The sequence below is a fragment of the Pseudomonas sp. GD03903 genome (assembly GCF_029840045.1).
GTDB classification, from domain to species: domain Bacteria; phylum Pseudomonadota; class Gammaproteobacteria; order Pseudomonadales; family Pseudomonadaceae; genus Pseudomonas; species Pseudomonas pseudonitroreducens.
In genome coordinates this window covers 1-55301 of record NZ_JAOCBT010000016.1, presented here as the reverse complement: position 1 = coordinate 55301, position 55301 = coordinate 1, and the positions used below count along the sequence as shown (strand labels likewise).

57 protein-coding genes (1 of these 57 running past the window's edge) are annotated in these 55301 nt (G+C 66.2%); 20 read left to right on the top strand and 37 right to left on the bottom strand.

From position 1 onward, the window contains the following. Nucleotides 1-935: the 3' portion of a DUF1329 domain-containing protein gene (locus N5C91_RS22375; protein ID WP_236174664.1), read on the top strand. It extends 436 nt beyond the left edge of the window; the window shows 935 of its 1371 coding nt (coding positions 437-1371); its start codon lies off the left edge, out of view; it ends in the stop codon at nt 933-935. A gap of 77 nt (nt 936-1012) precedes the next feature. Here the strand turns inward: N5C91_RS22375 and hypE are convergent, their stop codons facing one another. From hypE to N5C91_RS22260, 23 genes are all read right to left on the bottom strand, one after another. Further along, nucleotides 1013-2080: a hydrogenase expression/formation protein HypE gene (hypE, locus tag N5C91_RS22370; RefSeq protein ID WP_279832053.1), complete on the bottom strand. Its 1068-nt coding sequence runs from the start codon at nt 2078-2080 to the stop codon at nt 1013-1015. Next, nucleotides 2077-3207 carry a hydrogenase formation protein HypD gene (gene hypD, locus N5C91_RS22365; RefSeq protein ID WP_279832052.1) on the bottom strand — a complete coding sequence of 377 codons (1131 nt, stop codon included), beginning with the start codon at nt 3205-3207 and terminating at the stop codon, nt 2077-2079. The genes hypE and hypD overlap by 4 nt, the downstream gene beginning before the upstream one ends. Then, nucleotides 3204-3437, bottom strand: a complete 234-nt coding sequence (locus N5C91_RS22360; protein WP_236174667.1) for a HypC/HybG/HupF family hydrogenase formation chaperone — start codon at nt 3435-3437, stop codon at nt 3204-3206. The genes hypD and N5C91_RS22360 overlap by 4 nt, the downstream gene beginning before the upstream one ends. Beyond that, nucleotides 3428-4600 (bottom strand): carbamoyltransferase HypF, encoded by a 1173-nt coding sequence (locus N5C91_RS22355; protein ID WP_279832048.1) that lies wholly within the window; start codon nt 4598-4600, stop codon nt 3428-3430. The genes N5C91_RS22360 and N5C91_RS22355 overlap by 10 nt, the downstream gene beginning before the upstream one ends. Continuing rightward, the gene (gene hypB / locus N5C91_RS22350; RefSeq protein WP_279832047.1) at nt 4593-5585 is read right to left on the bottom strand and encodes a hydrogenase nickel incorporation protein HypB; all 993 of its coding nucleotides are present in this window, start codon (nt 5583-5585) and stop codon (nt 4593-4595) included. Before hypB ends, N5C91_RS22355 begins: the two co-directional genes overlap by 8 nt. A gap of 21 nt (nt 5586-5606) precedes the next feature. Continuing rightward, on the bottom strand, nt 5607-5954 hold the full coding sequence (locus tag N5C91_RS22345; protein ID WP_236174670.1) for a hydrogenase maturation nickel metallochaperone HypA: 348 nt from the start codon (nt 5952-5954) through the stop codon (nt 5607-5609). Next, nucleotides 5947-7029 carry a HoxV gene (locus N5C91_RS22340; RefSeq protein ID WP_279832046.1) on the bottom strand — a complete coding sequence of 361 codons (1083 nt, stop codon included), beginning with the start codon at nt 7027-7029 and terminating at the stop codon, nt 5947-5949. Before N5C91_RS22340 ends, N5C91_RS22345 begins: the two co-directional genes overlap by 8 nt. Next, the gene (hybE, locus tag N5C91_RS22335; RefSeq protein ID WP_279832045.1) at nt 7026-7502 is read right to left on the bottom strand and encodes a [NiFe]-hydrogenase assembly chaperone HybE; all 477 of its coding nucleotides are present in this window, start codon (nt 7500-7502) and stop codon (nt 7026-7028) included. The genes N5C91_RS22340 and hybE overlap by 4 nt, the downstream gene beginning before the upstream one ends. Continuing rightward, on the bottom strand, nt 7495-7719 hold the full coding sequence (locus N5C91_RS22330; RefSeq protein ID WP_279832044.1) for a rubredoxin: 225 nt from the start codon (nt 7717-7719) through the stop codon (nt 7495-7497). Before N5C91_RS22330 ends, hybE begins: the two co-directional genes overlap by 8 nt. Continuing rightward, a complete protein-coding gene (locus N5C91_RS22325; protein ID WP_279832042.1) occupies nt 7716-8597 on the bottom strand; it encodes a hydrogenase expression/formation protein in 882 nt (293 codons plus the stop codon). Before N5C91_RS22325 ends, N5C91_RS22330 begins: the two co-directional genes overlap by 4 nt. Next, entirely contained in the window at nt 8594-9076 is a 483-nt protein-coding gene (locus N5C91_RS22320) for a hydrogenase (RefSeq protein ID WP_279832039.1), read from the bottom strand. The genes N5C91_RS22325 and N5C91_RS22320 overlap by 4 nt, the downstream gene beginning before the upstream one ends. After that, complete coding sequence (gene hypC / locus N5C91_RS22315; protein WP_279832038.1) at nt 9073-9399, bottom strand: HypC/HybG/HupF family hydrogenase formation chaperone; 327 nt, start codon at nt 9397-9399, stop codon at nt 9073-9075. The genes N5C91_RS22320 and hypC overlap by 4 nt, the downstream gene beginning before the upstream one ends. Nucleotide 9400: 1 nt before the next feature. Continuing rightward, nucleotides 9401-10036: a HyaD/HybD family hydrogenase maturation endopeptidase gene (locus tag N5C91_RS22310; protein WP_279832036.1), complete on the bottom strand. Its 636-nt coding sequence runs from the start codon at nt 10034-10036 to the stop codon at nt 9401-9403. Further along, a complete protein-coding gene (cybH, locus tag N5C91_RS22305) occupies nt 10033-10698 on the bottom strand; it encodes a Ni/Fe-hydrogenase, b-type cytochrome subunit (protein WP_279832034.1) in 666 nt (221 codons plus the stop codon). The genes N5C91_RS22310 and cybH overlap by 4 nt, the downstream gene beginning before the upstream one ends. 59 nt (nt 10699-10757) lie before the next feature. Beyond that, nucleotides 10758-12614, bottom strand: coding sequence for a nickel-dependent hydrogenase large subunit (locus N5C91_RS22300; protein ID WP_279832033.1), 1857 nt, complete (start codon nt 12612-12614; stop codon nt 10758-10760). A gap of 23 nt (nt 12615-12637) precedes the next feature. Next, on the bottom strand, nt 12638-13723 hold the full coding sequence (locus N5C91_RS22295; RefSeq protein ID WP_279832031.1) for a hydrogenase small subunit: 1086 nt from the start codon (nt 13721-13723) through the stop codon (nt 12638-12640). 373 nt (nt 13724-14096) lie between these two features. Then, nucleotides 14097-15125, bottom strand: coding sequence for a HoxN/HupN/NixA family nickel/cobalt transporter (locus N5C91_RS22290; RefSeq protein WP_279832028.1), 1029 nt, complete (start codon nt 15123-15125; stop codon nt 14097-14099). Nucleotides 15126-15279: 154 nt separating this feature from the next. Next, a complete protein-coding gene (locus N5C91_RS22285) occupies nt 15280-16596 on the bottom strand; it encodes an ATP-binding protein (RefSeq protein ID WP_279832027.1) in 1317 nt (438 codons plus the stop codon). Nucleotides 16597-16601: 5 nt separating this feature from the next. Further along, nucleotides 16602-17051 carry a nickel-responsive transcriptional regulator NikR gene (gene nikR, locus N5C91_RS22280; RefSeq protein ID WP_279832026.1) on the bottom strand — a complete coding sequence of 150 codons (450 nt, stop codon included), beginning with the start codon at nt 17049-17051 and terminating at the stop codon, nt 16602-16604. A 14-nt stretch (nt 17052-17065) separates the two neighbouring features. Further along, on the bottom strand, nt 17066-18523 hold the full coding sequence (locus tag N5C91_RS22275) for a nickel-dependent hydrogenase large subunit (protein ID WP_279832023.1): 1458 nt from the start codon (nt 18521-18523) through the stop codon (nt 17066-17068). Between the two features lie 11 nt (nt 18524-18534). Then, nucleotides 18535-19539 carry a HupU protein gene (locus tag N5C91_RS22270; RefSeq protein WP_236175389.1) on the bottom strand — a complete coding sequence of 335 codons (1005 nt, stop codon included), beginning with the start codon at nt 19537-19539 and terminating at the stop codon, nt 18535-18537. Continuing rightward, entirely contained in the window at nt 19536-21002 is a 1467-nt protein-coding gene (locus N5C91_RS22265; RefSeq protein ID WP_275094729.1) for a sigma-54 dependent transcriptional regulator, read from the bottom strand. The genes N5C91_RS22270 and N5C91_RS22265 overlap by 4 nt, the downstream gene beginning before the upstream one ends. 217 nt (nt 21003-21219) lie before the next feature. Further along, nucleotides 21220-21657, bottom strand: coding sequence for an Lrp/AsnC family transcriptional regulator (locus N5C91_RS22260; protein WP_236175390.1), 438 nt, complete (start codon nt 21655-21657; stop codon nt 21220-21222). Between the two features lie 130 nt (nt 21658-21787). On the opposite strand from N5C91_RS22260, the gene N5C91_RS22255 reads away from it, so the two are divergent. Beyond that, entirely contained in the window at nt 21788-22681 is an 894-nt protein-coding gene (locus tag N5C91_RS22255) for a DMT family transporter (protein WP_279832019.1), read from the top strand. Between the two features lie 152 nt (nt 22682-22833). Continuing rightward, on the top strand, nt 22834-23907 hold the full coding sequence (locus N5C91_RS22250) for a DUF1615 domain-containing protein (protein WP_279832153.1): 1074 nt from the start codon (nt 22834-22836) through the stop codon (nt 23905-23907). Between the two features lies 1 nt (nt 23908). On the opposite strand, the gene N5C91_RS22245 is transcribed toward N5C91_RS22250, so the two are convergent. Continuing rightward, nucleotides 23909-24205: a hypothetical protein gene (locus tag N5C91_RS22245; protein WP_236175392.1), complete on the bottom strand. Its 297-nt coding sequence runs from the start codon at nt 24203-24205 to the stop codon at nt 23909-23911. A 76-nt stretch (nt 24206-24281) separates the two neighbouring features. Next, entirely contained in the window at nt 24282-24962 is a 681-nt protein-coding gene (locus N5C91_RS22240; RefSeq protein ID WP_236199905.1) for a TetR/AcrR family transcriptional regulator, read from the bottom strand. A gap of 164 nt (nt 24963-25126) precedes the next feature. On the opposite strand from N5C91_RS22240, the gene N5C91_RS22235 reads away from it, so the two are divergent. The 3 genes from N5C91_RS22235 to N5C91_RS22225 all read left to right on the top strand — a co-directional run bounded on the left by N5C91_RS22235 (nt 25127) and on the right by N5C91_RS22225 (nt 27452). Beyond that, nucleotides 25127-25618, top strand: coding sequence for a DUF1543 domain-containing protein (locus tag N5C91_RS22235; RefSeq protein ID WP_236199906.1), 492 nt, complete (start codon nt 25127-25129; stop codon nt 25616-25618). A gap of 80 nt (nt 25619-25698) precedes the next feature. After that, nucleotides 25699-26112: an arsenate reductase ArsC gene (locus N5C91_RS22230; RefSeq protein WP_236199907.1), complete on the top strand. Its 414-nt coding sequence runs from the start codon at nt 25699-25701 to the stop codon at nt 26110-26112. Between the two features lie 344 nt (nt 26113-26456). Further along, entirely contained in the window at nt 26457-27452 is a 996-nt protein-coding gene (locus N5C91_RS22225; RefSeq protein ID WP_279832018.1) for an LLM class flavin-dependent oxidoreductase, read from the top strand. Between the two features lie 222 nt (nt 27453-27674). Here the strand turns inward: N5C91_RS22225 and N5C91_RS22220 are convergent, their stop codons facing one another. The 7 genes from N5C91_RS22220 to N5C91_RS22190 form a co-directional block, all read right to left on the bottom strand. After that, nucleotides 27675-28043, bottom strand: coding sequence for a YajD family HNH nuclease (locus N5C91_RS22220; protein ID WP_054909558.1), 369 nt, complete (start codon nt 28041-28043; stop codon nt 27675-27677). Between the two features lie 58 nt (nt 28044-28101). After that, a complete protein-coding gene (locus N5C91_RS22215) occupies nt 28102-28527 on the bottom strand; it encodes a YbaN family protein (RefSeq protein WP_279832152.1) in 426 nt (141 codons plus the stop codon). 4 nt (nt 28528-28531) lie between these two features. Further along, nucleotides 28532-29131, bottom strand: coding sequence for a biliverdin-producing heme oxygenase (locus tag N5C91_RS22210; protein ID WP_236175398.1), 600 nt, complete (start codon nt 29129-29131; stop codon nt 28532-28534). A 213-nt stretch (nt 29132-29344) separates the two neighbouring features. Beyond that, nucleotides 29345-31942: a TonB-dependent receptor gene (locus N5C91_RS22205; protein WP_279832015.1), complete on the bottom strand. Its 2598-nt coding sequence runs from the start codon at nt 31940-31942 to the stop codon at nt 29345-29347. A 122-nt stretch (nt 31943-32064) separates the two neighbouring features. Then, a complete protein-coding gene (locus tag N5C91_RS22200; protein ID WP_279832151.1) occupies nt 32065-32988 on the bottom strand; it encodes a FecR domain-containing protein in 924 nt (307 codons plus the stop codon). 107 nt (nt 32989-33095) lie between these two features. Beyond that, nucleotides 33096-33617 carry a sigma-70 family RNA polymerase sigma factor gene (locus tag N5C91_RS22195; protein WP_236175400.1) on the bottom strand — a complete coding sequence of 174 codons (522 nt, stop codon included), beginning with the start codon at nt 33615-33617 and terminating at the stop codon, nt 33096-33098. A 170-nt stretch (nt 33618-33787) separates the two neighbouring features. After that, nucleotides 33788-35146, bottom strand: a complete 1359-nt coding sequence (locus N5C91_RS22190) for an MFS transporter (protein WP_236199911.1) — start codon at nt 35144-35146, stop codon at nt 33788-33790. 325 nt (nt 35147-35471) lie between these two features. On the opposite strand from N5C91_RS22190, the gene N5C91_RS22185 reads away from it, so the two are divergent. After that, nucleotides 35472-36350, top strand: coding sequence for a LysR substrate-binding domain-containing protein (locus N5C91_RS22185; protein WP_236199912.1), 879 nt, complete (start codon nt 35472-35474; stop codon nt 36348-36350). A 113-nt stretch (nt 36351-36463) separates the two neighbouring features. On the opposite strand, the gene N5C91_RS22180 is transcribed toward N5C91_RS22185, so the two are convergent. Next, nucleotides 36464-37324 (bottom strand): LysR substrate-binding domain-containing protein, encoded by an 861-nt coding sequence (locus N5C91_RS22180; RefSeq protein ID WP_279832012.1) that lies wholly within the window; start codon nt 37322-37324, stop codon nt 36464-36466. Nucleotides 37325-37472: 148 nt separating this feature from the next. On the opposite strand from N5C91_RS22180, the gene N5C91_RS22175 reads away from it, so the two are divergent. Together N5C91_RS22175 and phnX are read left to right on the top strand one after the other, a co-directional pair. Next, nucleotides 37473-38588, top strand: coding sequence for a 2-aminoethylphosphonate--pyruvate transaminase (locus tag N5C91_RS22175; RefSeq protein WP_279832010.1), 1116 nt, complete (start codon nt 37473-37475; stop codon nt 38586-38588). A gap of 32 nt (nt 38589-38620) precedes the next feature. Next, nucleotides 38621-39448, top strand: a complete 828-nt coding sequence (gene phnX / locus N5C91_RS22170; RefSeq protein WP_279832008.1) for a phosphonoacetaldehyde hydrolase — start codon at nt 38621-38623, stop codon at nt 39446-39448. Between the two features lie 571 nt (nt 39449-40019). Here phnX and N5C91_RS22165 read toward each other — a convergent pair. After that, nucleotides 40020-40622: an XRE family transcriptional regulator gene (locus N5C91_RS22165; protein ID WP_279832005.1), complete on the bottom strand. Its 603-nt coding sequence runs from the start codon at nt 40620-40622 to the stop codon at nt 40020-40022. A gap of 52 nt (nt 40623-40674) precedes the next feature. Here N5C91_RS22165 and rhtA point away from each other — a divergent pair, with 52 nt between their 5' ends. Beyond that, complete coding sequence (rhtA, locus tag N5C91_RS22160; RefSeq protein WP_279832003.1) at nt 40675-41550, top strand: threonine/homoserine exporter RhtA; 876 nt, start codon at nt 40675-40677, stop codon at nt 41548-41550. A 183-nt stretch (nt 41551-41733) separates the two neighbouring features. On the opposite strand, the gene N5C91_RS22155 is transcribed toward rhtA, so the two are convergent. Beyond that, the gene (locus tag N5C91_RS22155) at nt 41734-43137 is read right to left on the bottom strand and encodes an MATE family efflux transporter (protein ID WP_279832001.1); all 1404 of its coding nucleotides are present in this window, start codon (nt 43135-43137) and stop codon (nt 41734-41736) included. A gap of 267 nt (nt 43138-43404) precedes the next feature. Here N5C91_RS22155 and pdxB point away from each other — a divergent pair, with 267 nt between their 5' ends. Then, nucleotides 43405-44553 carry a 4-phosphoerythronate dehydrogenase PdxB gene (pdxB, locus tag N5C91_RS22150; RefSeq protein WP_279832000.1) on the top strand — a complete coding sequence of 383 codons (1149 nt, stop codon included), beginning with the start codon at nt 43405-43407 and terminating at the stop codon, nt 44551-44553. A 25-nt stretch (nt 44554-44578) separates the two neighbouring features. On the opposite strand, the gene N5C91_RS22145 is transcribed toward pdxB, so the two are convergent. Continuing rightward, on the bottom strand, nt 44579-44752 hold the full coding sequence (locus N5C91_RS22145; RefSeq protein ID WP_164488251.1) for a PA1571 family protein: 174 nt from the start codon (nt 44750-44752) through the stop codon (nt 44579-44581). 248 nt (nt 44753-45000) lie between these two features. On the opposite strand from N5C91_RS22145, the gene N5C91_RS22140 reads away from it, so the two are divergent. From N5C91_RS22140 to ubiM, 8 genes are all read left to right on the top strand, one after another. Next, nucleotides 45001-46128 carry an ATP-NAD kinase family protein gene (locus N5C91_RS22140; RefSeq protein WP_279831998.1) on the top strand — a complete coding sequence of 376 codons (1128 nt, stop codon included), beginning with the start codon at nt 45001-45003 and terminating at the stop codon, nt 46126-46128. An 83-nt stretch (nt 46129-46211) separates the two neighbouring features. After that, a complete protein-coding gene (locus N5C91_RS22135; protein ID WP_236199965.1) occupies nt 46212-46613 on the top strand; it encodes a GFA family protein in 402 nt (133 codons plus the stop codon). 40 nt (nt 46614-46653) lie between these two features. After that, entirely contained in the window at nt 46654-47775 is a 1122-nt protein-coding gene (locus N5C91_RS22130) for a saccharopine dehydrogenase NADP-binding domain-containing protein (protein WP_236199966.1), read from the top strand. Between the two features lie 187 nt (nt 47776-47962). After that, the gene (gene msuE, locus N5C91_RS22125) at nt 47963-48520 is read left to right on the top strand and encodes an FMN reductase (RefSeq protein WP_236199967.1); all 558 of its coding nucleotides are present in this window, start codon (nt 47963-47965) and stop codon (nt 48518-48520) included. A gap of 10 nt (nt 48521-48530) precedes the next feature. Beyond that, nucleotides 48531-49676 carry an FMNH2-dependent alkanesulfonate monooxygenase gene (ssuD, locus tag N5C91_RS22120; RefSeq protein ID WP_084357660.1) on the top strand — a complete coding sequence of 382 codons (1146 nt, stop codon included), beginning with the start codon at nt 48531-48533 and terminating at the stop codon, nt 49674-49676. Between the two features lie 63 nt (nt 49677-49739). Then, nucleotides 49740-50945, top strand: coding sequence for an acyl-CoA dehydrogenase family protein (locus N5C91_RS22115; RefSeq protein ID WP_279831992.1), 1206 nt, complete (start codon nt 49740-49742; stop codon nt 50943-50945). Then, entirely contained in the window at nt 50942-52060 is a 1119-nt protein-coding gene (locus N5C91_RS22110; protein ID WP_279831990.1) for a sigma-54 dependent transcriptional regulator, read from the top strand. Before N5C91_RS22115 ends, N5C91_RS22110 begins: the two co-directional genes overlap by 4 nt. A 110-nt stretch (nt 52061-52170) precedes the next feature. Further along, the gene (ubiM, locus tag N5C91_RS22105) at nt 52171-53343 is read left to right on the top strand and encodes a 5-demethoxyubiquinol-8 5-hydroxylase UbiM (protein ID WP_279831988.1); all 1173 of its coding nucleotides are present in this window, start codon (nt 52171-52173) and stop codon (nt 53341-53343) included. 157 nt (nt 53344-53500) lie between these two features. Here ubiM and sfnG read toward each other — a convergent pair whose 3' ends face one another. After that, on the bottom strand, nt 53501-54595 hold the full coding sequence (gene sfnG / locus N5C91_RS22100; RefSeq protein WP_279831987.1) for a dimethylsulfone monooxygenase SfnG: 1095 nt from the start codon (nt 54593-54595) through the stop codon (nt 53501-53503). A gap of 301 nt (nt 54596-54896) precedes the next feature. Between sfnG and N5C91_RS22095 the strand changes: the two genes are divergently transcribed. Then, nucleotides 54897-55217 (top strand): DUF2025 family protein, encoded by a 321-nt coding sequence (locus tag N5C91_RS22095; RefSeq protein ID WP_236175418.1) that lies wholly within the window; start codon nt 54897-54899, stop codon nt 55215-55217. Nucleotides 55218-55301 lie beyond the last annotated feature (84 nt).

Genomic DNA, 55301 nt, shown 5'->3' with positions numbered 1-55301 from the left:
GCGGCAACGGCTTCTCCGACGCTTACGGCGGCGTACCGTTCCCGATTCCGCAGAGCGGCGTGGAAGCAGTGTGGAACCACATCGCCCGTTACCGTGGCACCTATATCGTGCGGCGCTCGTCCCAGGCTGGTGTGCAGCGCAATGGCGCGTACTCGCTGGTGACTTCGCAGGACGAGGCGCTGTTCCGCTTCTACGATCCCAAGGGCAGCTACGACAAGCTCGGCAACACGCTGTTCTACTACATGACCTTCACCACTGCTCCGGCGCGCCTGGCCGGTAACGGCGCGCTGGTGCAGGAGACCCTCGACCAGGTCAAGGAGCCGCGCCAGGCCTGGGGCTACAACCCCGGTCAGCGCCGCGTGCGGCGCGCTCCGACGCTGGCCTACGACACCCCCATCGAAGACTCCGACGGCCTGCGCACCGCCGACGACACCGACATGTACAACGGCGCGCCGGACCGCTACGACTGGACCCTGGTAGGCAAGAAGGAAATCTACATCCCCTACAACAACTACCAGATCACCAGCCCGGAGGTTAAGTACAAGGACCTGCTCACTCCCGGCCATGTCAATCCCAAGTACACCCGCTACGAACTGCACCGTGTGTGGGTGGTGGACGGCAAGCTGAAGCCCGGCGCGCGGCACATCTACTCGCGTCGCACCCTGTACCTGGACGAGGACAGCTGGGGCGCCGCCGTGGTCGACCAGTACGACGGCCGCGGGGAGCTGTGGCGGGTGTCGCTGGCCTACTTGAAGAGCTTCTACGAGCAGCCGATGGTCTGGACTGCCCTGGACACCTTCCACGACCTTCAGGCGCACCGTTACAGCATCCAGTGGCTGGACAACGAGGAAACCGGCACCGCCGACTTCAGCCAGCCGGCGCCGGATGATTCCAACTTCAGCCCCTCGGCCCTGCGTCGCAAGGCCTCACGCTAAACCGGCAAACGACAAAGGCCCCGCAAGGGGCCTTTTGTTTTCCGGCGAGGCGCCGGTACCGAGTCGCGTCCCGACCGCTAGCAGATCCTTGGCAGTTGTTCGCCTGCCAGCCAGTCGACAATGCGGCGACCGCCGAAGCGGGTCTGCATCTGCACGAAACCGTGGCTGTCCTCGATGACGCTGCCGATGCGTGCGGCCTGCATCCCCAGGGGGTGCGCACGCATGGCCTGCAGCAGATTATCGGCGTCCTGCGCGGAGCAGATAGCCACCAGCTTGCCTTCGTTGGCGACGTACAGGGGGTCGAGCCCGAGCAGTTCGCAGGCGGCTTCCACCTGGGGTTGCACAGGAATGGCGGCTTCGTCGAGGAGCATCCCCACGCCGGACTGGCCAGCGATCTCGTTGAGCGTGGTCGCCAGCCCGCCGCGGGTTGGGTCGCGCAGTACATGCAGCCCCGGGACTGCCGCCAGCATGCAGGCCACCAGTGTGTGCAGGGCGGCACTGTCGGAGCGGATCTGCGTTTCGAATTCCAGGGACTCCCGTTGCGAAAGAATCGCCACGCCATGCTCGCCAATGCTACCGGACACCAGGATCACATCACCGGGCCGTGCGCGGTTGCCGCTGGTATCGATGTCGGCAGCCACGACGCCAACCCCCGTGGTGCTGATGAACACACCGTCGCCCTTGCCGCGTTCGACCACCTTGGTATCGCCGGTGACGATGGCGACGCCGGCCTCCTGCGCGGCGCGACCCATGGAGTCGGCAATGCGCTTGAGGTCGGCGAGGGGGAAGCCTTCTTCGAGAATGAAGCTGGCCGACAGGTACAGGGGGCGCGCGCCGCTCATGGCGACGTCGTTCACGGTGCCATGTACCGACAGGCTGCCGATATCGCCGCCAGGGAAGAACAGCGGCGAGATCACATGGGCGTCGGTAGCCATCACCAGCCTCTCGCCGGCGCCGATCACCGGCGTCAGCGTCGCGCCATCGTTGCCTTGGCGCAGCCAGGGATTGTCGAAGGCGCGCAGGAAGATTTCCTCGATCAGTTGCGCCGAGGCGCGTCCACCGGAGCCATGGGCCATTTCGATGCGGCCGTCGCGCAGATTCAGCGCGCGTACGTAGCCGCGTTTGACGGCGGAGGGGGCGTTCATACGCGGGTTACCTCGATGTCCTTGTAGCGCCCGTAGGCGTAGTGCGCGGCGCAGGCGCCTTCGTTGGAAACCATGCACGAACCGATCGGGTTCTCCGGGGTGCAGACCGTGCCGAACAGTCGGCAGTCGACGGGGCGTTTCTGCCCCCTGAGGATCGGCCCGCACTCGCAGGCCTTGTGGTCCGGCACGGACTGGTAGTGCAGGGCGAAGCGCGCTTCGGCATCGTGCCGGGCAAAGGTCGCACGGATGCGTCGAGCGCTGGCAGGCATCTCGCCCAGTCCACGCCATTCGAAGCACTCGCGCAGCTCGAAGACTTCCTCCATCAGCGCTTGCATTGGCCGACTGCCTTCGTCACTCACCGCACGGATGAATTCGTTCTGCACTTCGGCGCGGCCTTCATTGACCTGCTGCACGAGCATGAGGATGGACTGCAGTACGTCCAGCGGCTCGAACCCGGCGATCACCACCGGCTTGCAGTAGCGCCGGGCGAATTCGGCATAGGCATCCGCGCCGATGACCACGCTGACGTGTGCCGGCCCGATGAAGCCATCCAGCGCTACTGCCTGGTCGGCCGGTGCGTCGAGAATATGGGCGATGGCCGGTGGCGTGAGGACGTGGCAGCAGAGCACGCTGAAGTTGTCTACGGCACGGCGCGCCGCCTCGCGAATCACCAGGGCGGTGGGCGGGGTGGTGGTCTCGAAGCCGACGGCGAAGAACACGACTTCGCGCTCAGGGTTGGCCTCGGCGATCTTCAGCGCATCGTGGGGCGAGTAGATCATGCGGATATCCGCGCCGCGGGCCTTGGCGCGCAGCAGCGAGAGCCCATCGGAGGCTGGCACGCGCATCGTGTCGCCATAGCTGCAGAGGATCACCTGGCGCTCCATGGCCAGGCGGATGGCCAGATCGATGCGCCCGATCGGCAGCACGCAGACCGGGCAGCCAGGCCCATGGATCATGCGCACGTTGCCGGGCAGCAGGTCGCTCACGCCATAACGGGAAATGGCATGGGTATGGCCACCGCAGAATTCCATGAAGCGGTACTCACGCTCCGGTTGCGCCGTCGCTCGGATGCGTTCGGCGATCTGCCGGGCGAGTTCGCCGTCGCGGTATTCATCGATGTACTTCATGGCTCCAGCCCCTGGGACTGACCCAGCTCGTTGAACATTTCCAGGGTGCGCTGTGCTTCCTCCGGGTCGATCAGCCCGAGGGCATAGCCGACATGGACGATCACGTAGTCGTCGAGTTGCACGCCGTCGACCAGCGCCAGGGAGATTTCCTTGCGGATGCCGCCGAGGTCGACCAGCGCCTGGCCGTTATCGCGCAGTTCGACCACGCGGGCGGGAATGGCTAGACACATGGGGCAATATCCTCCAGCGGCAGCGCCGCCTGACAGATCGGGTCGGCCCACTGAGCGGCGACCCAGGCCTGCCCCAGGGCCAGGCCGGCATCGCCGCAGGAGACGGTTTGCGGGACGAACACAGGCCGGCCCTGGCGTGAAAGCAGATCGCCCAGTTGCGTGCTGAGCAGGCGATTGGCAAAGCAGCCGCCACCCAACAGCACCGGGAGCGCTGCGGGCTGCCGGGCGACCCAGTCGGCCAGGGCGGCGGCCAGGGCCAGATGGAACAGCGCGGCGCCTTCATCGGCGTGCCCCTGGTCGGCCAGCTCGAACAGGCGGGCCAGCAGCGGCAACAGGTCCAGGCGCCCGTCGTGGCGCACTTGCCAGAGGCCGTCGACGCTTGGTGCCTGATGTCGACTCAGATACTCGGTCGCGCAGCGTTCCAGGGCAATCGCCGCTTCGGCCTCGAACGTCTGGCGCAGACTCAGCCCGAGAATGCCGGCAGCGGCATCGAACCAGCGCCCGGCGCCGCTGCTGGTTGGACAGTTGAGCTGGCGCTCGAGCATCCGTGCCACGGTGGTGGTAGCGGCGGCGCCCACCAGTGGAGCCAGGCGCGGGCCGATCTCTGCGCTGCGCCCGAGCAGTTGCAGTGCCGCGGCGACCAGGCGCCATGGCTCGCGAGCGGCGATATCGCCACCGGGCAGGGGCAGCGGCAGCAGGGCTCCCAGGCGGCGCCAGGCACCGTGGTCGAGCCACAGCAACTCGCCGCCCCAGGCGTTGCCGTCAGTACCCAGGCCCACGCCATCCAGCGCCAGACCGAGGGCTGGCCCCCGCAGGCCGTGTTCGGCTTGCAGGGCGGCGATGTGCGCGTGGTGATGTTGCACGCCCAGCGCCGGGGCGCCCAGGCGCGCTGCCGTCTCGAGTGCCAGCCGGGTGCTGTGGAAGTCCGGGTGAAGGTCGTGGGCGACGGCACGCAGGGGGCCTTCGGCGTGGGCGAGCAACTGCTCCAGCGAGTTTTCCAGCGCCAGGCAGTTGTCCGGCTCACCCAGGTCACCATGCACCGGGGACCAGATGACCTGCTCACCTTGCAGCAGGCAGGCACTGTTCTTCAGCCAAGCGCCGCAGGCCAGAACCGGCGGCCAGATCGCCGCACCGGGCAGGTTCTGGATTCTCAGCTCAATCATGGCGGGCCTTGAGCTGAGCGAGCTCCGCTTCCAGGACTGCGATGCGTGCGGATCGAGCGTCGGCGCCGAGCGTTGCGGCGCCGAGCAACCAGTCCAGCCAGGCCTGCATGCCACTGCCATCACGGGCACTGAGCTGGATCACGCGCAAACCGGGGTTGACCCGGTGGGCATACTCCAGGCAACGCTGCACGTCGAAGTCCAGGTGCGGCAGCAGGTCGGTCTTGGTCAGCAGCATCAATCCCGCGGCAGCGAACATGTCAGGGTACTTCAGCGGTTTGTCTTCACCCTCGGTCACCGAAAGAATCGCCACCTTGGCCGCTTCACCCAGATCCCACAGGGCAGGGCAGACCAGGTTGCCGACGTTCTCGATGAACAGGATGCCGGCCGGGTGGCTGGGCTTGACCGGGCGCAATGTGCCAGCGCCCAGGCCACCGGCCGTGGGTGCCTGCAGCGGTGCAGCATGGGTGTGTCCATGGGCGTGCACCGCATCGTGCAGCGGCAGGCGCGCATAGGCATCGGCAACCATGCGTGCATCGAGATGGCAGCCCTTGCCAGTGTTGACCTGGATCGCCGCGACACCGGTGGCGCGGATGCGTTCGGCGTCGTTGCTGGTCTGCTGGTCACCTTCGATCACCGCCAGCGGTAGCTGCGGGTGCTGCGCGCGCAAGGCCTGGAGAGTGGCGCAGAGCAGGGTGGTCTTGCCCGAGCCGGGGCTTGATACCAGGTTCAGGGCGAGCACATTGTGGCTTTCGAAGCCCTGGCGGTTGCGCATGGCGTGGCGGTCGTTCTCGCCGAGTACATCCTGCTCGATCTGGATGGTGCGCGACTGGCTGACGCCGGGCAGCGATACCCCGGCAATGCCGCGGCCGTAATGCAGGTCGCCGCCGGCATCGGCCACCGCGTCCGTGCTGGATACCGGGTCTGCCGCGGGATGCGAGTGACTCTGATGGGAATGGCCGCTGGAGCAGCCGCAGACGACGCACATGGCGTTTCTCCTGTCGCGGGATCAGTGATCCTCGACCTGCAGGTCGAGGATGCGCAATTGGGTGCCGGCATTGGGTTGCAGCCAGAAGCCGCCGCAATCCGGGCAGGGTGCACCGCGCTGGATCAGCGGCACGTTGGCGGCGCAGTCCAGGCACCAGGCCTGGCCGTCCGGCTGTTCTATCTCGATCTGTGCGCCATCGAGCAGGCTGCCGGGAGCGATGGCTTCAAGGGCGAAGCGCAATGCCTCGACTTCGACTCCCGCCAGCTTGCCGGCTTCCAGGCGCAGGCGGCTGACGCGACGGAACGGGTCCTTGCGCGCAGCATCTTCGACGGCGGCGAGAATGCCCCCGGCCAGGCTGACTTCATGCATGGCGTGGCGCTCCGGCGATGTTGGCTGGATGATCGACTGGAGCGAGTACGGGACTCTCCAGCCGGTAGGGTAGGCAGGGATCGAACACCGCCAGTAGCAGTTCCGCCTGGCGCAGTGCCACGGCGTCGTCGGGTAGTGCCTCGAGAGCACGCGCCAGCGTTCCGTGAGGATGCAGATTCCACTCGGTGGGTGCCAGTATCCGGTAGTCACATATTTGCCAACCGGTGGCGGCGGGTTCGAGCTGCACCAGATGCATCAGCAGGCCGCGGGCAGTTTCACTCCAGGCCAGCGCCCGGTTATCACCCAGGGCCAGGGCGCCCATTTCGAGTGGCTCGACGGGTGCCTGAGTCAGTTCGACGAGGTCGGCCAGGCGTGCACCCAGACGCAGCCAGGCGCTGTCGTAGCGCTCCGGGTGGGTTTCTCGTCCGCGGGTCCAGGCGCCGGTCTCGCGAGGTTCACTGGACAGCTCGGGGCGGCGCAGGAAGTCTTCGTTGCCGAGCAGGCTGCGGCCGACCTCCAGCAGGCTGGCAGGGTCGGTCGGCAATGCGTGGACGGGTAGCACCAGTGCCTCCGCGCGCTGTCGACAGTCGTGCAGCAGCCGCGCCAGAGGGTGACGGCTGTGCAGGCTCCAGTCCAGCAGCGCCTGGCGTGGGGCGGCGCGCCAGTTGTGCAGCCAGGCCTGGGCCGAGCCGTCGAACCAGCTGTCGAGGTCTGGAGTCTGCCGCGGCGAAGGCAGCGCCATGGCGGATGGCGTACCCGCCAGCAGGCGCGGCCAGTCCAGCAGGATATGCCGCAGGTGCTCGCGGATATTTTCCTCGCGAAGGCCGAGCCGGGCCTCATCATCCGGCTCGGCGCTGCCCTGGATTGCGGCGGCCAGGGCCAGTTCGGCGGTCAGCCGGTGAGCCTGGCCACAGAGGCTGTAAATCAGTGGAAGATGACGGGCAGCGGCTTCTGCCGGCTGTCCACGCAACAGGCGCCCGGCCAGTGGCGGGCGACCGCCGAGCAGCGCTGGTTGCTGCGCCGGGCGCACGCGCAGCGAGCCGGCCAGGCGCGACAGGCCATCGTCGATATTCATTGACGGATTCCCGCCAGGCGGCCGAACAGGTTGCGGCGGCTCGGGTTGGCCGGTTGTTCGACCGAAGGCCGACGCAGCGCGGCCAATACCTGGCGAGCCATATCCCGGGCACTTTGCGGGTCGCGGAACTCGAACATGGGCGAGAACAGCGAGCAGCTCTGGTAAGCGCCGATCTGTTCGTCGAACGCGCCGATGAAGCTCAGGCGTTCGCCACCCAACTGATACTCGCAGGTGGAGCCCTCGATGGGAGCGCTGCCGGCGTCATCGGGCAGCCAGACCAGGTTCATGCTCCAGGGCGTGATGAGGATACCGAGCAATCCACTGTGCGATTCCGCTCCCAGATACTGTGGGGCGAATGCAATTACCTCGACCTCCAGTGCCGGATTGACTAACGGCAGGCCGCGCATGCGGGTGTCGGCAATCTCGCGAAAGCGTTGCGCCAGGGCCTCGGCGCGGACCAGTGGATCAGTCATCGAGCACCATGAACTGTTCGGCCTCGCCATCGCAATTGGGGCAGCGCCAGTGTGCGGGCAACTGTGCGAAGGGCGTGCCCGGCGCGATCTGCCAGACCGGATCACCCTGGGCCGGGTCGTAGACCCACCAGCAGATCTTGCATTCCAGGCGTGCATCTGCGGGCAGCCGGCTGCGGTCACCCAGGTAGCTGCCTTCGAAACCGGCGCGCTCGTTCATTGGCCGCCCTCCGCGATTTCCCCTTCGAACCACTGGATGACATCTTCGAAGCGTTCCAGTGAGTCGGCGATGTCTTCCGGCGCGGCGAGCACGACTTCGGGCAGATCGGTGACCTCGATGGTGTCGAGGATCAGCGCATCCTGGGAGTTGAAGTAGCGTACCCGCCAGCAGTTGGGCACACGGGTGTTGCTGATGCGGCAATTGCCGTAGCCGCGGGCGAGGATCAGCACGCTGCCTTCGCCCAGGCGCTCATCGAGGAAGGGCACGTCCTCGGCGGAGAGTGGCAGCAGGCTGAGGTTGATGACATGGGCGGCGCTTCCAGGGCGCCAGCTCAGGGTGCGGTCCTGCAGTTCGGTGAGAATGGCCGGGGCATTCATGACCCCCGCCGGCAGCGGCAGAGCTGGAGCGAACACCTCGGCGCAGGCGTCGTGTTTCGCGGCACGGCGTAGTAACGCGGGCGCCGCCTCGACGTCGATATGGTTGTACCCGCCACCCAGTACGCGCCAGACGCCAGCGAAGATCGACTCCTGGATGCGCACGCCATCGTTGCCGCCGATACGCGCGCTGACCTCGCCTTCGCCCAGTACCTGGTCGAGCAGTACGCAGTCAGCCTCGCTGTAAGCGCGCAGGTCGAGGCTGGGCGGCGTGTCTCCGGCATGCCGGCTGCGCAGCATGTGGAGGATTTCGCCGAGCGCCTGTCGCGCGCCGGGTGCCGCGTCCAGCACTTGCGGCTCGGGAAGTTGCGGCACCGAGTGGGTATACATGCCTTGCGGCATGCTGATGTATTCCAGGGCGGCGTCATCGTCGGGCTGCGAGCCAGGGCCGATGTCCATCACCGGGATGTACTGGAGTGGGTCGATGGGGCGGGCACCGTTCACTGGCATTCTCCCGGTGAGGGTTGTATGGGGTTGCTGCGCAGCGGGATCAGCGCATTGCTCTGCTGCAGGGCGCTTTCCGCCAGATGCAGGTAGGCGTCCCAGTCGCGTATGCCATCGATCTGGGTGACGTAGCCGCCGTCGCGCAGCCAGATGATGCTCGGCCAGCGGCGCAGGGCGAAGCGTTCGGCCAGGGCCGCTTCGTCTACCCGGCGGCCGATGCCCAGGCGCGGATGGCAGTCATGGCGCTCGGCGAGGGTCTTGCACAGTTCGGGCAGTATCACCGCCACGTCGAGGCATTCGGGATGGCGCACCGGGTCACCACAGAGCAGGAGCAGCGCTTCACCGGGCTGGGCCAGCCAGACGTCGAGCGTGTCCAGGCCAACCCAGCTGGCGGCGAATTGTTCGACCAGGCGGTTAATCAGCGGGGGCGCCTCAGGGGTGGCGGACGTTGGGGGCAGGGAGGCGCTGGACTGGTTCATGGGGACTCCTTGGGGATTGGCTGGCCGAGCAGGTTGGCCAAGTGCTCGGCGCTCATGGCCGAGGGCAGGGCGAAGGCCGCTTGGCCATCTGCCTGCTCGCCGAGCATCGCGGCGTCGAGCAGGGCGAGAGTGGCGTCGATTTCTGCCGCGCGCTCGGCCGCGAGGTGCTCGCGAGCCGCGTCGATGAACACCAGCAGCCAGTCACCGCTGGCGCACGCGTCCACCAGCGTGGTGTCGATCCAGCGCTGCTGGCCGTGGCGGTCGCGGCACAGTGCGGCGCCGGGGCGGGTGGCGAGGACATGCATGGGAAGGCCGATGCACATGTCAGCTGCGCCGCACCAGTACTCGCTCGTCACCGAGACGGCAGGCAGCCTGCTCGCTGGGGCGCTCGCTCTCGTAACGCTGCAGGTCCAGGTTCAGCATCGTCACGGCTTCGTCTTCGGGTAGCGGCGTCGTACGTTCACGCGGCGCACCACCCCATTCATCGAGCACCTGGCGGGCGGCGTCGACGGCCATTTCCAGTGCGGCCTTCACGCAGGGGCGCAGGCTGCCGCCATAGTCGTCCATGCGCTCGGGCTGACAGCCGATCAGCAGCACGCGCTGCGGATAGTGGCCGGTGAGCTGGGCGAGCATCAGTACTTCCTGGAAGCCGGTCTGGTGCAGGCTGAGCTTCTTCACGCCGAGAAAGCGCGGCACCTGGTCATCAGCAACGAACTTCAGGGTGCCGGGCGCCATGTTGTAATCCACTGCGTCGAAGATCAGCAGGTAGTCGGCCTGCTGCACGTGCTGAATCAGGTATAGGCCTTGGGTGCCGCCATCGATCAGGGTGACGTTGTCGGTGAACTCATAACGCTGCTGCAGGGCTTCGACGCAGCGCACGCCAAAGCCTTCGTCGGCCCACAACAGGTTGCCGATACCGAGCACGGTGATGCGTGGTGCGGAAGGGGAGATGCTGCTCATTTCTTCAGGCTCTTGTAGCCGGTGATGATGCTGCCGATCATGTTCAGCCGGCCGTGGATTTCTTCGCGTACCGCGGCATACACATGCACCAGAACGAACGCGACCATCATCCACAGGCCCAGGTGGTGGAGCGTGCGCACGTTGTTCGAGCCGCCCAGCAACGGCAGCATCCAGCCGAACAGGGATTCCTGCCAGGAGCCCATCTGGGCGCCCTCGCCGTACAGGGCAAAGCCACTCAGCAGCATGAACAGCGAGGTGAGCAGGAAGATGAACACCATGGTGAAGCGCGATATCGGGTTGTGCCCGTAGATCGGTGCCGGTATCGGCCCGATGTACAGGTAGTAGCGCAGCCAGATGGCGAAGTTGCGCCAATAGGCCTTGCTGGTGAGGGGAACCCAGAACAGCTCGCGGGCATGATGGTTGCCGACCAGCGCCCAGTAGGCGCGACCCATGATGCCAACGGCGAACAGGTAGCCCGCGGCGAAATGGGCAAAGCGGATATAGCCCATCAGGAAGTTGGCGCTGGCTTCGCCCGGCTGGGTTGGCAGCGGCGAACCGATGAAATAGCCGCTCACCGCCAGCACCAGGATGCAACTGGCGTTGATCCAGTGCCAAAGGCGCACGGGCGCTTCGTAGACGTATTCGGTGTGATGTTCGGACATATCGTCACCTCAAGTGCGCCGGGCGTGCGAACGCGCCCGGCGGCTGACTGCTGGCCGGCTCAACGCACGATGACCGTGCTCAGCTCGACGCCATCCTCGCTCATCACGTGGGTCGCGCAGGCCATGCAGGGGTCAAAGGAGTGCAAGGTGCGAAGGATTTCCACCGGCTGATCGGCTACCTCGACCGGGGTGTTCAGCAGAGCGGCCTCGAAGGCGCCGATCTGCCCCTTGCCGTCACGCGGGCTGCTGTTCCAGGTGCTGGGCACCACGCACTGGTAGTTCTCGATCCGCCCGTCCTTGATGCGTATCCAGTGGCCGAGTGCGCCACGCGGCGCGGCAACACTGCCCACGCCCTTGGCTTCGGCGGGCCAGGTCTTCGGGTCCCACTTTTCGACGTTGGCGGTGGTGCGGTCGCCATTGCGGATGTTGCCCATCAGCTCGTTCCAGTCGTCGACCATCATCTCCGCGCAGTATTCCGCTTCCAGCGCGCGGGCGAGGGTGCGGCCGATGGTGCTGGGCAGCAGTTGCTTGGCGCTGTAGTCGGTTTCGCCCAGGCCGAGGGCGCGGGGCAGGGCGTGGTTGACCGCCTGCAGCGAGCTTTCCAGCTGCTCCTTGACCCGCTGGCAATGCGGATTGCCCTTGAGTGCGTGGGCGTAGCCGAGGATATAGCGGGCCAGCGGGCCGACCTCCATGGCATGGCCGCGCCAGCGCGGCGACTTGACCCAGGAGTATTTGGCGCTTTCATCGATCTCTTCGATCGCGGTGCGGGTGCCCTTGGTCGCCGCGCCGAGCTCGTAATGCGGATCGGTGATGCCATCCCAGGGATGCAGCCCCTGGTTGTTGTCCGGGTACTGGTACCAGGAGTGGTTGACGAACTCCTGGACCTGCTCTGGATCGCGCAGATCCACTGGCAGAATCTCGTCCCAGTTGCCATTGAGGATGACTCCACCGGGCAATTGGTTGGTGCTGTCGTCGTAATTGACCTTGGCGTAGGTGCCGTAGTCCATCACGTTGCTCGCCGCCAGGCCGCCGCCATGCAGCCAGCCCTGCTGCTTGTACAGGGTGCCGATGGCCAGCACGTCGGGCACGTAGACGTTGCGCACGAACTCCAGCGCTTCGTCGATGCGTGCGCGTACGAAGTTCAGCCGCTCCATGTTCAGCGGAGCGCCCGCGGCGAGGTCGCCGTCGATGTTGATGGCGCACGGCACGCCGCCCACCAGATAGTTGGGGTGGGGGTTCTTGCCGCCGAAGATGGTGTGGATCTTTACCCACTCCTTCTGCAGGTCCAGTGCTTCCAGGTAATGAGTGACTGCCATCAGGTTGGCTTCCGGCGGCAGCTTGTACGCCGGATTACCCCAGTAGCCGTTCATGAATGGGCCGAGCTGGCCGCTTTCGACGAACTTCTTCAGGCGGTTCTGCACGTCGCGGAAGTAGCCCGGAGAGGACTTCGGGTTGGCCGGTGAGACCAGTTGCTGCAGTTCCGAGGTTGCCCTGGGATCGGCCTTGAGCGCCGACACCACGTCGACCCAGTCCAGCGCGTGCAGGTGGTAGAAGTGCACGACGTGGTCGTGTACCTGCAGGGTCTTGGCCATCATTTCGCGGATCAAGTGGGCGTTGGGCGGGATGTGGATGCCCAGCGCATCCTCCACCGCGCGAACCGAGGCAAGGGCATGGCAGCCAGTGCACACGCCGCAGATGCGCTCGACGAAGGCCCAGGCATCGCGCGGATCACGGCCCTTGAGGATGACTTCGAGGCCGCGCCACATGGTCCCGGTGGAGACGGCATTGCGGATCACGTTGTTGGCATCGAGGTTGACCTCGACGCGCAGGTGGCCCTCGATGCGGGTCACGGGGTCGACGACGATGCGCCTACCGCTGTTGTCCAGATCGAAACCCTGGGTGGAATAATTGCTCATGAATCAGGCTTCCTGTACTGCGCTCAGGCGTCGTGCGTGGAGGTTTGCGCCTTGCCATTGCTGGCGCGCTTGATGGCAGAGACCGCGGCGTGGGCAGTGATTGCCGCGCCGACCGTGCCGGCGGCGACCAGGCCGATCTGGTCGGCATTGGCTTCCACGCCAAAGGAGTTGATATCGGTCAGGTGCTGGTAGAACGAGCCCTTGTCCCAGAACCCTTCTTCCGAGCAACCGATGCAGCCATGGCCGGACTGGATGGGGAAGCTGGTGCCGCCGTTCCAGCGGACGGTGGAGCAGGCGTTGTAGGTGGTCGGGCCTTTGCAGCCGACCTTGTACAGGCAGTAGCCCTTGCGTGCGGAATCGTCGTCCCAGGCCTCGACGAACTGGCCGGCGTCGAAGTGCGGCCGGCGGTAGCACTTGTCGTGGATACGCTGGCTGTAGAACATCTTCGGCCGGCCCTGGCGATCCAGTTCCGGAATGCGGTCGAAGGTCAGCATGTAGGTGATGACCCCGGTCATCACCTCGGCGATGGGGGGGCAGCCGGGCACCTTGATGATCGGCTTGTCGGTGATCACCTTGTGGATCGGCACTGCCTGGGTCGGATTCGGCTTGGCCGCCTGCACGCATCCCCAACTGGCGCAGGAGCCCCAGGAAATGATCGCCTTGGCGTCGCGGGAAACGCGCTTGAGTTGTTCGACGAAGGGCTTGCCGCCGATGATGCAGCTCATGCCGTCCTGGTTCAGCGGCGGGTTGCCCTCGACGGCGAGGATGTAGTTGCCCTTGTACCTGGTCATCACCTCGTCGAGGATCGCTTCGGCCTGGTGCCCGGCGGAGGCCATCAGGGTGTCGTCGTAGTCCAGCGAGATCATCGACAGCACCACGTCCTTGGCCAGCGGGTGCGCGGAGCGGATGAAGGATTCGGAGCAGCAGGTGCACTCCAGGCCATGCAGCCAGAGCACCGGGGTGCGCGGCTTGTTCTCCATGGCCCAGGCGATCTGTGGCATGAAGGCTGGCCCCAGGCCCAGCGATGTGGCGGTGAGCGAGCAGAATTTGATGAAGCTGCGCCGCGAGATGCCTTGCCTGCGCATCACTTCATAGAAGGTTTCAGTCACTTGTTTTCTCCTCGGCCAGGCTCTTTGGCTCCTGGGAATGGTGTGCGCCAACGCTTCTGGCGCGGCACACGAGCCAGGCGGACCGGTAGGTCGGCGTGGTGGTGGAATCACGGGTGGCAATGGCAGCCGGCGCACGGTGGTGGCGCTCGACTGCGCAGGGGGACGGGGTAGGGCGATCGAATGACATGACCGGATACTTCAAAACCTGTGCCACTTGGTCGCATGCCGGATCACGAAGCGTGTTTCGGCGCGAAAAGGCCTGAATGGCTGGGTTCTGCCGCGTTTCGTGCCGGGGCTCGACAACAGGTGCGGGCGCCAGCCGGTCATGCCGTTATCGCTTTGGTTGCCTGGATGGAAATGCTCTGTTCAGTGTTCAGACTGGGACAACGTCCAGGCGGTCGTAGCCCTTGTAGCGGTAGAACGCCCAGGAAAGCAGCCAGGTGGCAGCGAACAGGCCGATGATCAGGAAACCGAGCAGGCCGAAGTGCTCGTTCACCTGAGCGATGAAGTCCCAGGCCCCGCCTTCGAGCTGCAGTTGTTCGGCCAGCAGATTCAGCGCCTCCATGCTGCCGACCAGCAGCGCCACCAGCACCGATGCCGAGGTGATGGTGAGGTTGTAGTAGAGCTTGCGCGCCGGCCGTACCTGAGCCCAGCGATAGGCCCCGGTCATCAGCACGCTGTCGGCGCTATCGACCAGTGCCATGCCGGCGGTGAACAGCGCGGGGAATACCAGGATCGAGAGCATTGGCAGGTTCTGCGCCGCCTGGCTGGCGGCGATGCCGAGGAGGCCGATTTCCGTGGCGGTATCGAAGCCCAGGCCGAACAGGAATCCCAGCGGATAGAGGTGCCAACTGCGGCGGATGAGGCGGAACAGCGGGCGTGCCAGGCGCGCTATCGGGCCGCTGCCGGCGAGCATGCCTTGCAGCTCGGCTTCGCCGACGCGCTCACCCTGGCGGACACGCCGGAAGGCGCGATACACCGAGCGTAGGATGACCAGGTTGATCAGCGCCACCAGCAGCAGGAAAGCCGCCGAAACCGAGGTGCCGATCAGCGCGCCGATGCCATGGAAGGATTCCAGTTCATCCTGCAGGCTGGCCGCGCTGAGGGCGATCAACACCGAGGCGAGAATCACCACGCTGCTATGGCCAAGGGAGAAGTACAAACCGACGCTTTGCGTGGCCTGGCCCTCCTGGATCAGCTTGCGTGTGGCGTTGTCGATGGCAGCGATATGGTCTGCGTCCACGGCATGGCGCAGGCCGAAGCTGTAAGCGAGGACCGCGGTGCCCAGCAGCATCGGATAGTCGCTGAAAGCGACAAGGGCCCAGGCCCAGGCGAGCAGGTTGACGGTGATCAGGCCGATGAACAGGGTGATGGTCGAGCGGGGCGAGGCCGGGCGAGGCATGGGGTCTCCAGCGGTCTTGTATGAAGAATCGAAAAATCCTCATACAAGCGCTGTGCCAAGCCTGCCGCAGCGCCGGATCGGCGGATCAGAACAGGTCGCCGGTCAGTTGGTTGGCAGTTTGCTCATCGGAGTGGAAAGCAGGTTTGCACTGAGCTCAGTCCAGCGTCGGCAGGCGCAGACGAAACAGCGCCCCCCCCGAGGGATGATTGCCGGCTTCCAGTGAGCCGCCGCAGCGCTCGACGATGCCGTAACTGATCGCCAGGCCCAGGCCGGTGCCCTGGCCGGGCGGCTTGGTGGTGAAGAAGGGCTCGAATACCTGGCTGAGGTATTGCTCGGCGATGCCGGGACCGTTGTCGCGCAGCGTAAGCGTGGCCCAGCCCGGCTTGCGGCCCAGTTCGATCCATAGTTGTGGAGGCTCCGCGGCGGCGGAGCGTGCGGCGTCGTAAGCGTTCTGCGTAAGGTTCATCAGCACTTGCAGCAATTGCCCGGCATTGCCCTGGACCTGCACGTCGCCAACCGGCTGCCAATGCACCACCAGGTCCGGCGCGGTGCCGCGGGTGATCCAGTGGATGGCGCGTTCGATGACGTCGTTGAGCGAAGCCTCGCCTGGGTGCCCGCGGTCCATCGCGGAGAAACGCTTCAGCGCGCTGACGATATCGGCGGTGCGTTGTGCGCCTTCCAGCGTGCCTTCGATCAGCGAAGGCAGGTCCGCGAGCAACGGGTCGATGCGCAGTTGCCGGCGCAGGTCATCGCGCTGCACGGCGGGTGCCTCCTCGTGGACCGCGTGCAGGTAATCCTGCAGGCGCTTGCCGTAGCCACCCAGGACGTGGGCGTTGGCGAGCACGAAGCTGATCGGGTTGTTCAGCTCGTGGGCAACGCCTGCCACCAGGCGACCCAGGGACGCCATCTTCTCGGCGTGCAGCAGTTGCTGCTGGGTGCGCTTGAGCGCTTCGTGGGTGTCGTGCAACTGGCGGTAGGCGTGCTGCAGTTCACCCAGCGGTCGGCCCACCAGTACGTGGCCCAGGCAACGGCCATGGTGGCCACTGCGGACCGTGCAGCTGAGGTCCACCGGCAGCAGCGCACCCTCGGCGCCGAGAAAATTCACTTCGACGCTGGCGCTGGCGTTGTCCCGACGCAGGCCGCCGAGCAGATTGCGCAGGCGATCCACGCTGGCCTCATCGCCGAGCAGCGAATAGACCGGGCGACCGAGCAGGCCCTGTTCATCGCCACCGACCAGTTTGCGCAGCGACTGGTTGGATTCCTCGATCAGGCCTTGCGGGTCACAGGCCAGGAGGATGTCCGACATCGAGGCCAGCATGCTGGCGATGAACTGCTGGGACTGCTCCAGCTCGGCGTTCTTCTGCTCCAGCTCGATCTCGTCCTGGACCAGTTGCGAGTAAACCTCGTCCATCTTGCCGATGACTTCCAGCCAGGCGTCTTCATCCAGTTGCGACGGAGGTTTGCGGGCCATGGGCGTCAGCTCGTGGGGTGCAGGTGCGGGTGGGGGTGATCGGTGTTCGACGTGGCTACCGGGATCAGGTTCAACTGCCCGTGGCGCACGCCACGCTCGGCGCTCAGGCGTTCGGCGAAGGCGCGCACTAGCTCCACCGGCCCCTTGAGCATGAGGCTTTCCAGGCAGTGGTCATGGTCCAGGTGTACGTGCTGGCTGGCAATGGTCAGGTCGTGGTGGTCGTGCTGCAAGGTCATGACCCGTTCGGCAAGGGTGCGTGCGTGGTGGTCATAGACGTAGCTCAGGTTGGCGACGCAGTGCAACGATTCGCCAGCCTGGCGCAGGCGCGACTGCTCGATGTGGCGGCGCAGCATGTCGCGCAGTGCCTCGGAGCGATTGCCGTAACCCTGGGCGCGAATCAACTGGTCGAGCGCGTCGGCCAGGTTGTCGTCGAGGGAAATGGTCAGGCGTTGCATGGTGATACTCCGGATCAGTGCACGGTGCAGACCATGCAGGGGTCGAACGAGCGCACGATATGCTGCACCGCCACCGGGTTCTGCTCGCCGGCGCGCACCGGTGCGCCTTCCAGGGCCTGCTCCAGGGCGCCGGGACGGCCCTGGATATCGCGTGGCGAGAAATTCCAGGTGGTCGGGGCGATGATCTGGTAGCTGGCGATGCGCCCTTGCTCGACCCTGAGCCAATGCCCGAGAGCGCCGCGAGCGGCTTCGGTAAGGCCGACCGCGCTGCCCTCGTCGGGCAGTTGGCAGTCCAGGTAGTAGGGTTCGCCAGGGCGCAATGCAAGCAACCAGCCTTCCATCAGTGGCACAACCCGTGCCAATTCCACCAGGCGTGCCAGCAGGCGCGTATAGACACTGCCACCACAGCGGGCGGCGGCATCGCGCAGCAGCGGCTGGCCATTGATCAACTGGCGAGCCAGGGCGCCGGTTTCCAGCACGGCGCCGGCCAGGCGCGGCGCCTTGTTCCAGGTGTAGGCCGAGGTCTTTTCGAGGTTGGGCTCGGTGACGCCCTCGGCCGGGTGCAGTGGACCTGTGCTGTCATCCAGCCAGGCACTGCTCGCGTCTTCGCGAATCGAATCCAGCACCAGCGGGCGGACCTGCCCCAGTGCCGCATCCCACAGGCCGCGTTGGAAAACCAGCGTGCCGTCGGCTTGCGGATAGGCACCGTAGGACAGGTACAGTCCCGGCCCCTGGCCCAGGTACTCCAGTCCGCTGTCGAGGACTATGCGCAGAAACTGGCGCAGATCGCCTTGTTCTGGTGCTTCGGCGTACCAGGACCACAGCTGGTCTTCACTGGCGAGCCCGGCGATGCGTTCCAGCGGGGCGGCGAACAGTTCGCTTTCGAGGAACCGGCGGAACTCGCGTACCCGTGTCAGCAGGCGCAGGCGCTCGGCCGGGTCGATGGCGCGGGTGGAACCACCCGGATGGATGGAGCCGGTGTGAGGCCATTTGCCGCCCAGTGTACCGATCAGGTCCAGCCAGCGCTTGCGCGCGGCCAGGGCCACACGCTGCTGGGTGCCGGTGTGCGGCGTGAAGCGCTGCACCGCCTCGGCGAACCAGGGGCGGTCGGCATACGGCGGGCGCACGAAGTCCGGCATGAAGAACAGGTAGAAATGGCTCAGGTGATCGGCGAGGTTCTCTGTCGCGGCCATCAGGTTGGTGGCGATCAGACCGTTGGCTGGCGGCTGGACGCCGGCCAACCCGGCCAGCGCCCGCGCGGCGGCGACCGACTGGGAAACCGAACAGATTCCACAGACGCGTGGCGCATAGACCAGCGCATCGAGCGGCGGATGATCGCGGAGGATCTGTTCGAAGCCTCGGTACATGGTGGCGTTGACCCGGGCCGAACGCACCTGGCCATCCTCGATATCCAGCTGGACTTCGAGATCACCTTCAACGCGATTGAACGGGCCGACCAGCAGACGTGTCATGGGCGAATTCCCTAGCGGCGGGTGCGGCGGATGACCGGGGCGATCAGCGCATGGTCGGCGGTGGCGTTCTGCCGGACGCGCTCCGGCGTGGCTGATTTCGACAGCGCCGCCAGGGCAACGAACCAGGCCTTGGGCATGTCGGTCGGCAGGCCGATGGGGATGCCGGCGCGCTTGGGCGTGAGGTGGAAGCCGTGGCCCGGCTCTTCGAAGCCAGGCGCCGTGCAGTTGATGCAGGCATAGCCGCCGCGGGTGCAGGAGCCCTCGCCATTCCACAGGCGATTGTTGCAGTCGCCGTGGGCCTGGGTGCCCTTGCAACCGAGGTTTTCCATCATGCAACCGAGGTCGGAAGGCTTGAGCGCACTGGCCTTGTATTCGTAGAACTCGTTGCGCGTGCAGCCGTGGTGGACCAGTTGGTCAGCATAGAAGCGCGGGCGGCCCAGGGTATCCAGGTCAGTCTCGCCGAACAGCCCGGCGGCCAGGGCCATCAGCGTGTCGGTGACCCAGCCGGGGTGGGTGGGGCAGCCGGCGACGTTGATCACCGGCAGCCCTTTGCGTGACCGGTATTCAGCGCCCAGCAGGCCGCCGAGGCGCTCACCGTCGTACTGCAGGCCGCAGGCGTCGGTGGGGTTGCTGCCGGCGGCGGTGATGCCGCCGTAGGCGGCACAGGTGCCGATGCCCAGGGTGTAGTCGGCGACGTCCGCCAGGCGTCGCACCCAGTCGATCATCGCCACGCCGGTGCCGGCCAGCAGATGGAAGCGGCCGCTGCCATTGGGCCCGCGCAGCAGTGAGCCTTCGATGCACAGCGCATCCAGATGGGTGCGACCACTCAGGCAGTCATCGAGGATCGCCAGTACTTCGCCAGCGCTTTCCAGCGACAGTGACGGGTGCCACAGCAGGTCGATCCCGGCGTTGCGCCACAGCCCGGCAAAGTCCTGGGTATCGGCGCACAGCAGTGACATGTTGCAACCGCCGCAGCCGCCGGACTGCAACCAGAGAACGCGGAAAGGGGCGCTCATGGCGTTTCCTCCAGGCCGAAGCGGCGCAGTTTCTGCCGCAGGCCGACGCGTGACAGCCCCAGCTCGCGCGCCGCATGGGTCTTGTTCCAGTGGTTGCGCAGCAGTGCCTCCTTGAGCAAGGCCGCCTCGATGGCGTCGAGCTGCTCCTGCAGTGTGCCGGCAGGCGTTCCAGTCACGCAGGAGGCGGGCCGTGCATGCCGTGCCTGGCCTTGCAGCACCTTCAGGGAAAATGCCCGGGCGCTGACTTCCGTGCCCTCGGACAGCGCCGCGGCGCGGTAGATTTCATTGCGCAGCTCGCGAATGTTGCCTGGCCACGGGTAGTGCAGCAGGCTGCCGAGGGCGTCGGCGGCAAAGCGCAGGCCGGGCAGGTCGAGTTCCTGGCTGGCATCGGCCAGCAGTTTGCTGGCGATCGGAATCAGATCGCCGCTGCGTTCGCGCAGTGGCGGCAGGCCAAGCGATACACCGGCGAGTCGGTAATAGAGGTCACTGCGGAAACGCCCGTCACGGACATCGGTTTCCAGGTCGCGGTGCGTGGCGGCGATCACTCGCACATCCACCCGCACCGGCGTGCTGGCTCCGACCGGGCGCAACTCGCCTTCCTGCAGGACGCGCAGCAGCTTGACCTGGAAAGCCGGCGAGGTATCGCCGATCTCGTCCAGGAACAGGGTGCCGCCGTGGGCGCGCTGGATCAGCCCGATGTGATCCTGGTGAGCGCCGGTGAACGCGCCGCGCTTGTGGCCGAAGAGTTCGGATTCGAGCAGGGAGTCCGGCAACGCTGCGCAGTTCTCCATGATGAAGGCTTTTTCCGCGCGCGGGCTGGCGTAGTGAATGGCGCGGGCCAGCAGTTCCTTGCCGGTGCCGGACTCGCCGAGCAGCAGCACCGAGAGATCGAAGCGCGCCACCCGCGCGGCCAGTTCGCACACGGCGTCCAGCGGGCTGCCGGGCTCGCGCACGATGCGGGCGAAATCGAAGGCGTCGCGTACCTTGTCCAGCACCTGCTGGCTACGCCGGCGCAGCACCGGGGTGGCTGCGCGCAGCTCCACATCCAGGCGTTGCATGTGGTTGTGCAGGGCCCGGCTTTCCACGGCGTTGCGCACCGTGGTGAGCAGGTGGTCGGGCAGCCAGGGCTTGAGCAGGTACTGGTAGATGCCGGCCTGGTTGACGCCGGCGATGATGTCTTCGGAGTCGGTGTAGCCGGAGAGAACGATGCGCACGACTTCGGGCCAGCGCTCGCGGGCTTCCTTGAGAAATTCGATGCCTTGCACGCCGGGCATGCGCTGGTCGCAGAGGATCACCGCGATCGGATGCTGTTCGAGAAACTCGCGGGCCTGCTCGGCCGAGTCGGCGAGCAGCACCTGGAACTCGCCGTCGAGCACCCTTGACAAGGCTTCGCGGGAGCGTAGTTCGTCATCGATGACCAGAACGGTCGGGAGGTGTGAGTCAAAGCCGCCGAGTGAAGACATGGACGCCGAATTCAAGTGTCACGGGACGAGAGCCGGGCCAACTGACCCGGCGGTCGCCGAATCATGACATTCGAATCAGGCAGGTGAAAGGGAACACTACCATTGGACTAGTCGGCTGCCCGAGCAGCGCTACCAGGTCCTGATCCGGCAATCCTGCTGGATTACCTGCCTTGAATGCCTGGCTTTCGCCGCGAGTTGTCTGGCGCAGGGGGGCGCCTCACGCCATGGGTGGCAAACGCCGTTTCACTGGGGTCTTCTTGACGATGGCCGTGTTGGTCTCGGCGAAGCCATTGAGATGGTCGAGTATCTCATCCAGTTGCTCCATGGAGCGCACGCACATTCGTGCATAGAAGCAGTCCTCGCCCGTCACCTTGTCGCATTCGGTGAACTCGGGGATGGCCAGGATCTGCTTCTCGACTTCCTGCAGTTTTCCCGGCAGCGGGCGCACACGAACGATGGCCTGGAGCTGGTAGCCGAAGGCGCGTGGGTCGACGTTCACCGTGTAGCCGGTGATGACCTGGCGTTCCTCGAGCTTGCGCAGGCGTTCGGCCACGCTGGGGGAGCTCAGGCCGCTGGCCTGGGCCAGCGCCTTGAGGGAAAGACGCGAGTCCGCCATCAGCGCGGTGATCAGCAATTGGTCGATTTCGTCGGTCATCCTGGTCTCGGAAGGTTGTTTCGGGTAATGGCCTTGATAGTAAAGGCGATTACCTGGATTTGCCTGCGTCAGGCGATGGAGTGCGCGAATCCACCTGTTCATACTGGTCGCCAACGAGTGGAGGTGAACCATGAACGAGCCAATCAGACGCGGAACCCTGGAGATGATCAGCGCCATGCTGATCTGCGGCACCATCGGCTGGCTGGTGGTGGTTTCCGGCCAGCCGGTGCTGGACGTGGTGTTCTGGCGCTGCGCATTCGGTGCCGCGACGCTCCTGTTGATCTGCGCGGCCATGGGCTTCCTGCGCCCGGGCATTCTCACCCGCGCCACCTTTGGCCTGGCGCTGCTCAGCGGCGCCGCCATCGTCGGCAACTGGGTACTGCTGTTCGGCTCCTATTCGCGGGCATCGATTGCCATTGGTACGGCGGTCTACAACGTGCAGCCGTTCCTGCTGGTGCTGCTGGGCGCGCTGTTCCTCGGCGAGAAGGTGACCGCGCATAAACTAGCCTGGCTCGGCGTTTCCTTCCTCGGCATGCTGGCAATCGTCAGCGCGCATGGCGAAGCGGGGCAGGTGGGTAGCGACTATCTCGGTGGTGTCGCCCTGGCGCTCGGCGCTGCGGCGCTGTACGCAGTCGCGGCGCTGCTCATCAAGCGCCTGACCGGCGTGCCGCCACATCTGATCGCACTGATCCAGGCAGTGACCGGTGTGCTGCTGCTGGCTCCCTGGGCCAATCTGACGTCGCTGCCCCAGGCGAGCACGGCCTGGGCCAGCCTGGCGACCCTGGGCATCGTGCACACCGGCATCATGTACGTGCTGCTCTATGGCGCGATCCAGAAACTGCCGACGGCGCTGACTGGCGCGCTGTCGTTCATCTACCCGATCGCCGCGATCTTCGTCGACTGGTTCGCCTTCGGCCACCGCCTGACCCCGTTGCAATGGCTGGGTGTGGTCGCCATCCTGCTGGCCGCCGCCGGCATGCAGCGCGGCTGGAGCCTGAACCTGCGGCGCCTGGCCTGGCGCTGAAATCCATGCTTGCCTGACAATGCCGGGGAACCTGTGCCGCTGCGCACCGGTCCTGTAGGCGGACTTCGAGCAAGGAACGGACTATGACTGCGGCTGCCCTGACGGCAGATTCATCCAGCCTGAAAAGGCCTTCATCACGCTTCATTCACCTGTTGGGCGTGGCCACGCTGCTGGCGCTGGCTGGCTGCGGCACTCGCGCGCCGAGCGTGCCTGAGCCGACGCCGGACGAGGTGCGCGGCAAACTGGCCAGGCTGATTCCGGCTGGCGCATCGGACCGCCAGGGCTGGGCGAAGGACATCCAGGTCGCCTTCACCACCCAGCGCATTGCGGCGACCACCGAGAACCTCTGCTCGGTGGTGGCGATCACCGAGCAGGAGTCCAACTTCAAGGCCGACCCGCCCGTGCCGGGGCTGGGCAAGATTGCCCGCGCCGAGATCGACCGGCGGGCGAGCAAAGTCCATGTGCCGGGTTTCCTCATCGATACCGCGCTGGCACTGAAGTCGCCGAACGGCCGCACCTACAGCCAACGGCTGGCCAGCGCAAAGACCGAGCGCGAGCTGAGCGCGATCTTCGATGACTTCATCGGCGGTGTGCCGCTGGGCCAGCAACTGTTCGGCCGCTTCAACCCGGTCCACACCGGCGGGCCGATGCAGGTCAGCATCGAATTTGCCCAGGCCCATGCCGACGGCTATCCGTACCCGGTGGATGGCAGCATTCGCCGCGAAGTGTTCAGCCGTCGTGGCGGCATGTACTTCGGCATCGCCCATCTGCTCGGCTACCCGGTGAACTACCCGCGCCAGCTGTACCGTTTCGCTGACTTCAACGCTGGCTGGTATGCCAGCCGCAACGCCGCGTTCCAGCGCGTGGTGGCGGATCTCACCGGCATTACCCTGGCGCTGGACGGGGACGTGATCCTCTACGGCAGCTACGACGCCGGCAGCACCGAGAAGGCGGTGCGCACCCTGGGGCCGAAGCTGGGCATGAGCGAGCGGGAAATTCGCCGCGACCTGGAGTTGGGCGACAAGCCGGAGTTCACCCAGTCAGAGCTCTACACCAAGGTCTTCGCCCTGGCCGAACGCTCCGCCGGCAAGTCGATGCCGCGGGCCATGCTGCCGGGCATCACGCTGCACAGCCCGAAGATCACTCGCCAGCTCACCACCGCCTGGTTCGCCCAGCGCGTGGACGAGCGCTACCAGCGCTGCCTGGGGCGTGCGCCGAAGGACTGACTCAGTCGCCCTCGGCGGGCTGGCAGATACCGTTGGCGCCCTTGGGCCCGGTGTAGGACACCGTGGCGCTGCCGTCGTCGTTCAGGCTGATGGAGATGGTCACGCCTTCTCCCTTGGCCTCGAGGTACTTGTCGTTCTTCTGCTTGACCTTGGCTTCCTTGCCGTTGATGTACACCGGGCCGCCCTCGTCGGTGTGGACCTGGATGTCGTTCGGGCAGTCGTAGTTGAGCATGGGGATGGCGGCAACAGCGGGCTGCACGGCGATCAGCAACAACGGAGCGATCAGTAGCGGTTTCATGGCGTCTCCCGAAGAGGTGCGGACACGGCGCAAGGCCGCGCGGACAATCACAGCTTAGTGCAGACGTCGTGGCGCGCTAGAGCGGCAAGGGGCGCAGGCGCGTGGCTGGCTCCGGTTCGGTGCCGCGCAGGACGAGGCGGGTGATGGTCGCGGCAGCGGCTTCGAAATCAGCGGCATCCGGCTGTGCCTTGCCGGTGATCATCGCGATCTGCCAGTCGAAATCGACGTAGGTGCGGGTGGCGGCGGAGATGCTCAGCAGCAGGTGCTGCGGGTCCACCGGGGCGAGCAGGCCACGGTCGATCCAGGCGGCGATGCACTCCAGGCTGCGCCGCGATTCGGCCTGCAGGCGCTGCAGCCAGTCCGGTGGCAGGCGCGATGCGCCATGCAGCATTTCGCTGGCGAACACCTTGTAGGCATACGGCCACTGCCGGGCGATATGCAGGCGCGCGCGGATGTGCGCGGGCAGCGCCCAGGCCGGATCGTCGCATTCGCGCAACAGGGCCGAAGCCTCCATTACGGCGTCCACGACATTCTCCAGCAGGCGCAGGTAGAGGTTCTCCTTGCTCTGGAAGTAGTAGTAGACGTTGGACTTGGGCAGGTCGGCGCGGCTGGCGATGTCCTGGGTCTTGGCGGCGGCGAAGCCCTTCTCGGCGAACTCTTCGCCGGCCGCCAGCAGGATGCGCTGGCGATTGCGGTCACGGATGCTGAGGGCGGGGCGCTGGCGGCGGCGCGTCGAGGTGGGCGCGGTCTGGGGCATGGGAAAGCATCGGGGCAGGGAAACGAGGTATCAGAATATAACTTTCTATATAGCGCTGCCCAGCCGCCGGTCTCACTGGCGGATGGCCATTTATCCGCCATTAGATTGAACCCGATGTGTGACGAATCTGTCAGAGCCAGTCTGAAACCTAGGAAGGGTCTGAGATGCTGTTCGTAGTCATGCTGGGCGGACGCCATCCGCGCGCGCGGATCGAGGTTCACGATGTGGCCTTCGTCATCGGCGACAACCTGAAATCCACCTATGCGCAATTGCGCGAAGCCTGGTTTGGCAGCCCGGACGGCCTGCACATCGACTCCTGGCTGGAGGTGGATGGCGTGGAGGCTTATCGCGTCGAATTCAGTGATGCGCTGCCGGCACCGGGCGAGCAGCGGCTGTTCTTCGTCAACCTGGGGGGCTACGAGCTGGGCAGCTTCGGTGAGGCGCACCAGTACGTACTGGTGGCCGCTCGCGATGCCGCCGACGCCAAGGCACGCGCCAAGCGCCGCATGCCGCGCAGCTGGGACAAGGCGCACACCGACGCGGTGATCGACGTCGACGACTGCATTGCCGTCGACCAGGTCGGCGGGCGCTATGTGCACCTGGTGGAGGGCGAGAGCCGCGGCATCGTGCAGCGCAGCGACTACATCGTGTTGTGAGCCTTCATGGTACTGACACGGCCCTGTCATAAAACCTGACGTATAAGGGGCGCACAGCCGACCCCCGTGCCGAGGTAGCAATGACCGAGAAACGCCGAGTCCTGTTCGTCTGCGTCGCCAACGACGCCCGCTCGCCGATGGCAGAAGCGCTGCTGCGGCACACCGACGGCGAACACTTCGAAGCCTTCAGCGCGGGTGTCCACCCGACCGCCATCGACCCGCGCGCCCGTGAAGTGCTGGAGCACGCCGGGATTTCCAGCGAAGGCCTGCGCAGCAAGTCCATCGACGAATTCCGCGGCCAGCATTTCGATTACCTGATCGACCTGTGCGACAAGTCCAGCGACGAGGGCGACGAGCTGCCGGCTTCCAGCCAGGTGCTCGTGTGGAACTTCGTCGACCCGGCCCACAGCGAGCAGCACGACCCGTTCCGCCACACCCTGCAGGAAATCAGCGATCGCCTGAAACTCTTCGAAATGGTGAAGAACCGCGACTGACGTTTCTGGCGATGCAAAAAGCAGAAAGCCCGCACGGATGCGGGCTTTCTGCTTCGTAGGCCACAGGATTCGCCGTTGCCTGGGGAGGATTGGCGGCGGATGTCCGTGTAGATGGGGCGCTGGTCCTTCAGCGCCAGGGCATTCTGTTGGAATTGCGTGACAGGGTGGTGACTGTCCGGTGAACAGGTGATGGCAACGCGCCTGCGCGCCTTTATCACTCGCCGGCATGAGCACTATCGATCCCGACAAGTGGTCAGGCGGGGAGTGCGTCGATAGAGTCACCGTCAAAGTCATGTCCGCGGCGCTGCATCCTTGGCGCCTGCGCGACCCGAATCGGAGTGCTTATGAAGTCCCTGTCAGATGTTGCTTTCTCCATGCTCGACCTGGTGCCCGTACGTGACCAGGGCACCGCTGCCGAGGCGTTGAACAACGCCGTCGAGGTTGCCCGGCACGTCGAGCGGCTGGGCTTTTCCCGCTACTGGCTGGCGGAGCACCACAACATGGACGGCATCGCCAGCTCGGCCACCGCCGTGTTGATCGGCCATATTGCCGGCAAGACCGAGCGCATTCGCGTCGGTTCCGGCGGGGTGATGCTGCCCAACCATCCGCCGCTGGTGGTGGCGGAAAACTTCGGCACTCTGGAAACGCTGTATCCGGGCCGCATCGACCTTGGCCTGGGCCGGGCGCCCGGTGCCGATCAGGCGACCATGCGTGCGCTGCGCCGTGACCGCCTGGGCGACGGCGCGGACTTCCCCGAGCAGGTTGCCGAGCTGGAAATGCTCCTCGGCCCGCGCCGTTCGCAGCAATCGCTGCTGGCCATTCCGGGGGAGGGCACCAACGTGCCGATCTGGCTGCTCGGCTCCAGCCTGTTCAGCGCACACCTGGCGGCGCAAAAGGGCTTGCCTTACGCCTTCGCCTCGCACTTCGCACCGCGCTATCTGCACGACGCGCTGCGCATCTACCGCGAGAACTTCCAGCCTTCGGCAGTGCTCGACAAGCCCTACGCCATGATCGGCGTACCGCTGGTGGCGGCCCCGACCGACGAGGAAGCCGAATACCTGGCGACCACCGCGTTCCAGCGCGTGCTGGCGCTGATTCGTGGCGACAGCCTGAAGCAGAAACCGCCGGTCAAGAGCATGGCCGACCTGTGGCTGCCCCATGAGCAGGAGGCGGTGGGCAACTTCTTCGGCCTGGCGGTGATCGGTGGCCCGGAGAAGGTGCGCAGCCGCCTGGAAATCCTGCTGGAGCAGACTGGTGTGGACGAGATCATCTTCACCAGCGACATCTACGACCACGCACTGCGCCTGCGCTCGCTGGAGATCGTCGCCGGCCTGCGCTGATGGCTCCATCGTGCTGATCGGCTTTGTTTGTAGGAGCGAGCTTGCTCGCGAACAACCCTCTCAGCGGGGGCCGGTTCGCGAGCAAGCTCGCTCCTACAGGTGCATGCCAGGGTGAGGTAGGAGTGGACTTCGTCCGCGATCGAATCACCATCGCTCCGATTGACCAGGGAGCAGGGGGAACCATCGCGGACGGAGTCCGCTCCTACAGCGGCGGCGTGGGCTTCACGCCTGCCCGTCGTCTTTCTTCTTCAGCAGGTCGGCCAGCCCGGCCAGTCCCTTGTGGGTGACCTTCGGCCCCTTGTTCCCGGCGTCGTTGCCGTTCTGGTAATGCAGGTCCACCTGCCGCTGGTGCTCGTTGTCGTGGCAATAGAGGCACAGCAGCTCCCAGTTGGAGCCGTCTTCGGGATTGTTGTCGTGGTTGTGGTCGCGGTGGTGGACGGTCAGTTCGCGCAGGCGCACGCCGCTGAACTCGCGGCCGCAGCGACCACAGATCCAGGGGTACATCTTCAGGGCTTTTTCGCGGTAGCTGGTTTCGCGGCGGCGTTGGGCTTCGGCGAGGACGGCGTCGACTTTACTGGTGGGCTGGTTCATGGCTCGTTGAGACAGGAAGGAAACGGACCTCCAGCATAGGTCTGTGCCCGCGCGCTGGCTACGGCCGGGGCGTATCCGGGCGCGACCAGATCCACAGATTGCCAACCGCCATACCGAGGATCACGGCGTACAGCCAGATGCCGTGGGGCAGGGTGATCAGCATGATCGCCAGGGCGGCGAGCATCGCCAGGCTGGCACTGATCTTGGCGCGGCGGGCAACGGCGCGGCCATTGCGCCAGTTGTGCAGGATCGGGCCGAACAGCCGGTGGTTCTCCAGCCAGGCGGACAACCGCGGCGAACTCTTCGAGGCAGCCCACGCAGCCAACAGCACGAACTCGGTGGTCGGTAGCCCCGGCACCACCAGCCCCACCATGCCGACGCCGAGGCTGGTGTAGGCGAGCAACGCGAAGGCGAGCCGCACCAGGCGCGAGCGTGCCGGGCCGAACGGCGTGGCGCGCGCTCCGGCGACGGGCGCGCGCTCGATGGCCTCAGACGGCGGCGGGTGCACTGTCGTAGCTGTGCTGCAGCAGATGGGCGAAGCGCTCGAAGGCGGCGATGGCACCGGCTTCGGCTTCACGCTCTTCGGCTTCGCTGAGCTCCAGGGCGTCGAGGGTGCGGGTGAAGCGTTTCCAGCCTTCGGCGCGACCACCCTCGGGTTCGCCCAGGTGGCGCGCGCCGGTGTTTTCGTCCAGACCCATGGCGGCGACGCGCTTGATCAGAAACGCAGCGCCCAGCTTGGAACCTTCGGAGACGAACAGCCAGCCCAGAGCGTGGGCCAGGCTCGGCTTGTCGACGGCGCCGGCAACCGGAGCGGGGACTTCGGTGTCCAGGTCGGCCAGGTCCAGGCGGGCCTGTTCCGCGCGGCAGCGCTGCGGCAGGTCGGGGAAGATCTTGCCCAATTCAGCATCCTGGTACAGGGCTTGAAGCTCGGACTGGAACAGGTACTGGGCGACCACGAAGCGGGCAAAGCGCTCGCGGCTGGAGAAGGGCTCGCGGGCCTTCACGGCGTGGTCGAGACGCTCGTGGGGGGCGTGGGTCAGCGCATTCAGGCGCTGCGAGCGCAGGGCGGGGAGTTCCAGGGTGGTCATGTCCAATTCCTTGAAATTACAGGTCTTTACAGACGAGACGAACGAGTTCGGGGAAAGCGTAAAGATTGTCGGGTGTTCAATGGGGGATGCCGGAGCGAGGCTGGTTCGCGAGCAAGCTCGCTCCTACAGGGTCTGGTGTTGCTTGTAGGAGCGAGCTTGCTCGCGAACAGAGCTGGCACGAGGTTCACCAGGAATCCCGTGCCAATCTGTGCATCAGATATCCCACACCAGGTTGATTGCGAAGTTACGCCCCGGCTGAGTCAGGCGGTCGAGGTTGGCCGGAGCCAGTACCGCTGCTTCGCCGACGCCGTCGTAGCCGCGCACGTCATCCCACAGCCAGTACTTCTTGTCGGTGAGGTTGTACAGGCCGGCGTTCAGCGTCAGGTCGTCGGTCAGCTTGTAGTAGCCGGTCAGGTCGAGGATGCCGAAGCCCGGGGTCTTGAACTGGCTGCTGGTGCCGTCGGGGGCGTTGAACTGGGTGTCGTCCACGCGGTTCTTGCGCTTGACCAGCGTCCAGTCGAGCAGGGCGCCATAGCGGCCGGCCTGTTCGTCGTAGCCCAGGCCGAACACGCCGGTGAGCGGGTTGACACTGTTGATCGGCTCGCCGGTGTCCTTGTTGCGGCCGTAGGCGTAGGCCACCGAGCCCTTGGTGTAGAGGCCCTGCGGCGCACCGAAGGCGCCCAGTTCCAGGCGACCTTTCAGCTCCACGCCCTTGATGATGGCGTGCTTGATGTTGTTGCTGGTGAAGGTCGGCTCGTCGTAGCCGGGGGTGATGGCATCTTCGTTGATGAAGTCGCGGTACTTGTTATAGAAGACCGCCACGTCGAACGAGCCTTCCTCGAAGTTGCCGCGCAGGCCGGTCTCGTAGCTCTGGCTGCGTTCGGGGTCCAGGTCCGGGTTCGGCTCCACACGGTAGCCCGCGCCGGGGTTGTCGAAGCGGCCGTAGAGCGCCTTCGCGGTCGGGGTGCGGAAGCCCTGGGCGTATTGCCCGTACCACAGGTAGTTGTCGTTGAACGCGTAGGTCACGCCGAGCTTGGGCGAGAGCTGGTGCCAGCTCTTGTCTTCGCTGCTGACGTCGCCTTCGCCGCTCTGGTCGACGGTCTTGAGGAACTCGTCGGTGACGTGGGGCTTCAGGCGTGTGTGGTCATAGCGCAGGCCGGGCAGGAAGGTCCAGTCGTTCCAGCGGATCTCGTCCTGGGCGAAGAGCGCATAGGTGTCGATGGTCGGATCGGGAAAGTCGCTGCTGCGGGCCAGGGTATCGGTGGCGCTGGGCGCACCGATGGCGGTGCAGCCGCGGCCGACGGCGAGGCAGGTGCCGGTGCCTTCGCGGTAGCCGGTGACCTTCTGGCGCTTGAGGGTGGTGCCGTAGGTCAGCAGGTGGTCGGTGTCGCCCAGGGCGAAGGCCTTGTCCATCTGCAGGTCGAATACCCACTGGCGTTCCTTGTACAGGGTATCGCGGGTCCGCAGCACCTTGCGGGTCATCGGGTAGTAGAACTCATCGGTGCTCTGGTCGGTCTTCGCCACCTGGTAGTTGAAGGTCCACTTCAGGTGATCGGCTACCGCGCTGTCCAGCAGCATCTGGTGTTCCAGGCCGTAGCGCTCGCGGGTGATGGTGTCGTTGCCGGTACGCCACTGGTACATGCCGCCGGGCAGCACGCTGGGCGGCAGCGCCGGGCCGCCATTGTTGTAGGGGCCGCCATAGGCGCTCTTCTGGTCGGTGTCGACGTCGTCCTTGTACTTCTCGTAGACCAGGCCGAAGCGGCTGCCTTCGGCGTAGTTCCAGCCCAGCTTGGCCAGCACGTTGGTGGTGCGCACGTCTTCCGGGTTGGCCTCGGTGCGCGACAGGCCGGTGCCGCCGGTGCTGCCGTAGGACTCGGTCTCGTGGCCGTTGCGCTGGCTCAGGTGCAGCAGGCCGTCGAAGGTGTCGAGGCGGCCGGCGACGGTGGCGGAGGTCAGCCAGCTGTCATCGGCGGAGCTGTAGCCGGTTTTCAGGCGCGCGCCGACGTCCTGGCCATCCTTGATGATGTCGTCCGGGTCGAGGGTGAAGTAGCTCACCGCGCCGCCGATGGCGTTGCTGCCGTACAGGGCCGAGGCCGGACCGCGCAGCACTTCGACGCGCTTGATGATTTCCGGGTCGACGTAGTTGCGCTCGGTCTGCGCGTAGGGGCCGTTGAAGAAGCTGTTGGGAATCTCGACGCCATCGATCTGCGTCAGTACGCGGTCGCCGTCGATGCCGCGGATGTTGTAGCCGGTGATGCCGGCACGGTTGCCGGTGCCGCCGACAGAGACGCCGGGCATGTCGCGCACCAGCTCCTTGATGGTGTTGACGTTCTTGCGGTCCAGCTCGTCGCGGCCCACCACGTTCACCGTGGACGGTACCGAGGTGACGCTCTGCGCCTGGCGGGTGGCGGTGACGGTCAGCGGTTGCATCTCGGACACCGAGGACAGGTTGCGTTCGAGGATCACGTTGCGCGGGCCGAGCTGGCGCACGGTGAGGCCGGTGCCGCCGAGCAGGGTCTTCAGCGCGCGCTCCGCCGGCAGGCGGCCGCTGACGCCCGGGGACTCCACGCCATCCGCCAGGTCGCCGGCCACGCCTACCTGCCAGCCGGTCACCGCGCTGAATGCGTTGAGTGCCTGGGGCAGCGGTTGGCGGCCGATGTCGAAGCTGTAGCCAGCCTGGGTCTGGCTGGCTTCGGCGGCGAGGGCGGAGGTGGCCGGCAGGCTGGCGAGGCCGATGGACAGGGCAAGCAGCGAGATGCTGGCCGGCGCGGACAGCCGGCGCAGAGGGGCACGCGAAGAAGCAATGGTCATCGAAGGGCTCTCTTAGTCAGTCTTTGTTCGCATTCGTAAATGCGAATCTATTGCATTGGCTTCTGACTAAACGAACGAGCCTTTCGAATCGCGTAAAAATACTTTCCGTTCGGGAGTGGTGATCAGTTGAGGATCAGCAGTTTCGGGTATTCGTGCAGTTCGGCGGAGGTGATCTGCGCCAGCGAACGGGCCACGCCCAGGGGGTCGTCCAGGCGCCAGTTGCCGGTGACGCTGACATTCTCCAGGCGCTCGTTGGTATTCACGATCCAGCCCGGATAGTAACGGCGCAATTCGGCCAGCACCTGGCTGAGCGGGCAGTTCTCGAACACCATGCGGCCCTTCACCCAGGCCAGCTGGGATTCGGCCTCGGCGCCGTGCTGGCGCTCGCCGAAGCCCTGCGGGCCGACGCGAATGCTGTCGCCGGCGCCGAGGCTGACGCGGGCGTCGTCCAGGCGGGTGCGCAGGTCCACTTCGCCGCGCTGCACGCTGACTTCCGCCTCGTTGCCCAGGTAGCGCACGGCGAACGCCGTGCCGCGCACCGTGACCTGTACCGGCCCGGCTTCCACCTCGAAGGGGCGGCTGCGGTCGTGGGCAACGTCGAAGAAGGCTTCGCCGCGGTACAGACGGGCGACACGCTGCTGGTCATCGACTCGGCTGGAGAGCGCGGTGTCGGTGTTCAGCAATACGTTGGAGCCATCGGCCAACTGGACTTTCTGGCGTTCGCCGACGGCGGTGAGGTGGTCTGCGCGCAGGCGCGTAAGCAGGTCGCCCTGGACCACCACGCCGATCGCCAGAACCAGCGCGGCTGCCGTGGCGACGGGCTTCCAGAAGCGGCGCTGGCCACGTGGCGGCCGCACGTTGCTCTGCACCCGTTTGCGCTCCAGGCGCGCGGCGGCGACCGGCAGCAACGGCGACTGCCAGGCATCGCGCACGCGCTGGTAGGCCTGCGCGTTGCCTGCGCTGGCGGCCAGCCAGGCATCGAAGCGCGCGCGGGTAGTGGCGTCCATGTCGTCCTCGAGGATCAGCCAGTCGAGGGCTTCGGCCATCTGCTGATCGTCGGGCGGCGCGGAGTTGGGCAAGGGGCGATCCTCGGGGCTGTCCTGGGGCGGTGAGCCGCGCATTGTTGTCGAATCGGCCGGCGAACGGTAGTCCGTCATACCGTTTCCTCGAGACGGCTGACCAGTCCGATGCAGATCGCCATGATCAGTTTCAGTTCCTTCTGCACCGTGCTGGGCGAGACGCCGAGCTGCTCGGCGATCTCCGCGTAGCCGCAGCCGTGCAGGCGGCTGAGGATGAAAATGCGCTGCTGGCGCTCGCTGAGCTGTGCGAGGGTTGCGCCCAGGCGTTCCAGCAGCTTCTCCGCGTGCAACTGGTCCTCGGCGCTGGAACCCGGCGCCGGTACGGCCTGCACCACGTCGAAAGGCACGTCCTCGAGCATGGTCCGCGACTGCATGCGCAAGTGGCGCAGATGGTCCAGGGCGAGGTTGCGGCCGGTCTGGAAGAGGAAGGGTTCCAGGTGATCGATGCGGCGTTCGAGCAGGGTGCGGGCGACGCGCAGGTAGGTTTCCTGCACCAGGTCTTCGGCGATGCTCGGGTTCTTCACCATCCGTACGAGCGTGCGCAGCAAAGGCAGGCGCTGGGCCAGGAAGACCGCGTCGAGGTTGGAAGTGCTCACAAGGGCGTCCAGCAGGAATAATTTTCAAATGATAATCAATGTTATTCAGCGAGAGCGAATGGCACAAGCCCATCCTTGGTTCCGCAGGCGTGCAGGCAAACGAAAAAAGGGCGAGGCGCGCGGGGCGCCTCGCCCATTCCCTCAGCCGGCTGGTGAGGGGGAAGCGGGACTCAGGAGCGTACGGGGCGCGCGTTCAGGCGCGGTTCGCCGCTTGCGGGTGTCGCCTGGCCGGATGTTTCCGGGCGGCTGTTCCAGTGCGGAATGAGGATGCCGGCCGCGATCAGCGCGGTGACCGTGAAGCCGATGAACACGCTGTAGGTGTCGAAGTAACCCGGCAGCAGGCCGCCGAGGATCGCGCCGATGGAGCCGCAACCGTTGACGAAGCCCGCCGCAGTGCCGGCCGCTTCACCAGTGCCGAAGTCCACGGCGGCCGCGCCGCTGATCATCGAATCCGGTCCGTACAGGGTCAGGCCCATCATGAACAGCAGGCCCAGCACCAGCAGGCTGCTGCCGGTCTGCATGGCCGGGACGAACAGCGCCAGGCACACCGTGAGGCCGAGCAGGCTGATCACGCAGGCCGGCATGCGCCGTGCGCCGAAGATGCGGTCCGAGGCATAGCCGATCAGGATCGGCCCGAGCAGCCCGGCGACTTCGAAGGCCGACGGCAGGATCGCCGCGCCGACCTTGCCCAGCCCGGGCATGCGTTCGTAGACGATCACCGGGCCCCACAGCAGGATCGCGTAGCGCGCCGGCTTGAGCAGGAAATAGGCAAGGCCCAGGGTCAGCACGGTACGGTTGCGCAGCACCTTGCCGAGGATGCGCAGCGACTTGCCGTTCTCGCCCTCGTGCTTGAAGCCGGCGTAGTTCACCGCTTCGGGTTGCTGCACATCGGCTTCCACCGGCGGCAGGCCGACATCTTGCGGGCGGTTGCGTTGCAGCAGCAGGAAGAGGATGGCGACCGCACCGACCACGGCGGCGGTGGAGTAGAACGCCGCATGCCAGGTGCCGAACACCTCATAGGCCCACCAGCCGGCGAAGGGCGAGGCGACCAGCCCGCCAAAGGCGTAGCAGGTGCTCCACAGCCCGAGCACGCGGCCGCGCTCATGGGTCGCGAAGAAGCTGCCGATGTTCTTGCACAGCCCCGACCAGCCGGTGGACTGCGCCAGGCCTTGCACCACCATGCAGGTGGCGAAGATCGGCAGGGTGGCGAAGCTGCCCATCACCAGCGCGGCGGCGGCGGAGATCAGCAGGCCGCCGAACACCACCACGCGGGGGCCGTAGCGGTCGGCGAAGACGCCCCAGGTGAACTGGCCCACCGCATAAGCGGCAAGGTAGATGGCGTCGAGGTTGGCCATCGCGATCTTGTCGAGATGGAAGCTGGGGTCTTCGGCGATGCCAAGCTTGGCTACCGAGAAGGCCTTGCGGGTGAAGTAGAAGGCCGCGTAGGCCAGCCAGGTGATGGCGAAGATCTGCCATCTCCAGCGTGCCAGGGAGGAACGCGGCGAAGCGGTGCCGTGAGGGTTGAGCATGATCTGACCTCTTTGTTGTTGTGCTGTGCCGGCAGTCAGTGGGTAACGCCTGTTTTTTGTTGTTGTTCTGGGAGCACGTCGCACCGTCTTCGCGGTGCGGGTCAGAAGCGCTGCAGCTGTTCTGTACCGCCGCGGGAGTGCCGCGGCAGTGGAGGGATGGAAACAATTTCGAATAAATAACTGAAATCGATTTATCAGATTTCAAAAATAAGCTGGGCTTGTATGACAAGGCGCCATGACGCTAGTGTTTTGCGCGAATGACCTTGTAGTCGCTTTCCGTCCGATAGCGCGAAGGTGGTCAGAACCATCTGCCAGAGGCTCGCCCATGTCCGTTTCCCACGCTCAGCTCAAGGCCTTCCATGCCGTCGCCGTGCACGGCAGCTTCACCCGCGCCGCCGAGCGACTGTTCCTCACTCAGCCGGCGGTGTCCGACCAGGTGCGCAAGCTGGAGGAGCGTTACGGCGTGCTGTTGTTCCACCGCAACAAGCGCTCGGTGCGCCTGACCGAGCTGGGCGAGCGCCTGCTGGCCGTGACCCAGCGCCTGTTCGTGATCGAGGCCGAGGCACAGGAGCTGCTGCAGGAATCCAGCGCGCTGCAGACTGGCAGCCTGACCCTGGCGGTGGACGCCCCGGTGCACGTGCTGCCGCAGATCGCACGCTTCTGCCAGCGCCATCCGGGCATCCGCGTGAAGCTGGAGACGGGTAACACCGACGAGTCCCTGCAGCGCCTGTTCGACTATCAGGCCGATCTCGCGCTGCTGGGACGCGAGGTGCAGGACGAACGCCTACTGACCTTCACCCTGCGCAGCGATCCCATCGTCGCCTTCGTTGGCCGCAGCCACCCCTGGGCCGGGCGCCAGTCCATCGAACTGGCCGACCTCGACAACGCACCGCTGGTGCTGCGTGAGCAAGGTTCGGTGACCCGGCAGATGCTCGAAGCGGAAATGGCCCGGGCTGGCCTGCGCATCCGCCCGGCCATCGAGGTGGAAGGCCGCGAGGCGTCGCTGGAGGCGGTGGCGGTGGGCATTGGCGTGGGCGTGGTTTCGGCCGCCGAACTGGGGGCGGATGCGCGCGTGCTTGCGCTGCCAATCCTCGACTGCCACTGGCGCATGAGCGAGACCCTGGTGTGCCTGCGTGAGCAGAGCAGCCGGCGGATCGTGGCGACCTTTCTCGATCTGGTGAAGGAAGATCTGCCGGCGGAGTAGGGCATGGCTGTCGGTGGTTCGCGAGCAAGCTCGCTCCTACAGATTGGGCATACGCCGAAGTTTCCCTTGTAGGAGCGAGCTTGCTCGCGAACCGCATCCCTCAGGACCTGAGGTCAGGCTTCCGCCAACTCCAGAAACACACTCACCACTCGCAACCCCCGGCGCCGTTCCAGGCAGCCAATGGCATGACGGTTCAACAGCCCGTCGCCGCTCAGCGGGATCGCCTTCACTCGTGGGTCCGGGCTGACTTCCAGCGACGACACGATGCCGATTCCCAGCTCCGCCGCTACCGCTTCAGTCACTGCCTCGCGGCTGTCCAGCTCCAGCAGCACGCGCGGCTCCACCGAGGCCGCCGAGCAGGCCGCATCGAAGGTTCGCCGGGTGATGGAGTCGGGTTCGCGCAGCACCATGATCTGCTGGTCCAACTCGCCCAGCGGCAGCTCGCCGGTGTGTTCGCTCCGGGCATGGCTGGCCGGCACCAGGGCGCAGATACGCGACTCCACCAGCTCGCGCAGGAACAGCCCGGTACGCGGCTCCACCTCGGTCAGCACGGCGATATCGACGTGTTCGTCCATCAGTGCGGCGAGGGTCTCCTGCGCGTTGCCCAGGCGCAGGTTGACGGTGATGCCGGGATAGCGCGCGCGCAGCCGGGCGAGCATCGGCATCACCAGGTGCGGGCCGTCGGCGGCCACTTCGATACGCCCGGTCACCAGTTCGCGGCTGGCGTCGAGCATGGCCTCGGCTTCCTCTTCCAGGGCGAACAGCGTGCGGCTGATGGCCGACAGGCGCACGCCGTCCTCGGTGAGTTCAACGCCTCGTGCGGTGCGGCGGAACAGGTTGACCTGGTAGTGCTCCTCCAGCGCCTTCACATGCCCGGTCACTGCCGGCTGGCTGATGAACAGCCGCTCGGCGGCGCGGGTGAAACTGCGTTCGCGGGCGACGGCGTCGAAGGCGCGGAGCTGGAAAAGATTCATCAGGTATATGTCCGGCTTATGCAGTGCATCGTGATAAACAATTTGAACGATATCTGCCCGGCCGGCAAGTTATGCCCAGGCCGCAGCGAACCCGCCCGGCCCAACCGAATTCAGCCCTGACGACGTTCCCACGAAAGAGGAATCGAGCATGAGCACTGCCGAGCGAGCCCCCATCCTGCTGACTCCCGGTCCGCTGACCACGTCCCCCCGCACCCGTCGCGCCATGATGGTCGACTGGGGGTCGTGGGACCGCGACTTCAACGACCTGACCGCCGATGTGTGCAAGCGCCTGCTGGCGATCATTCACGGCGAGCAGACCCACACCTGCGTGCCCCTGCAGGGCAGCGGCACCTTCTCCGTCGAGGCCGCGGTGGGTACCCTGGTGCCGCGTGACGGCAAGGTGCTGGTGCTGATCAACGGCGCCTACGGCAAGCGCCTGGCGAAGATCTGCCAGGTGATCGGCCGTGAGTTCAGCACCTTCGAAACCGAAGAAGACGTACCGACCACCGCCGCCGACGTCGATCGCCTGCTCACCGAAGACCCCAGCGTTACCCACGTTGCGCTGATCCATTGCGAGACCAGCACCGGTATCCTCAACCCGCTGCAGGACATCGCCAAGGTCATCGAGTCCCACGGCAAGCGCCTGATCATCGATGCCATGAGCTCCTTCGGCGCGCTGGATATCGACGCCCGCCAGATTCCCTTCGACGCGCTGATCGCCGCTTCCGGCAAGTGCCTGGAAGGCGTGCCGGGCATGGGCTTTGTCTTCGCCCGCAGCACTGCCCTGAACGCCAGCGCCGGCAACTGCCACTCGCTGTCCATGGACCTGCAGGACCAGCATGCCTACATGGCCAAGACCGGCCAGTGGCGCTTCACCCCGCCGACCCACGTAGTGGCCGCGCTGCACGAAGCGCTGAGCCAGTACGAAGAGGAGGGCGGCCTCGCGGCCCGTCATCAGCGTTACGCAAACAATTGCCAGACTCTGCTGGCGGAGATGGCCGAACTCGGTTTCCGCAGCTTCCTGTCTGCGGAAATCCAGGCGCCGATCATCGTCACCTTCCATGCCCCGAGTGACGCTCGCTACAACTTCACCGAGTTCTACAACCGGGTGCGCGATAAGGGCTTCATCCTCTACCCGGGCAAGCTGACCCAGGTGGAAACCTTCCGCGTCGGTTGCATCGGCCAGGTCGACGCCAGCGGTATGCGCGCCGCCGTCGCGGCCATCGCCGAGACGCTGAAGGAAATGGAAGTCTTCGAAATCTGACGCCCGCCCGAACTCCCACAGGATTGAATGCCATGAACTACGAACAACCCAAGCAACTGCAAGCTGTCGTCCTCGACTGGGCCGGCACCGTGGTCGATTTCGGCTCCTTCGCGCCGACCCAGATTTTCGTCGAAGCCTTCGCCGAGTTCGGCGTCCAGGTCAGCCTGGAAGAAGCCCGCGGCCCCATGGGCATGGGCAAGTGGGATCACATCCGCACCCTGTGCGACATCCCGGCCATCGCCGAGCGCTACAAGGCCAAGTTCGGCCGGGTGCCGAGCGACGATGACGTCACCTCCATCTACGAGCGTTTCATGCCGCTGCAGATCGAGAAGATCGCCGAGCATTCGGCGCTGATCCCCGGCGCGCTGGAAGCCATTGCCACCCTGCGCAAGGGTGGGCTGAAGATCGGCTCCTGCTCCGGCTACCCGGCAGTGGTGATGGAAAAGGTCGTCGCCCTGGCGAAGACCAACGGCTACGTCGCCGACCACGTGGTCGCCACCGACGAAGTGCCCAACGGCCGACCGCACCCGGCCCAGGCGCTGGCCAACGTGATCGCCCTGGGTATCAATGATGTCGCCGCCTGCGTGAAGGTCGACGACACCTGGCCGGGCATCCTCGAAGGCCGCAGCGCCGGCATGTGGACCGTGGCGCTGACCTGTTCGGGCAACGCCCTGGGCCTGACCTATGAGCAATACAAGGCACTGCCGGCGGAAAAGCTGGAGCAGGAACGCCGCCGCATCGGCCAGATGTTCGAGGGCTCGCGGCCGCACTACCTGATCGACACCATCGCCGAACTGCCGGCGGTGATTGCCGATATCAATGCGCGGTTGGCGCGGGGTGAGATGCCGCAGGGCAACTGATCCCGAGGGTTAATGAAGAAGGCCCGCTTATCGCGGGCCTTTTTTTGTTGGGGGGTTGGTGTTTCTGCGCCGCTTTGGCGCGCGAGTGGGGTTCTGTGTTTCGCCCCCTCGGGCGAGTTACTTTGGCAAACGCCCCAAAGTAACCAAAGGTCTTGCCCCGGACATCCGGTTTTTCGCTTAGGCGAAAAATTCCCTCGTTGCAACGAAGTTTCAGGGGCACGCTGCGAAGGGCCGTCCCTAGCCCATCGCAGCTCTCGCGACATCCATGTCGCTCAACCCCTGAAACTCCGCTTCAACGAGGCCTCCTGAACGGGTCATTCGGCGTGCTCGGACATTTCTCTGGAAGTCTTCAAAGCCAAAACCAAAGCCACGGTCGTGGTGCCGGGGTGCTCGCTTTCGTAGGAGCGGACTCTGTCCGCGATGATTACGCCCAGCTCCCTGTTCGGCTGGGCGCGGCGGTGAATCTATCGCGGACAAAGTCCGCTCCTACGCGCCGCCGCAAACGCTGGAGTCGACCTGCAGGAGCAGCCTATGCCTGCGATGAACCCTGGGAGGCGCAGCTGTAAAGGATTCAATTCACGACGTTGCGCACAAACCGCACCAGCACATCCCCATGGTTCTGATAGGAAAACGGCTGGTTGCTCTTGAACACATGGAATCCGCCGGCCTCGACCTCCACCGTCTCCTCGGCGAGGACAATGGTCAGCCGGCCCTCGATGACATAGGCCATGTCATACCAGCCTTCAGCGTCGGGCTCGGCGTTGTAGCGGTCGTCGGGGGCGAGTGCCCAGTGCCAGAGTTCTGCCTGGCGCGTGGCGGGTGTGCTGGCAAGGAGGGTGCCGCGGCTGTCGGCCTGCTGGCCGCCCCAGGCGACGGCGTCGACGCGGGACAGGCCGCCGGTGGACGGCGGGCGAACCAGGTCGGCGAAGGTGACTTTCAGGGCGGCGGCGATGCGGTCGAGGGTGGCGAGGCTGACGTTGGTGTCGCCGCTCTCGATACCGACCAGCATCCGCCGGCTGACGCCCGAAGCCTTGGCCAGCGCGTCCTGGCTGAGCCCGGCGCTGCGGCGGTGGGTCTTCACGTTATCGGCGACGTGCACCAGCACGCTGGGGCGTTCGGAAGGAGTGGGCAGTATATTGCTCATTCTGGCCTTTTTGCGCATTATGTTGCGCATAACAGTCAACCAAGAAATCCCAACCGTTGCAACGCCTGTTCAGGTCCGCATCATGCCTCGCTCTCGCTTTCTTTCCACTGCCTTTCCCATTCTCATCCTGATCGTGTCCATGGCCTCGATCCAGACCGGTGCGTCCGTCGCCAAGAGCCTGTTCCCGGTGCTCGGCGCGGAAGGCGTGACTTCCATGCGCCTGATCTTCGCCGCCATCCTCCTGCTGGCGATCCTGCGGCCGTGGCGCACCTCCCTGCGCGGCAAGCCGCTCAAGCCGCTGTTCATCTACGGCGTGACGCTGGGCCTGATGAACCTGACGTTCTACATGGCGCTGCAGACCATCCCGCTGGGCGTTGCCGTGGCGTTGGAGTTCACCGGGCCGCTGGCGGTGGCGCTGTTCTACTCGCGCAAACCCATCGACTTCCTGTGGATCGCCATCGCGGTGGTCGGCCTCGGCCTGCTGCTGCCGATCGCCGACTTCGGCAACGGCATCGACCCCAAGGGTGCCGCGCTGGCGCTCGGGGCGGGTGTCTGCTGGGGGCTCTACATCATCTTCGGCCAGCGTGCCGGCAATGACCTGGGCGCCCAGGGCGCGGCGCTGGGCATCACTATTGCGGCGATCTGCGTGGCGCCGATCGGCCTTGCGCACAGTGGCATGGCGCTGTTCGATGTCAGCCTGTTCCCGGCGCTGCTGGGCGTGGCGATCCTCTCCAGCGCCTTGCCCTATACCCTGGAAATGGTTGCGCTGACCCGTCTGCCAGCGCGCACCTTCGGCACCCTGATGAGCATCGAGCCGGCGTTCGGTGCGTTGTCCGGCCTGGTATTCCTCGGCGAGCAACTGACTTCGCACCAGTGGATCGCCATTGGCGCGATCATCGTGGCCTCCGTTGGCACGACGCTGAGCAGCCGGCCGAAGCCGGCGCTGGTGACTGACTGACGGCTCCTCAGAAGGTATCCGGCGAGCCTGTTGGTAGGATGGGTGGAGCGCAGCGATACCCATGCTGTCCGTGCACGGGATTGATGGGTATCGCTGCGCTCCACGCCATCCTACGCAGTGTTTTTCCTGCAGGACTCCCAAACGAAAAAGCCGCCCAAGGGCGGCTTTTTTGCGTCTCCGGCGTTATCCCGCCACGCGCCTCTCGTTCAGCACGATCTGCCGCCTGGCGCTGCGCGACAGGCGAATGCACAGCATCACCGCCGCGCAGGTCAGGCCGACGATCAGGCCTTCCCACAGGCCGCGCGGGCCGGTGGGTTCCTGCAGCCAATGGGTCAGGCCGAGGCTGTAGCCCACCGGCAGGCCGATGCCCCAGTAGGCGAACAGGGTCATGATCATGGTCGCGCGGGTGTCCTGGTAGCCGCGCAGGGCGCCGGCGGCGGTGACCTGCACGGCGTCGGAGAACTGGAACAGCGCCGAGAACACCAGCAGCGTAGCGGCCAGGGCCAGCACTTCCGGGTCCTGGGTGTAGAGCCCGGCGATGTGTTCGCGCAGCAGCAGCATGCCGCTGGCGGAAATGCAGGCGTACGCCAACGCCGCGCCCATGCCCACGCCGGCGGCGAAGCGCGCATCGCGCGGGGCCCCGGCGCCCATCGACTGGCCGACCCGCACCGTCACCGCCATGGCCAGCGAGTAGGGGATCATGAACACCAGCGCGCTGAAGTTCAGCGCCACCTGGTGCCCGGCGACGACCTTCTCGCCGAGCTCGCCGATCAGCAGGGCGATCACCGAGAAGATGCTCGACTCGGCGAACACCGCGATGCCGATGGGCAGGCCCACCGCCACCAGGCTGCCGATCACCTTCGGCTGCGGCAGCTCCCAATGGCTGAACAGCTGGCTCGGCTTGTAGACCTTGGCCCAGTTCACCCAGAACAGCATGCCCAGCAGCATGAACCACATCACCGAGCCAGTGGCCCAGCCGCAACCGGGGCCGCCCAGGGCCGGGAAGCCAAGGTGGCCGTAGATCAGCACGTAGTTGATCGGGATGTTCAGCATCAGCCCGCAGATGCCCAGCACCATGCTCGGCCGGGTCCGGCCCAGGCCGTCGCTGAAGCAGCGCAGCACGTGGTACAGCGCCACCGCCGGCAGGCCGCAGGCGATACCGCGCAGGTAGAAGCAACTGGGCTCGATCAGCGCTTCCTCAACCTTCATCGCCCGCAGTACCGGCTCGGAGAGCAGCCACAGCGTCGCGCCCGCCAGTGGGCCGACCAGCAATGCCAGCCACAGCGCCTGGCGCACCAGCGGGCCGGTCCCGGCCTGATCGCCGGCGCCATAGCGCTGGGCCACCTTGGCGGTGGTGGCGAGCAGGGTGCCGGTCATCAGCAGGAAGATCGGAATCCAGATCGAGTTGCCCAACGCCACCGCGGCCAGGTCGCGCGGCCCCACGCTGCCGGCCATCACCGCATCGACGAAGCCCATGGCGGTGGTCGCCAGTTGGGCGATCATGATGGGCGCTGCGAGGGTCAGCAGTTCCTTGAGTTCGGTGGCGGTGCGCCGTCCACGGGAGACGGGCTGGGCGAGGCTGGTCACGGCTTTCCTTGGCGAAAGAAATTGGCGGGAAGCCGACCAGTTTAAGGGCTGACGGGCCAGTCAGGAAGTCTTGCCTGCGTCGCGCGGGACCGCGCGCAGGGCTGAAGGGTCGGCGCTGACGTAGGGCGCATAACGCGCCAGCGTTATCCGCCTTGAAGGGAGCGGCGGATAACCTGTTCCAGGTTATGCGCTCTACATGGCTATGAGCGCGCCTCTACAATCCGTCACGCTGGTAAAGTAGCGGCAGCCGATTTCTGGAGTCAGCCCATGCGTATCCTTGCCGATGAAAACATTCCCCTGGTCGAAGCCTTCTTCGGTGCCCACGGCGATATCCGCCGTCTGCCGGGACGCGGTATCGACCGTGCCGCCCTGGGCGATGCCGAAGTCCTGCTGGTGCGCTCTGTGACCGACGTGAGTCGCGAGTTGCTCGCCGGCAGCCAGGTGAAGTTCGTCGGCACCTGCACCATCGGCACCGATCATCTCGATCTCGATTACTTCGCCGAAGCTGGCATCGCCTGGTCCAGCGCACCGGGGTGCAATGCCCGTGGCGTGGTCGACTGGGTGCTGGGCAGTCTGCTGGCGCTGGCCGAAGTGCACGGCGCCAAGCTCGCCGAGCGCCGCTATGGCGTGATCGGCGCGGGGCAGGTGGGTGGACGCCTGGTGGATGTTCTACGCGGGTTGGGCTGGGACGTGCGCGTCTGCGATCCGCCGCGCGCGGCTGCCGTGGGTGGTGATTTCCGCAGCCTGGAAGAAGTGCTGCGTGAGTGCGATGTGATCAGCCTGCACACGCCGCTGACCCGCGACGGCGACAACCCGACCCGCCACCTGATCGACGCCGCGCGCCTGAAGGCGCTGCGCCCCGGCACCTGGCTGATCAATGCCAGCCGCGGCGGCGTGGTGGACAACACCGCGCTGCGCGTCCACCTGGAATCCGGCGCCGATATCGACGTGGCACTGGACGTCTGGGAAGGCGAGCCGGAAGTCAACGTTCGCCTGGCCGAGCTCTGCCGTATCGCCACTCCGCACATCGCCGGCTACAGCCTCGATGGCAAGCTGCGCGGCACGGCGCAGATCTACGAGGCGTTCTGCGCCTGGCAGCAACGCGCGCCGGAAGTCGATCTCGACGACCTGCTGCCCGCACAATGGCTGGCCGAACTGAGCCTCAAGGAAGAGTGCGACCCGGAGTGGGCACTGGCGATGCTCTGCCGTGCGGTCTACGACCCGCGCAGCGACGACGCCAACTTCCGTCGCAGCCTGGTAGGCGATACCAAGACCCGGCGGGCGGCCTTCGACACGCTGCGCAAGCATTACCCGCCGCGGCGCGAAATCACCGGGCTATGGGTCGACATCCAGGGTGAGTCGCCGCGCCTGGAAAGCCTGCTGACCGCCTTGGGCGCCAACCGGGTCGGGGAGTAGGGCGGACGCGCCGCCCCACTGACGGTCAGCGGCGTGGCTGCTCGCAGGTCTTGTCCAGTTCCTGGCAGGCGCGCTGGATCATGTCTTCGGTGATCGGGACTTCACGGCCCTGGGCATCGATGATCGAGCCGCCGACCGGCTGCTGCGGGTTGCGCGGGGCGGGGCGGGGAGTGGGTTCACGGTGGGTTTGCAGGCTCATGGCCAATCTCCTCTACATCAGGTTCGTTGCAGTCTAGGCAGATCAGATGAAAGCCCGGTGACAGAGGCTGCGCGCGGCAGCGCCGAAGAACCGTCACCGAAGACAGACGACCAATGCCCTCGCAGATTGCATGCCAATCGCGTGGTCCCCGGTCGTTTGCTTGTCGTTATAGTGAGTGGAACCGTCGCTTCCCTGGTCCGACCCGGCATTGCGCCGGTGGTTCGAAGAAGTTTCCCTCGAGGTTGAGTATGGACAGGATTCGCATAGGGCTGATCATCAATCCGCTGGCCGGTATTGGCGGCCCGACGGCGCTCAAGGGCAGTGACGGAGTGGCCGAGCTGGCCCTGGCGCGCGGCGCGCAGCCGCGGGCGGCGGAGCGCACCCGCGTGGCACTGGAGCATCTGCTGCCGGTGCGCGAGCGCCTGGAGTTTCTTACCTTCCCCGGTGTCATGGGCGCCGAGCTGCTGACGAGCATGGGCTTCGGCCACCGCCTGGTCGGCGTGCTGGAAAAACAGCAGAGCACAGCGGTGGATACCCGTCACGCCGTCCAGGCGCTGCAGGAGGCTGGCGCGGCGCTGATCCTCTTCGCCGGTGGCGATGGCACTGCGCGGGACGTGGCTGAAGTAGCCCGTGAGGGCCAGCCGGTGCTGGGCATCCCCGCCGGGGTGAAGATCCACTCCGGCGTCTATGCCATCAGCCCGCGTGCCGCCGGAGAACTTGCAAGGCGGCTGGTGGATGGTGGCCTGGTGCGCCTGACCCAGGGTGAAGTGCGCGATCTGGACGAAGCCGCGCTGCGCGAAGGCCGCGTCGCCGCGCGCTGGTACGCCGAACTGACGGTGCCCGAGGAAGGCCACTTCATGCAGCACGTGAAGCAGGCCGGTATGGAAACCGAGGAACTGGTACTGGCTGATCTCGCCGCCTGGCTGGAGGACAGCTGGGAAAACGACGTGCGTTACGTCTTCGGCCCCGGCTCGACGCTGCATGGGCTGGCCGCCGACCTGCACCTGGACACCACGCTGCTGGGCGTCGACGTGATCGAGAACGGTGAAGTGATCGCCCGCGATGTCACCGAGGCGCAACTGTTCGAACTGGTGGACGGCCACCCGGCCTTCCTGCTGGTGACGGCCATCGGCGGCCAGGGGCATATCCTTGGCCGCGGCAACCAGCAGATCAGCCCGCGGGTACTGCGCGCCATCGGCATCGAACGGCTGCGGGTGATCGCCACCAAGCGCAAGCTCGGCACTCTCGAAGGCCGGCCGCTGCTGGTGGACAGCGGCGACGCCGAGCTGGACGCGAGCTTCCCCGCTGCAGTGCGCGTGTGGGCCGGTTACAAGGAAGAACTGCTCTATCCGCTGGGCTGGGGCAGAGAAAGCTGACGGCCACTGCAACGCACGGTGGTGATTGGCGGCGCGACTGATCTAGACTCCTGCGCTCCGCCAGATCGCAAGAGGGGCAGGTCATGCATACGGGTGGTTGTCTGTGCGGCGCGGTGCGCTACGAGATCAGCGGCGCGCTGGGGCTGATCCAGGTCTGTCATTGCGGCCAGTGTCGCAAGGCCCAGGGCGGGCCGTTCGCCACCAATATTCCCGTGGATCGTGCGGCGTTCCGTCTGCTCAGCGGCGAGTCGCAGCTGAGCGAGTATCGCGCTACCCCCGATAAGAAGCGCGTGTTCTGCCGCACCTGCGGCTCGCCGATCTACAGCGCCCGCGATGCCCTGCCGGAAACTTTGCGGGTGCGTGCGGGAACCCTGGACGAGCCGGTACGGACAAAGCCCGAAGCACATTATTACGTCGAGTCCCGCGCCACGTGGTGGCCGCTTGAGGACAATCTGCCCCGGCACCAGGGCGCGAAGCCGGGATGAAGGAGCTGGCGCAGCCAGCAGTCAGGGAGTAACAAGGGCAGTGGCAACAGAACAGAAATTTCGCGTGCTGGTGCTGGGCGGCTACGGCAACTTCGGCAGCCTGATCGTGCAGCGCCTGAGCGCTATCGAGGGTATCCGCGTGCTGGTGGGTGGCCGTGACCAGCGCCGCGCCAGCGCCTTGGCCACGCAGGTGGCCGGCGAAGCGGTGTGCCTGGACATGAACCAGCCGACCCTGGCCGGCCGCCTCAATGAACTGAAGGTGAACCTGGTGATCTCCACCGCCGGCCCCTTCCAGGGCCAGGACTACCGGGTTGCCCGCGCGGCCATCGGTGCCCGCGCGCACTACATCGACCTGGCCGATGCTCGCCAGTTCGTCTGTGGCATCCACGAACTCGACCGCGCCGCGCGCAGCGCCGGCGTGCTGGTGTGCAGCGGCGCCAGCTCGGTGCCTGCACTGGCCGCCGCGGTGGTCGACGAGTTGCTGCCGCGCTTCCAGCGCCTGGACAGCATCCACCATGGCATCAGCTCCTCGGCGAAGATTCCCGGGCAGGCTACCGTCTCCGCGGTGCTCGGTTACTGCGGCAAGCCAATACGCCAGTGGCGCCAGGGGCGCTGGCAGAACGTGCACGGCTGGCAGGGGCTGAGCAGGCACCGCTTTCCCGCACCATTGGGTCGGCGCTGGGTGGCCCACTGCGATGTGCCGGACCTGGACCTGTTCCCGCAGCGCTACCCCGGCGTGCAGGATGTGCGCTTCTCCGCCGGCCTGGGGCTCGGCCTCACCCAATTCGGTACCTGGGGGCTGTCCTGGCTGGTGCGCGCCGGGTTGCTGAAGGACGCTGCGCGGCTGGGCAGCGGCCTGCACCGCATGGCCGTGGCCATGGAGCCGCTGGGCGACGGGCGTAGTGGCATGTTCGTCCATCTGCAGGGCGTCGACGGTGACGGCCGGCCCCTGGCGCTCTGCTGGGAAATGCTCGCGCAACAGGACCATGGCCCGAACATCCCCTGCATGGCAGCGGTGGCGCTGGCACGCAAGCTGGCGGCGGGACAGCTGCGCCAGCGTGGCGCCACGCCCTGCATCGGCTTGCTCAGCACCAGCGAGTACGTGGCCGAACTGGACGGATTGAATATCTCCCACGGCCTGCGCGAGCTGGCCGTGCATTGAGCACCGGGTGTTGCCCTGGCAACAGTCGATCAGCAGCGCTGTTGCCTGAGTGACAGGGCGCACCCCGGAAACCCCGCCAAAGTGCCCTGAAATCGCACATTTCCTTGTTGTCACGGCCCTTTCGGGGGTTGGTACGGCCCTTGCTCAAGGCTTCTGTACCTAGCGCAACAGTCAACAGGGAAAACCCATGACCAGCCCCATCAAAGTGGTCGCCGTTTCCGGCGGCACCTATCGCCCCTCGCGCACCCTGGTGCTCACCCAGGCCGTGCTTGACGCCCTCGGCGAACGCCTGCCAGTACAGACCCAGTTGATCGAACTGGCCGACATCGCCCGCCCGCTGGGTGCCGCGCTGTCGCGCCAGGAACTCTCCGTCGAGCTGGAGGCCACCCTGCGCGAGATCGAGACGGCCGACCTGCTGGTCGTCGCTTCGCCGGTCTACCGTGGCTCCTATCCGGGCCTGCTCAAGCACCTGTTCGACCTGGTGGACATGAACGCCCTGATCGACACCCCGGTGCTGCTCGCCGCCACCGGCGGCAGCGAGCGCCATGCGCTGGTCCTCGATCACCAGCTGCGCCCGCTGTTCAGCTTCTTCCAGTCGATCACCTTGCCGATCGGCGTGTACGCCAGCGAGGCCGACTTCGCCAACTACCAGATCACCAGCGACACCCTGCGCGCCCGCATCCAGCTCGCCGCCGAACGCGCCGCACCGTTGTTCGCCCGCCCGCAACTGCGCAAGACCGCCTGAGGAGCCCTCGATGAACGTGTTCTGGTTCCTGCCCACCCACGGTGACGGCCACTTCCTCGGCACCAGCGAGGGCGCGCGCCCGGTGTCGCTGCCTTACCTCAAACAGATCGCCCAGGCCGCCGATTCCCTCGGCTACTACGGCGTGCTGATTCCCACCGGCCGCTCCTGCGAGGATTCCTGGGTAGTCGCCTCGGCCCTGGCGCCGCTCACCGAGCGCCTGCGCTACCTGGTGGCGATCCGTCCGGGAATCATCTCGCCGACCGTCTCCGCGCGCATGGCGGCGACCCTGGACCGGCTGTCCGGCGGGCGCCTGCTGATCAACGTGGTCACCGGTGGCGACCCGGATGAAAACCGTGGCGACGGCATCCACCTCAGCCACGCCGAGCGCTACGAAGTTACCGACGAATTCCTGCGTATCTGGCGCCGCGTGCTGCAGGGCGAATCAGTGGACTTCGCCGGCAAGCACCTGCAGGTAGAGAACGCCAAGGCGCTCTATCCGCCGATCCAGAAGCCGTATCCGCCGCTGTACTTCGGCGGCTCTTCCGCCGAGGCCCACGACCTCGCCGCCGAGCAGGTGGACGTCTACCTGACTTGGGGCGAGCCGCCACAGGCGGTCGCGCAGAAGATCGCCGACGTGCGCGAGAAGGCGGCGAAGCAGGGCCGCAGCGTGAAGTTCGGTATCCGCCTGCACGTGATCGTCCGCGAGACTGCCGAGGAAGCCTGGCAGGCCGCCGACAAGCTGATCGCCAACATCTCCGACGAGACCATCGCCAACGCACAGAAGTCCTTCGCCCGTTTCGACTCCGAAGGCCAGCGGCGCATGGCGGCGTTGCACGGCGGCCGGCGTGACCAGCTGGAGATCTACCCCAACCTCTGGGCCGGCGTCGGCCTGGTGCGTGGCGGCGCCGGAACTGCGCTGGTGGGTGATCCGCAGCAGGTCGCCGAACGCATCAAGGAATACGCGGACCTGGGCATCGACAGCTTCATCTTCTCCGGCTACCCGCACCTGGAAGAGGCCTACCGATTCGCCGAGCTGGTCTTCCCGCTGCTCCCCGAGCCGTATGCCAGCCTTGCCGGGCGTGGCGTGACCAACCTCACCGGGCCCTTCGGCGAAATGATCGCCAACGATGTGCTGCCCGGGCGCAAGGCCGGTTGAGTTCTCCCTGATGTGCCGGGCAGGAGCCCGGCACATCCCGAATCGATAGAAGAGGAAGCGAGCGTGAACGCCAATACGCGGCTCGACGCACAGACACCCGGGCAAATAGCATCTGATCCCGGACAAGTAGCCCAGCGCCTGGCCGCCGGTTTCGCCGAAACCGCCGCCGAGCGCGACATCCGTGGTGGCACGCCGAAGGCCGAGCGCGATGCGCTGCGCCAGAGCGGCCTGTTGTCGCTGATCATCCCCAGCGAGTACGGCGGCCTGGGCGCCGACTGGAGCACCACGCTGGACATCGTCCGCCAGTTCGCCGTGGTCGACAGCTCCATTGCCCATGTGTTCGGCTTCCAGCACCTGATGCTGGCCACCGTGCGCCTGTTCTCGCGTCCCGAACAGTGGCAGCCGTGGTTCGAGCTGACCGCGCGCAATCAGTGGTTCTGGGGCAACGCGCTGAACCCGCTGGATACCCGTACCGTGTCGCGCAGCTTCGCCGGCTGGCGCGAGTTTTCCGGGCGCAAGAGCTTCTGCTCCGGCGCGCTGGATTCGGAAATGCTCATCGCCTCGGCGCTGGACGGCGAGGGCGGCAAGCTGCTGATCGCCGCCATTCCCACTGCGCGCAGCGGCATCAGCCTGGCCCACGACTGGGACAACATGGGCCAACGCCAGACCGACAGCGGCAGCGCCACCTTCGAGCGCGTGCGCGTGGAGGAGAGCGAGCTGCTGCTCGATCCGGGCCCATTGAGTACGCCGTTCGCCTGCCTGCGCCCGCTGATCGCGCAACTGATCTTCACCCATGTATTCCTCGGTATCGCCGAAGGTGCGTTCGAAGAGGCGCGGCAGTACACGCTCAAGGAAGCTCGCCCGTGGTTCCGCTCCAACGCCGCCACGGTCGGTGAAGACCCCTACGTGCTCGCGCACTACGGCGAATTCTGGGTCGGCCTGGAAAGCACGCGCCTGCTGGTACGCCGCGCCGCGCAACTGCTCGACGAGGCCTGGAGCAAGGGCGCCGCGCTGGATGCCGAGGAGCGCGGCAGGCTGGCCGTGGCCATCGCCACCGCCAAGGTCGCGGCCACGCGCAACGGCCTGGACATCTGCAACCGCCTGTTCGAAGTCACCGGCGCGCGTTCCACCCATGCCGCCCTGCGTATCGACCGCTACTGGCGCAACCTGCGCACCCAGACCCTGCACGACCCGGTGGACTACAAGGTCCGCGAGCTGGGCGACTGGGCGCTGAACCAGCAACTGCCGCAACCGACGTTCTACTCATGAATGCGACCACACCCGAAGGGCTGTTGACCCTGCCCAAGTCCCCCGCGCTGGCCACCTCCATCCGCGCCACCGCGCAGGTGTTCGAGGACCCGAAATCCCAGGCCCTGCTCGACCACCTGCAACAGGTCGCACCCAGCGAGGCCAGCGTGCTGATCATCGGCGAGACCGGCACCGGCAAGGAGCTGGTGGCGCGGCACATCCACAACCTCAGCGCGCGGCGCAGTGGCCCGTTCGTGGCGGTGAACTGTGGGGCCTTCTCCGAATCCCTGGTGGAGGCCGAGCTGTTCGGCCACGAGAAGGGCGCCTTCACCGGCGCGCTGGCGGCCAAGGCCGGCTGGTTCGAAGAGGCCAACGGCGGCACCCTGTTCCTCGACGAGATCGGTGACCTGCCAATGCCGATCCAGGTCAAGCTGCTGCGCGTCCTGCAGGAGCGTGAAGTGGTGCGCCTCGGCTCGCGCAAGAGCATCCCGATCAACGTGCGGGTGCTGGCGGCGACCAACGTGCAGCTGGAGAAGGCGATCAACGCCGGGCACTTTCGCGAGGACCTGTATTACCGGCTCAATGTGGTCAGCCTGGAACTGTCGCCGCTGCGCGAGCGCCCCGGCGACATCCTGCCGCTGACCCGCCACTTCATCGCCGAATACAGCCGGCGCCTGGGCTACGGACAAAGCCAGTTGAGCGCCGAGGCGGCGCAGAAACTGCGCAGCTATTCGTGGCCGGGGAACATCCGCGAGCTGGAAAACGTCATCCACCACACCCTGCTGATCTGCCGCGATGGCGTGGTGCGCGCGGAAGACCTGCACCTGTCCAACCTGCGCATCGAACGCAGCGACGAGCCGCGGCTGGAGTCCCTCGGTGCCGAGCAGATCCTCCAGCAGGCCTTCCAGCGCCTGTTCGAGGAGCAGAGCGGCAATCTGCATGCACGGGTAGAAGATGCACTGCTGCGCGCGGCTTATCGCTTCTGCCACTGCAATCAGGTGCACACCGCCAACCTGCTTGGCCTGAGCCGCAACGTCACGCGCACGCGGCTGATCGAGATCGGCGAACTGGTGGTGAACAAGCGTCGCGGCGCGACGGTGATCGACCCGGAGCGGGGCGTGCGGCTGTCGATCTAGGCCTGTCTATTTGGAGGTATTCGCCGCGGGCAACTGATCCACGGCAACGAAACCGGCCAGTGGCCGGCCTAGACTCCGGGGCTGCCCATCCCAAGCGAAAGGAGTCACCCATGCACGTGGACATCGCCATTGTCGGCGCCGGCCCCGCCGGGCTCTGCCTGGCCCGCTCGCTGTCGGGCAACGGCCTGTCGATCCTGCTGATCGACCGCCAGCCGTTGGCCGCCGTGGCCGAGCCTGCCGAGGACGGCCGGGAGATCGCCCTGACCCACGCGTCCCGTGCCGAGCTGCAGCGCCTGGGCATGTGGTCGCGCATCGACCCGCAGGAAGTCTCGCCGCTGCGCGATGCCCAGGTGCTCAACGGCCCGTCGCTGTTCACCCTGCGCATCGAGGCGGAACAGGCCGGCGCCGAACAGCTGGGCTACTTCGTCTCGAACCAGATGATCCGCCGCGCGGCCTTCGATGCGGTGCACGAGTGCGCTGACGTTTCGCTGGTCTGCGGCCGTGCGCTGCGCTCGCTGCGTGTCGAACAGAACGGCGTGGAGCTGACCCTGGACGACGACAGCCGCGTCCAGGCGCGCCTGCTGGTCGCCGCTGACAGCCGCTTCTCCGAGACGCGGCGGATGCTCGGCATTGGCGCGCACATGGAAGATTTCGGCAAGACCATGATGGTCTGCCGCATGGCCCACGAGAAAGCCCACCACAACGTCGCCTGGGAATGGTTCGGCTACGGCCAGACCCTGGCGCTGCTGCCGATCAACGGCGACCGCTCCTCGGTGGTGCTGACCCTGCCGCAGCGCGAGATGGCGCCGCTGCTGGAGATGGACGAGCAAGCCTTTGCCCACGAGATGGAACGCCGCTTCGACCGCCGCCTCGGCGCGATGGAGCTGCTCGGTCCGCGCCACAGCTACCCGCTGGTGGGCGTCTACTCGGACCGCTTCGTCGGCCCGCGCAGCGCGCTGATCGGCGATGCGGCCGTCGGCATGCATCCGGTGACCGCGCACGGCTTCAACTTCGGCCTGCAGAGCCAGCGCCGGCTGGCCAACGAAATCCTCGCGACCCATCGCCGTGGCGGCGATATCGGTGGAGTCTGGCCGCTGCGCCGCTATGCCATGGCCCACCGCCTGGCAACCTGGCCGCTGTACCAGGCGACCCGGTTGATCGTCGGCATGTATACCGACCCACGCCCGCCGGTACGCCTGTTGCGCAATGCCGGCCTGCGCCTGGCGCAGAACCTGCCGCCGCTGCGCACGGCCATCGCCAGGCACCTGACCCAGGGGGCCTGAGGGCCGGCTCGGCATCTCCCTCAGCGATACGAGCCCTACAGGGCTGGCTCAGAGAGAGCAGAAGCATTCGCGAGCAAGCTCGCTCCTACAGATGCCGGGACATTCGGTGCGCTTTTCGTAGGAGCGAGCTTGCTCGCGAACGGCTGAGCCTGATGTCTCAGGCTGCCTCGGTCTGCCGCGCCTTCTGCTGTTCCAGTTCCCGCACCAGCGGCAGTACCTTCTCGCCGAAGTAGCGCACCTCTTCCTGGAAGTGCAGGAAGCCCGCCAGCACCAGGTCCACGCCCACCGCCTTTAGCGCGACGATGCGTTCGGCGATCTGCTGCGGCGTGCCGATGAGGTTGGTCTTGAAGCCGTCGTTGTACTGCACCAGGTCCTCGAAGCTGGACTTGGCCCAGTTGCCTTCGCCTTCCGGTGACGCTGCTCCGGCCTGCTTTGCCGCGTGGCCGAAGGCGTTCACCGCTTCCGGGTCGGCCTTGTCGATGATCTCGGCGAGCACCGCGCGAGCTTCTTCCTCGGTGTCGCGGGCGATGACGAAGGCGTTCACCCCGATCTTCACCGAATGGCCGTTGGCGGCGGCTTTCTCGCGGATGTCATCGACCTGGGCCTTTATGCCTTCGACGCTGTTGCCGTTGGTGAAGTACCAGTCGGAGACGCGCGAAGCCATGTCCCGCGCGGCGCGCGAGCTGCCGCCCTGGAAGATCTCCGGGTGTGGGCGCTGCAGGGGTTTGGGTTTCAGGTTGTAGTCGTGGAAGCGATAGAAGTCGCCCTTGAAGGTGAAGTTGTCCTGGGTCCAGATGCCCTTCAGAGCGCGAATGAATTCCTCCGAGCGACGGTAGCGCTCATCGTGTTCCAGCCAGGGTTCGCCGATGGCCTGGAACTCGCCCTTGAACCAGCCGCTGACGATGTTCACGGCGATGCGCCCGGCGCTGAGCTGGTCGATGGTCGCCAGTTGCTTGGCGGCCAGCGAGGGCGTCCAGGGGCCGGGGAGGATGGCGGCGATCACCTTGAGCTTTTCGGTGGCGCCCAGCAGTGCGTGGCTGAAGGCCACCGACTCGTGCTGGTTCTCGGCGCCATAGCCGGCGGTGAAGCGGATCTGCGTCAGCGCGTAGTCGAACCCGGCGTCCTCGGCGATGCGCGCCAGTTCTCGGTTGTAGTCGATGTCCCAGTGGGTGCGCTGCTCGATCTTGCTGACCACCAGGCCGCCACTGACGTTGGGGACCCAGTAGGCGAAGCGGATCGGATGTTGGCTCATGGCTCGGGCTCCTCGATGCTGCACAGCGGCGAAGGTGCCGCGCTAACCTCAGAGCGAAAGCCGTGCCAGGCGGGAAACTCCCGGCAGATCAGAAACTTGCCCGCGGGGGCGAACAGCGGCGGCTGTTTCGCCCGGCGCAGCGTTGCTGCGCCAGTGTTGCCGGGGCAACAGTCCGGGGTGCGACAACCAGCCCCTGAGCAGGTGGCGGCAAGGCTGTCAGAATTCGAAGTTCACCTGCTCACAGAAGCGGGCACCTCCTGCGTGCGAATCCATAACAGGGAAAATTCCAGGGGGCACCACCATGGCCATCACTTCCAGTGATATCTGCAACGCCGCCGACGGCCTGTCCGGCTTCGTCGGTTTCAACCTCAAGACCGGCAAGTACATCGTGCGCTTCAGCGAGGATTCCTTCGGCATGGACGTGGCCGAGGACAGCATCCGTCCGGCTTGCGAGTTCGTCTGGGCGCCGAAGAACGGCGTGGTGATGACCCTCAGCCGCGAGTGCCTGCAGATACTCGCCGAGCAGAACATCCACGACCGCCTGAACCTCAACGAATCGCTGCTCACCTACCTGCGTCGCACCGACCTGCCGGAGATCGCCGCCGAGCGCCGGTTGAAGTGATCACCACGCCTGGGCCTTGGGCGTTCGCAGGGCACGCGCGGGCCATCTGGACGGGTGGGAGCGAGCTTGCTCGCGAACGGATTG

Bases quoted from the DNA above. Each gene is read 5' to 3' on its own strand.
- hypE (WP_279832053.1), bottom strand. From the start codon at position 2,080: ATGAACGCCCCCTCCGCCGTCAAACGCGGCTACGTACGCGCGCTGAAT.
- hypD (WP_279832052.1), bottom strand. From the start codon at position 3,207: ATGAAGTACATCGATGAATACCGCGACGGCGAACTCGCCCGGCAGATC.
- N5C91_RS22360 (WP_236174667.1), bottom strand. From the start codon at position 3,437: ATGTGTCTAGCCATTCCCGCCCGCGTGGTCGAACTGCGCGATAACGGC.
- N5C91_RS22355 (WP_279832048.1), bottom strand. From the start codon at position 4,600: ATGATTGAGCTGAGAATCCAGAACCTGCCCGGTGCGGCGATCTGGCCG.
- hypB (WP_279832047.1), bottom strand. From the start codon at position 5,585: ATGTGCGTCGTCTGCGGCTGCTCCAGCGGCCATTCCCATCAGAGTCAC.
- N5C91_RS22345 (WP_236174670.1), bottom strand. From the start codon at position 5,954: ATGCATGAAGTCAGCCTGGCCGGGGGCATTCTCGCCGCCGTCGAAGAT.
- N5C91_RS22340 (WP_279832046.1), bottom strand. From the start codon at position 7,029: ATGAATATCGACGATGGCCTGTCGCGCCTGGCCGGCTCGCTGCGCGTG.
- hybE (WP_279832045.1), bottom strand. From the start codon at position 7,502: ATGACTGATCCACTGGTCCGCGCCGAGGCCCTGGCGCAACGCTTTCGC.
- N5C91_RS22330 (WP_279832044.1), bottom strand. From the start codon at position 7,719: ATGAACGAGCGCGCCGGTTTCGAAGGCAGCTACCTGGGTGACCGCAGC.
- N5C91_RS22320 (WP_279832039.1), bottom strand. From the start codon at position 9,076: ATGAACCAGTCCAGCGCCTCCCTGCCCCCAACGTCCGCCACCCCTGAG.
- hypC (WP_279832038.1), bottom strand. From the start codon at position 9,399: ATGTGCATCGGCCTTCCCATGCATGTCCTCGCCACCCGCCCCGGCGCC.
- N5C91_RS22310 (WP_279832036.1), bottom strand. From the start codon at position 10,036: ATGAGCAGCATCTCCCCTTCCGCACCACGCATCACCGTGCTCGGTATC.
- cybH (WP_279832034.1), bottom strand. From the start codon at position 10,698: ATGTCCGAACATCACACCGAATACGTCTACGAAGCGCCCGTGCGCCTT.
- N5C91_RS22300 (WP_279832033.1), bottom strand. From the start codon at position 12,614: ATGAGCAATTATTCCACCCAGGGTTTCGATCTGGACAACAGCGGTAGG.
- N5C91_RS22290 (WP_279832028.1), bottom strand. From the start codon at position 15,125: ATGCCTCGCCCGGCCTCGCCCCGCTCGACCATCACCCTGTTCATCGGC.
- N5C91_RS22285 (WP_279832027.1), bottom strand. From the start codon at position 16,596: ATGGCCCGCAAACCTCCGTCGCAACTGGATGAAGACGCCTGGCTGGAA.
- nikR (WP_279832026.1), bottom strand. From the start codon at position 17,051: ATGCAACGCCTGACCATTTCCCTCGACGACAACCTGGCCGACGCGCTC.
- N5C91_RS22275 (WP_279832023.1), bottom strand. From the start codon at position 18,523: ATGACACGTCTGCTGGTCGGCCCGTTCAATCGCGTTGAAGGTGATCTC.
- N5C91_RS22270 (WP_236175389.1), bottom strand. From the start codon at position 19,539: ATGAGCGCCCCTTTCCGCGTTCTCTGGTTGCAGTCCGGCGGCTGCGGC.
- N5C91_RS22265 (WP_275094729.1), bottom strand. From the start codon at position 21,002: ATGTCTTCACTCGGCGGCTTTGACTCACACCTCCCGACCGTTCTGGTC.
- N5C91_RS22260 (WP_236175390.1), bottom strand. From the start codon at position 21,657: ATGACCGACGAAATCGACCAATTGCTGATCACCGCGCTGATGGCGGAC.
- N5C91_RS22255 (WP_279832019.1), top strand. From the start codon at position 21,788: ATGAACGAGCCAATCAGACGCGGAACCCTGGAGATGATCAGCGCCATG.
- N5C91_RS22245 (WP_236175392.1), bottom strand. From the start codon at position 24,205: ATGAAACCGCTACTGATCGCTCCGTTGTTGCTGATCGCCGTGCAGCCC.
- N5C91_RS22240 (WP_236199905.1), bottom strand. From the start codon at position 24,962: ATGCCCCAGACCGCGCCCACCTCGACGCGCCGCCGCCAGCGCCCCGCC.
- N5C91_RS22235 (WP_236199906.1), top strand. From the start codon at position 25,127: ATGCTGTTCGTAGTCATGCTGGGCGGACGCCATCCGCGCGCGCGGATC.
- N5C91_RS22230 (WP_236199907.1), top strand. From the start codon at position 25,699: ATGACCGAGAAACGCCGAGTCCTGTTCGTCTGCGTCGCCAACGACGCC.
- N5C91_RS22225 (WP_279832018.1), top strand. From the start codon at position 26,457: ATGAAGTCCCTGTCAGATGTTGCTTTCTCCATGCTCGACCTGGTGCCC.
- N5C91_RS22220 (WP_054909558.1), bottom strand. From the start codon at position 28,043: ATGAACCAGCCCACCAGTAAAGTCGACGCCGTCCTCGCCGAAGCCCAA.
- N5C91_RS22210 (WP_236175398.1), bottom strand. From the start codon at position 29,131: ATGACCACCCTGGAACTCCCCGCCCTGCGCTCGCAGCGCCTGAATGCG.
- N5C91_RS22205 (WP_279832015.1), bottom strand. From the start codon at position 31,942: ATGACCATTGCTTCTTCGCGTGCCCCTCTGCGCCGGCTGTCCGCGCCG.
- N5C91_RS22200 (WP_279832151.1), bottom strand. From the start codon at position 32,988: ATGGCCGAAGCCCTCGACTGGCTGATCCTCGAGGACGACATGGACGCC.
- N5C91_RS22190 (WP_236199911.1), bottom strand. From the start codon at position 35,146: ATGCTCAACCCTCACGGCACCGCTTCGCCGCGTTCCTCCCTGGCACGC.
- N5C91_RS22185 (WP_236199912.1), top strand. From the start codon at position 35,472: ATGTCCGTTTCCCACGCTCAGCTCAAGGCCTTCCATGCCGTCGCCGTG.
- N5C91_RS22180 (WP_279832012.1), bottom strand. From the start codon at position 37,324: ATGAATCTTTTCCAGCTCCGCGCCTTCGACGCCGTCGCCCGCGAACGC.
- N5C91_RS22175 (WP_279832010.1), top strand. From the start codon at position 37,473: ATGAGCACTGCCGAGCGAGCCCCCATCCTGCTGACTCCCGGTCCGCTG.
- phnX (WP_279832008.1), top strand. From the start codon at position 38,621: ATGAACTACGAACAACCCAAGCAACTGCAAGCTGTCGTCCTCGACTGG.
- N5C91_RS22165 (WP_279832005.1), bottom strand. From the start codon at position 40,622: ATGCGCAACATAATGCGCAAAAAGGCCAGAATGAGCAATATACTGCCC.
- rhtA (WP_279832003.1), top strand. From the start codon at position 40,675: ATGCCTCGCTCTCGCTTTCTTTCCACTGCCTTTCCCATTCTCATCCTG.
- pdxB (WP_279832000.1), top strand. From the start codon at position 43,405: ATGCGTATCCTTGCCGATGAAAACATTCCCCTGGTCGAAGCCTTCTTC.
- N5C91_RS22145 (WP_164488251.1), bottom strand. From the start codon at position 44,752: ATGAGCCTGCAAACCCACCGTGAACCCACTCCCCGCCCCGCCCCGCGC.
- N5C91_RS22140 (WP_279831998.1), top strand. From the start codon at position 45,001: ATGGACAGGATTCGCATAGGGCTGATCATCAATCCGCTGGCCGGTATT.
- N5C91_RS22135 (WP_236199965.1), top strand. From the start codon at position 46,212: ATGCATACGGGTGGTTGTCTGTGCGGCGCGGTGCGCTACGAGATCAGC.
- msuE (WP_236199967.1), top strand. From the start codon at position 47,963: ATGACCAGCCCCATCAAAGTGGTCGCCGTTTCCGGCGGCACCTATCGC.
- ssuD (WP_084357660.1), top strand. From the start codon at position 48,531: ATGAACGTGTTCTGGTTCCTGCCCACCCACGGTGACGGCCACTTCCTC.
- N5C91_RS22110 (WP_279831990.1), top strand. From the start codon at position 50,942: ATGAATGCGACCACACCCGAAGGGCTGTTGACCCTGCCCAAGTCCCCC.
- ubiM (WP_279831988.1), top strand. From the start codon at position 52,171: ATGCACGTGGACATCGCCATTGTCGGCGCCGGCCCCGCCGGGCTCTGC.
- sfnG (WP_279831987.1), bottom strand. From the start codon at position 54,595: ATGAGCCAACATCCGATCCGCTTCGCCTACTGGGTCCCCAACGTCAGT.
- N5C91_RS22095 (WP_236175418.1), top strand. From the start codon at position 54,897: ATGGCCATCACTTCCAGTGATATCTGCAACGCCGCCGACGGCCTGTCC.